52 protein-coding genes and 4 pseudogenes are annotated in these 44,009 nt (G+C 50.5%); 45 read left to right on the top strand and 11 right to left on the bottom strand.

Translation table 11 applies throughout. The features are described 5' to 3' along the window. Positions 1-148: 148 nt before the first annotated feature. On the top strand, positions 149-1,378 hold the full coding sequence (locus AK59_RS0103775) for a tyrosine-type recombinase/integrase (protein WP_050491968.1): 1,230 nt from the start codon (positions 149-151) through the stop codon (positions 1,376-1,378). Positions 1,379-1,599: 221 nt separating this feature from the next. Here AK59_RS0103775 and AK59_RS0103765 read toward each other — a convergent pair whose 3' ends face one another. From AK59_RS0103765 to AK59_RS0103740, 8 genes and pseudogenes are all read right to left on the bottom strand, one after another. Beyond that, a complete protein-coding gene (locus AK59_RS0103765; protein ID WP_014832196.1) occupies positions 1,600-1,839 on the bottom strand; it encodes a DUF4060 family protein in 240 nt (79 codons plus the stop codon). 38 nt (positions 1,840-1,877) lie between these two features. Continuing rightward, a complete protein-coding gene (locus AK59_RS0103760) occupies positions 1,878-2,987 on the bottom strand; it encodes a recombinase RecT (protein ID WP_029882076.1) in 1,110 nt (369 codons plus the stop codon). A gap of 11 nt (positions 2,988-2,998) precedes the next feature. After that, positions 2,999-6,133 (bottom strand): RecE family exodeoxyribonuclease, encoded by a 3,135-nt coding sequence (locus AK59_RS0103755; protein ID WP_029882075.1) that lies wholly within the window; start codon positions 6,131-6,133, stop codon positions 2,999-3,001. 140 nt (positions 6,134-6,273) lie between these two features. Beyond that, positions 6,274-6,438 (bottom strand): YdaE family protein, encoded by a 165-nt coding sequence (locus tag AK59_RS1000000125110; RefSeq protein ID WP_029882074.1) that lies wholly within the window; start codon positions 6,436-6,438, stop codon positions 6,274-6,276. Continuing rightward, positions 6,431-6,586, bottom strand: a pseudogene (locus AK59_RS1000000125215) (hypothetical protein); the annotation flags it as partial. The pseudogene AK59_RS1000000125215 and the gene AK59_RS1000000125110, both read right to left, overlap by 8 nt. 311 nt (positions 6,587-6,897) lie before the next feature. Then, the gene (locus AK59_RS0103745; RefSeq protein ID WP_050491967.1) at positions 6,898-7,566 is read right to left on the bottom strand and encodes a hypothetical protein; all 669 of its coding nucleotides are present in this window, start codon (positions 7,564-7,566) and stop codon (positions 6,898-6,900) included. Beyond that, positions 7,563-7,994 (bottom strand): hypothetical protein, encoded by a 432-nt coding sequence (locus AK59_RS1000000124180; RefSeq protein WP_072007021.1) that lies wholly within the window; start codon positions 7,992-7,994, stop codon positions 7,563-7,565. Before AK59_RS1000000124180 ends, AK59_RS0103745 begins: the two co-directional genes overlap by 4 nt. Before the next feature lie 74 nt (positions 7,995-8,068). Continuing rightward, a complete protein-coding gene (locus AK59_RS0103740) occupies positions 8,069-8,482 on the bottom strand; it encodes a helix-turn-helix domain-containing protein (protein ID WP_081852438.1) in 414 nt (137 codons plus the stop codon). A 72-nt stretch (positions 8,483-8,554) separates the two neighbouring features. On the opposite strand from AK59_RS0103740, the gene AK59_RS0103735 reads away from it, so the two are divergent. From AK59_RS0103735 to AK59_RS1000000124750, 21 genes and pseudogenes are all read left to right on the top strand, one after another. Beyond that, positions 8,555-8,782 carry a transcriptional regulator gene (locus tag AK59_RS0103735; protein ID WP_029882071.1) on the top strand — a complete coding sequence of 76 codons (228 nt, stop codon included), beginning with the start codon at positions 8,555-8,557 and terminating at the stop codon, positions 8,780-8,782. 2 nt (positions 8,783-8,784) lie between these two features. Continuing rightward, on the top strand, positions 8,785-9,336 hold the full coding sequence (locus AK59_RS0103730; RefSeq protein WP_029882070.1) for a toxin YdaT family protein: 552 nt from the start codon (positions 8,785-8,787) through the stop codon (positions 9,334-9,336). An 84-nt stretch (positions 9,337-9,420) separates the two neighbouring features. Next, a complete protein-coding gene (locus AK59_RS0103725) occupies positions 9,421-10,359 on the top strand; it encodes a replication protein (protein ID WP_029882069.1) in 939 nt (312 codons plus the stop codon). After that, on the top strand, positions 10,356-11,042 hold the full coding sequence (locus AK59_RS0103720; RefSeq protein ID WP_029882068.1) for a replication protein P: 687 nt from the start codon (positions 10,356-10,358) through the stop codon (positions 11,040-11,042). Before AK59_RS0103725 ends, AK59_RS0103720 begins: the two co-directional genes overlap by 4 nt. 276 nt (positions 11,043-11,318) lie before the next feature. Continuing rightward, entirely contained in the window at positions 11,319-11,768 is a 450-nt protein-coding gene (locus AK59_RS0103710; protein WP_014832179.1) for a carboxymuconolactone decarboxylase family protein, read from the top strand. A gap of 303 nt (positions 11,769-12,071) precedes the next feature. Then, complete coding sequence (locus AK59_RS0103705; RefSeq protein WP_014832178.1) at positions 12,072-12,290, top strand: hypothetical protein; 219 nt, start codon at positions 12,072-12,074, stop codon at positions 12,288-12,290. 383 nt (positions 12,291-12,673) lie between these two features. Further along, entirely contained in the window at positions 12,674-13,123 is a 450-nt protein-coding gene (locus AK59_RS0103700; protein ID WP_014832177.1) for a VOC family protein, read from the top strand. A gap of 366 nt (positions 13,124-13,489) precedes the next feature. Beyond that, positions 13,490-13,714, top strand: a complete 225-nt coding sequence (locus AK59_RS0103695) for a DinI family protein (protein ID WP_014832176.1) — start codon at positions 13,490-13,492, stop codon at positions 13,712-13,714. 106 nt (positions 13,715-13,820) lie between these two features. Continuing rightward, the gene (locus tag AK59_RS1000000125430) at positions 13,821-14,063 is read left to right on the top strand and encodes a hypothetical protein (RefSeq protein WP_224065701.1); all 243 of its coding nucleotides are present in this window, start codon (positions 13,821-13,823) and stop codon (positions 14,061-14,063) included. Between the two features lie 39 nt (positions 14,064-14,102). Further along, a complete protein-coding gene (locus AK59_RS0103690; protein ID WP_029882067.1) occupies positions 14,103-14,705 on the top strand; it encodes a DUF1367 family protein in 603 nt (200 codons plus the stop codon). A 4-nt stretch (positions 14,706-14,709) separates the two neighbouring features. Continuing rightward, positions 14,710-14,910, top strand: a complete 201-nt coding sequence (locus tag AK59_RS0103685; protein WP_029882066.1) for a hypothetical protein — start codon at positions 14,710-14,712, stop codon at positions 14,908-14,910. Between the two features lie 2 nt (positions 14,911-14,912). Then, the gene (locus AK59_RS01000000123565) at positions 14,913-15,215 is read left to right on the top strand and encodes a RusA family crossover junction endodeoxyribonuclease (RefSeq protein WP_050491969.1); all 303 of its coding nucleotides are present in this window, start codon (positions 14,913-14,915) and stop codon (positions 15,213-15,215) included. 56 nt (positions 15,216-15,271) lie between these two features. Beyond that, a complete protein-coding gene (locus AK59_RS0103675) occupies positions 15,272-16,105 on the top strand; it encodes an antitermination protein (protein WP_029882065.1) in 834 nt (277 codons plus the stop codon). A gap of 194 nt (positions 16,106-16,299) precedes the next feature. Further along, the gene (locus tag AK59_RS0103670) at positions 16,300-16,491 is read left to right on the top strand and encodes a hypothetical protein (RefSeq protein ID WP_029882064.1); all 192 of its coding nucleotides are present in this window, start codon (positions 16,300-16,302) and stop codon (positions 16,489-16,491) included. Positions 16,492-17,563: 1,072 nt separating this feature from the next. Beyond that, entirely contained in the window at positions 17,564-17,866 is a 303-nt protein-coding gene (locus AK59_RS01000000123560) for a hypothetical protein (protein ID WP_014832171.1), read from the top strand. After that, positions 17,866-18,402 carry a lysozyme gene (locus tag AK59_RS0103660; protein WP_029882063.1) on the top strand — a complete coding sequence of 179 codons (537 nt, stop codon included), beginning with the start codon at positions 17,866-17,868 and terminating at the stop codon, positions 18,400-18,402. Before AK59_RS01000000123560 ends, AK59_RS0103660 begins: the two co-directional genes overlap by 1 nt. Beyond that, the gene (locus AK59_RS0103655; RefSeq protein ID WP_029882062.1) at positions 18,399-18,917 is read left to right on the top strand and encodes a hypothetical protein; all 519 of its coding nucleotides are present in this window, start codon (positions 18,399-18,401) and stop codon (positions 18,915-18,917) included. The genes AK59_RS0103660 and AK59_RS0103655 overlap by 4 nt, the downstream gene beginning before the upstream one ends. Before the next feature lie 390 nt (positions 18,918-19,307). Next, positions 19,308-19,721 carry an Ivy family c-type lysozyme inhibitor gene (locus tag AK59_RS0103650; protein ID WP_014832168.1) on the top strand — a complete coding sequence of 138 codons (414 nt, stop codon included), beginning with the start codon at positions 19,308-19,310 and terminating at the stop codon, positions 19,719-19,721. Between the two features lie 452 nt (positions 19,722-20,173). Further along, positions 20,174-20,389 (top strand): annotated as a pseudogene (locus AK59_RS0103640) (terminase small subunit); the annotation flags it as partial. Between the two features lie 2 nt (positions 20,390-20,391). Further along, a pseudogene (locus AK59_RS1000000124900) lies at positions 20,392-20,463 on the top strand (lysozyme); the annotation flags it as partial. Between the two features lie 47 nt (positions 20,464-20,510). Then, a complete protein-coding gene (locus AK59_RS1000000124750; RefSeq protein WP_029882059.1) occupies positions 20,511-20,972 on the top strand; it encodes a lysis protein in 462 nt (153 codons plus the stop codon). A 148-nt stretch (positions 20,973-21,120) separates the two neighbouring features. Here AK59_RS1000000124750 and AK59_RS0103630 read toward each other — a convergent pair whose 3' ends face one another. Further along, complete coding sequence (locus AK59_RS0103630) at positions 21,121-21,459, bottom strand: hypothetical protein (RefSeq protein WP_050491966.1); 339 nt, start codon at positions 21,457-21,459, stop codon at positions 21,121-21,123. Between the two features lie 88 nt (positions 21,460-21,547). On the opposite strand from AK59_RS0103630, the gene AK59_RS0103625 reads away from it, so the two are divergent. The 15 genes from AK59_RS0103625 to AK59_RS0103560 all read left to right on the top strand — a co-directional run bounded on the left by AK59_RS0103625 (position 21,548) and on the right by AK59_RS0103560 (position 34,610). Then, a complete protein-coding gene (locus tag AK59_RS0103625) occupies positions 21,548-22,537 on the top strand; it encodes a terminase small subunit (protein ID WP_029882057.1) in 990 nt (329 codons plus the stop codon). Further along, entirely contained in the window at positions 22,515-23,822 is a 1,308-nt protein-coding gene (locus tag AK59_RS0103620; protein WP_029882056.1) for a terminase large subunit domain-containing protein, read from the top strand. Before AK59_RS0103625 ends, AK59_RS0103620 begins: the two co-directional genes overlap by 23 nt. Before the next feature lies 1 nt (position 23,823). Next, entirely contained in the window at positions 23,824-25,212 is a 1,389-nt protein-coding gene (locus AK59_RS0103615) for a DUF4055 domain-containing protein (protein WP_029882055.1), read from the top strand. Position 25,213: 1 nt separating this feature from the next. Then, a complete protein-coding gene (locus AK59_RS0103610; protein WP_029882054.1) occupies positions 25,214-26,311 on the top strand; it encodes a phage minor head protein in 1,098 nt (365 codons plus the stop codon). An 80-nt stretch (positions 26,312-26,391) separates the two neighbouring features. Further along, positions 26,392-27,162, top strand: coding sequence for a hypothetical protein (locus AK59_RS0103605; protein ID WP_029882053.1), 771 nt, complete (start codon positions 26,392-26,394; stop codon positions 27,160-27,162). An 11-nt stretch (positions 27,163-27,173) separates the two neighbouring features. Further along, positions 27,174-28,127 carry a major capsid protein gene (locus AK59_RS0103600; protein ID WP_029882052.1) on the top strand — a complete coding sequence of 318 codons (954 nt, stop codon included), beginning with the start codon at positions 27,174-27,176 and terminating at the stop codon, positions 28,125-28,127. Further along, positions 28,052-28,408 carry an Ig-like domain-containing protein gene (locus tag AK59_RS1000000125425; RefSeq protein WP_197028012.1) on the top strand — a complete coding sequence of 119 codons (357 nt, stop codon included), beginning with the start codon at positions 28,052-28,054 and terminating at the stop codon, positions 28,406-28,408. Before AK59_RS0103600 ends, AK59_RS1000000125425 begins: the two co-directional genes overlap by 76 nt. Before the next feature lie 36 nt (positions 28,409-28,444). Further along, on the top strand, positions 28,445-28,927 hold the full coding sequence (locus AK59_RS0103595) for a DnaT-like ssDNA-binding protein (RefSeq protein WP_029882051.1): 483 nt from the start codon (positions 28,445-28,447) through the stop codon (positions 28,925-28,927). A gap of 1 nt (position 28,928) precedes the next feature. Beyond that, positions 28,929-29,279 (top strand): hypothetical protein, encoded by a 351-nt coding sequence (locus AK59_RS0103590; RefSeq protein ID WP_029882050.1) that lies wholly within the window; start codon positions 28,929-28,931, stop codon positions 29,277-29,279. Between the two features lies 1 nt (position 29,280). Next, positions 29,281-29,865, top strand: a complete 585-nt coding sequence (locus tag AK59_RS0103585) for a hypothetical protein (protein ID WP_029882049.1) — start codon at positions 29,281-29,283, stop codon at positions 29,863-29,865. Continuing rightward, positions 29,862-30,272, top strand: coding sequence for a DUF4128 domain-containing protein (locus tag AK59_RS0103580; RefSeq protein ID WP_029882048.1), 411 nt, complete (start codon positions 29,862-29,864; stop codon positions 30,270-30,272). Before AK59_RS0103585 ends, AK59_RS0103580 begins: the two co-directional genes overlap by 4 nt. Positions 30,273-30,341: 69 nt before the next feature. Then, complete coding sequence (locus AK59_RS0103575) at positions 30,342-31,013, top strand: phage tail protein (protein WP_029882047.1); 672 nt, start codon at positions 30,342-30,344, stop codon at positions 31,011-31,013. A gap of 65 nt (positions 31,014-31,078) precedes the next feature. Next, positions 31,079-31,390 (top strand): phage tail assembly chaperone, encoded by a 312-nt coding sequence (locus AK59_RS0103570; RefSeq protein ID WP_023344275.1) that lies wholly within the window; start codon positions 31,079-31,081, stop codon positions 31,388-31,390. Next, positions 31,387-31,701 (top strand): DUF1799 domain-containing protein, encoded by a 315-nt coding sequence (locus AK59_RS01000000123555; RefSeq protein ID WP_032618388.1) that lies wholly within the window; start codon positions 31,387-31,389, stop codon positions 31,699-31,701. The genes AK59_RS0103570 and AK59_RS01000000123555 overlap by 4 nt, the downstream gene beginning before the upstream one ends. After that, positions 31,698-34,610, top strand: a complete 2,913-nt coding sequence (locus AK59_RS0103560) for a phage tail tape measure protein (RefSeq protein ID WP_029882045.1) — start codon at positions 31,698-31,700, stop codon at positions 34,608-34,610. The genes AK59_RS01000000123555 and AK59_RS0103560 overlap by 4 nt, the downstream gene beginning before the upstream one ends. 20 nt (positions 34,611-34,630) lie before the next feature. On the opposite strand, the gene AK59_RS0103555 is transcribed toward AK59_RS0103560, so the two are convergent. Beyond that, complete coding sequence (locus AK59_RS0103555; RefSeq protein ID WP_029882044.1) at positions 34,631-34,981, bottom strand: hypothetical protein; 351 nt, start codon at positions 34,979-34,981, stop codon at positions 34,631-34,633. 265 nt (positions 34,982-35,246) lie between these two features. Here AK59_RS0103555 and AK59_RS0103550 point away from each other — a divergent pair, with 265 nt between their 5' ends. From AK59_RS0103550 to AK59_RS0103515, 7 genes are all read left to right on the top strand, one after another. Then, positions 35,247-35,594, top strand: a complete 348-nt coding sequence (locus AK59_RS0103550) for a phage tail protein (RefSeq protein ID WP_029882043.1) — start codon at positions 35,247-35,249, stop codon at positions 35,592-35,594. After that, positions 35,591-36,346: a phage minor tail protein L gene (locus AK59_RS0103545; RefSeq protein WP_029882042.1), complete on the top strand. Its 756-nt coding sequence runs from the start codon at positions 35,591-35,593 to the stop codon at positions 36,344-36,346. Before AK59_RS0103550 ends, AK59_RS0103545 begins: the two co-directional genes overlap by 4 nt. Before the next feature lies 1 nt (position 36,347). Then, positions 36,348-37,058 (top strand): C40 family peptidase, encoded by a 711-nt coding sequence (locus AK59_RS0103540; RefSeq protein WP_029882041.1) that lies wholly within the window; start codon positions 36,348-36,350, stop codon positions 37,056-37,058. Between the two features lie 32 nt (positions 37,059-37,090). Further along, the gene (locus AK59_RS0103535) at positions 37,091-37,720 is read left to right on the top strand and encodes a tail assembly protein (protein ID WP_029882040.1); all 630 of its coding nucleotides are present in this window, start codon (positions 37,091-37,093) and stop codon (positions 37,718-37,720) included. A gap of 53 nt (positions 37,721-37,773) precedes the next feature. Then, the gene (locus AK59_RS0103530) at positions 37,774-38,490 is read left to right on the top strand and encodes a YnfC family lipoprotein (RefSeq protein ID WP_029882039.1); all 717 of its coding nucleotides are present in this window, start codon (positions 37,774-37,776) and stop codon (positions 38,488-38,490) included. A gap of 53 nt (positions 38,491-38,543) precedes the next feature. Further along, positions 38,544-42,080, top strand: a complete 3,537-nt coding sequence (locus tag AK59_RS0103525; protein ID WP_029882038.1) for a host specificity protein J — start codon at positions 38,544-38,546, stop codon at positions 42,078-42,080. 292 nt (positions 42,081-42,372) lie between these two features. Next, on the top strand, positions 42,373-43,014 hold the full coding sequence (locus AK59_RS0103515) for a hypothetical protein (protein WP_020689232.1): 642 nt from the start codon (positions 42,373-42,375) through the stop codon (positions 43,012-43,014). Here AK59_RS0103515 and AK59_RS0103510 read toward each other — a convergent pair. Next, positions 42,979-43,341: a hypothetical protein gene (locus tag AK59_RS0103510; RefSeq protein WP_029882036.1), complete on the bottom strand. Its 363-nt coding sequence runs from the start codon at positions 43,339-43,341 to the stop codon at positions 42,979-42,981. The genes AK59_RS0103515 and AK59_RS0103510 overlap by 36 nt on opposite strands. Positions 43,342-43,467: 126 nt before the next feature. On the opposite strand from AK59_RS0103510, the pseudogene AK59_RS0103505 reads away from it, so the two are divergent. Beyond that, positions 43,468-44,009, top strand: a pseudogene (locus tag AK59_RS0103505) (phage tail protein); the annotation flags it as partial.

The raw sequence follows: 44,009 nt of genomic DNA, 5'->3' as shown, positions 1-44,009 counted from the left end.
CTATCGTAGGGCATATGAATCCGTTTTAAGTTTGTTTGTCATGCTTTATGTCTTTTGAAAAATTCCGCCATTATCAAAATCTTGCCTGCTCTAAGTGCTTTATTTTTGTATATCGCTCATTAATTTGAAGGTTATCAATTTACGCAAAATGTGTACACTATTGTGTATATCTTTTCCCGGAGTGTACACATTGCTAACCGATACAAAACTGAGAAAAGCTCTTGGCAAAAAGAGAGACAAAATCGAGGTCATTTCAGACGCTCACGGCTTGAATGTCAGATTGTCTACATCCGGCAGTATAACATTCTTTTACCGCTACAGATGGAACGGAAAAGCGGCTCAATTGACGATCGGCGATTATCCGACCATATCATTAGCTCAGGCGCGAGAGCGTAGACAGCAGTTCAGAATCTGGCTTAAAGAGGGGTTCGATCCGAGACGACAGACCGTACTGGAGAAACAGAAAAGAGCTGATGCGATTACCGTAAAAGAAGCTTTTGATTACTGGGAAAAGCATTACTGCATTCCTGAAGGCCTGGTAAAAATCCACGTGAACCGCCGGGACTTCAACAACCATATCAATCCTGTGCTGGGGAATATGATCGTAGATCAGACCACAAAGGCGCATTGGCTTAGCCTGTTCGACGGTATGGGAAGAAGGGTGGTTACAGGGCAAATGTTAGGGTTGATGCAGCGTGTTTTTCGTTTCTGCTCTAACAGAGGAATAATCAACCTAAACCCAATTGAGAGTCTCAGGCGATCTGATGTGGGGCTCACCGCGGCAGTTAAAGACCGAAGATTGAGCGACGAGGAGATCAAAACTGTCTGGAATGCTTTGCCAGAGATGAGAGAACGACAACAACTGATCATGAAATTTCTCATTTTGACCGGTTGTAGGAGTACGGAAATAAGAACGGCAAAGTGGGAATGGTTCGATTTTGTGGATCAAACATGGACCATTCCAGCAAGTGATTATAAGACAGGTAAATCTGTCAGGAGAGCGTTGCCGGATGCTGTTGTAAAGATGATGAAATCTCATAAAGAAACATCATTGTCAAAGCATGTTGTTACGTTGTCACGCTATAAGGGGCCAGAGGATGACAGGCCGCCTCTTCAGCCTAACGTTGCGTTATTTTCTGCCCAAATAATTTCCAAGACAGGAATGAAGCCGTGGTCCCTCCATGATCTTCGACGAACAGTGGCGACGCGACTTTCTGAATTAGGTGCGCCGCCACATGTTGTTGAGAAACTGCTTGGCCATCATATGGCAGGTGTCATGGCGAGGTATAACCTGCATGACTACATTGATGATCAGCGCCATTGGCTTGCGGTATGGCAGAATCATTTGGAGAAACTGGTTGGTCATCCTCTGGTTTGATGCCCACTTTTTCTTCCCACTCCAGGAGGTCTGAAAGTCTCCAGCGCTTCGGGCTTCCATTTATCTTCGGCTTCGGAAATGGATGTGAAAAATATGCCGGCATTCTGGAAGGGGTGCTCCAAAAGTACAGCGTGCTCCGCGAAATTTTGTATCTTGATAAAACTTCACTGGTGATCAAGATATCAAGATTCGTATAAGTTGTTTCATTCATATAGCACCTCTCAGTTGCATTGTCCCGGCAGATTGCGCAGCCTGCGGGCACCATTCATGGCTGTCGCAACGTAGCTGGCCCGGCGGTTAACGACTTCCACTGTTACCTTTATTCCATCAACCACTACGGTGTATGTGGTCTTGGTTTTCTGTCTGGCGAATTCACCGTAAGTTTCGACGTGCTTCGCGAGAGCGGCATCACATGCCTGGCGAGCTAAAGGGGATTGCTTACTGCGATTAATCAGTCGCATTTCTTCTCCTTGAGGGAGGGTTTCCCCTCCCAATCTCGTTAGTTCACGTATTCCGGTTTCATATCCGCCAGGTTGGTGAGATACCCCTGATACAATTCATCGCCAAGGCGAGGCTTCAGGAATTCCAGCTTCTTCTCTACGTCTGCAAACGCAGATTTAGCTTCTTCGCTTCCTGGTTTAGGCAGCCCATTAATGAGATCCGCAATTTTGTTGTTGGCGTTGATTTGATGGAAACGACCGAGAGCTTTATTTTTAAGCTCTGTATGAAGATTTGCGCCCAGTTCATTTTTTAACGCGTCAATCCTGGAGCCTATCTCCTTGGCCTCATTTGCAACTTCTGCAGATGAGATCTGCTGGCGGAATTCTTCGGCAATGATTTCGGCATCAAAACTTCCTTCCTGATCGGAATACCCTCTATCAGCCTGCTCGATCAATGGTGAGCCAGCAGCTGGTGGCGTAATGTCTTTCTCCTTCTGCCAGACCATTTCCGTTCCACGCTCGAGCATCTCCATAATTTCCGAGTTATTTGGCAGACGGCGGCAGAGACGGTGTGCAGCAGATTTGCGCGCCATGGATTCATACCAGTCAACCCACGGACCCTTATCGCTGTTTTTGCTGGCGGCGCGAACTTTTGCAATGTCGTCAAGATTCAGCCATTCGAACTGAAATTCCCCTGTTTTCATCCGTGCATATGCGACAGCCCCGATCATCTCGCCTCGGGCACCCAATGTTGGTTCGTAGTGGATATGTTCTCCACTGTCATCAAGCCAGACGCGAAATTTATCTTTCTCGTAAACTGCACGAGCTGCAATAATCGATATTTCACCCGACTGACGAGCTCGTTTTAAAACGCCATCAATCATCGGCATATATTGGGCGATTAATTTCCAGTTGCCGTCTGCCTGTTTTTTCTTGTAGACCACCATCGCCGCTTCGCGGTTGTCCGGAATAAGCCCGTCTTTAGCACATGCAGTCAGGGCATTGATAACGGACTGACGATCGGCGTTATACAGATCATTATTTGCAGCCAGAGCTACTGCTGCGGCGTTAGTGAATCGGTCGAAGCTGACATGTGCAGGCAGCAATGACTGAACCGGAACAAGTTCGCGGTCAAGGTTTGCTTTTATATCAATGAGCATATTAGACATATTGTTTCTCCTTATTCCGCATCCAGTGCTTCAAGACGACGAGTGTCATAATCATTCAGATCGTCGGTGTAGGCTTCACTGATTGGTGCAGGCCAGTAGCCTGTCTCCATGGCTTCTTCAATCTGGCGCAGTGCCCGGCGGTATTCTTTGCGACCCAGCTCCAGCAGCATGGGGGAAGCATCCACCACAGCTACCCAATGGTAACCGGGGTCTTTGTTCACGAAGATCCAGGTGAATTTATCCAATCCTGCAACATCGCAATACATCGCTGCGCTTAGGTGGTAATCGCGGTCGATAATTTCACGATGAAGTCGGTCTTTCAGTTTGTCCTGGCGCACATACCCAAGACTTACCGTTTTCAGGTCAGCGCAGATGCTTTCGTAAGGGAGGCGGATCTCTATGTCAGGACGAACGCGCACCTCAAGCCCGGTCTCTTCATCGAACCCGAAATAACTGACCTCAGACTGCCTGGCTGGATGGTTTAACAGGCGGCTGGCATCGTTGTTGGACTGAAGAGCATCATTGATATTTTTTATCAGCTCGTACATCTCAACGCTTATCGTCTCTTTACCTGCATTTGCCGCTTCCTGCTGTGCATGCCAGTCGTCGGCAAAGACTACGTCAGGGCGGATCGTGCGAACGATTTCGGACAGTTGCTCTTTAGTGCCGCTGACGTTGTAAGGGATAAACTTTGCGCGCTCCTGTTCAGCGAACTCAGGTGCTACAGTTGCTATCTGATCCAGCAACTGATCACGAGTGCCGCTGGTTTTAAGCATCGGTTTCAGGCTGGCATTGTATTCTTTGATACATGCTTTCATTGCTGTAGCGGTTGGTTTTGTTTCCGCTGGTATCCGCTGAAATTCTTCCGGCAGAGACATGTATGAATTAGCGGTCTCCTCGGCACCTGCACTCAGTGAAAGCGGAGGCGTGAGGTTGCCGTTGTATTCTTCAATCCATGCCTTAAGTTCATCCGGGGTCATTAAAGCAGGCAGCGTTGCGTTGTATTCTTTGATGATCGCAACCATCTCTCCTGTCGTGGATACCACGCCTTCCGGCATTTTTTCTGGCAGAACGTAGTTATCAGAAAATTTTTCTGGTTCCAGCACAAAACTGTGTGTGGCGCGACCAAAAATGAAAGCCGGGTTATCATGCTGGGAAATGGTTTTGGCAACGTGGCGTACATTGAAGTACATAAGGCTGACGCGAGCATCTTTAATCTGCGTGCTGCTGAGCCCGTTCGCTGCGTGATAAACGTCATTCGGTAGGCCTTCGTATCGGCCAGGCTCGAAGTAAGCCGGGAATTCAATTACCGGTTCTGCTTTCTGTTCTTCCTGCTCTACGGTAACTGCTTGCGTATCAGCTGCATCAGTGCCTTCGCCTGGTTGTACCGGATCAGTATTTTCGACTTTCTCTGGCTTAGCCGTTTCCATCAGCACATCGCTGGTGGTCTCCGCTGCGTTTTCCGTTTTTTCGACTTCATTTGAGTTGGTATTGATGACCGGTTCGGTATTTCCATCCGTCAGGCCATCGATGGAGAACACGCCGCCGCCGAGATTTTCAACCTGCGGTTGTTCAACTGAGACTTCGGTCTTTACAGCCGGAGTAGGCAGCGGCAGTAGCTCCACAGCAGAGTTAAACTCAGCCGTCATGGTTTTATTCACAAACTCAAGATGAGCCGCTGGCGTGTGATGAATGTTCTCTGGTGCGATGCGGATCAGATTGAAGATTGCCGCACGGTTCACAGCCAGTATGCCTGGTTGATTGCGTAAGATTGCGCTCCATGACTTCCATGGTTCTTCTTTCTTGGCCACGATTTCTTTGGCACGTCGTAACACGCTCGAAGGAATTTCGAAGTGGTGGAAGTCCATAGGCAGTAGGGCACAGGCAATCTCAAGATCGAGGGTGTCCAGAGTGTGATGCGCGCCTTCGCCGCGATCCGTTACATGGCCGCCGTCTGCATTGGTACCAGAATCAGTGCGCTGAACATTACTGATGCGATTACCGTTAGCCCACTCGCGAACGAGAATGCCGCGGTCAATATAATCAGTCGCCGCCCAGACTCTGGTGAAACGGAGAACTAAAGCGAGTTCGTGACGCTTTTCCTGGCTGAACACTTTGCGAATGGCGTCGGTATACCGCCAAAGGTCTTTGGTGTCGTAACCCTTAACCTCTTCGCAGTTTTCTGCCGCCAGCAGAAGGTTCTGGACATAGCTGTTGTCAGTGTCCATCTCCAGTGCGCTGATACCTTCGTATTCTTCGCGGGTTAAGTGGTGGCGCAGTATGTCGGCGGAGAACTGGGCGAGTAGCTGTTTGCGGAACGGCATACGAACGACTGGATAACGTGTGGTTTCGTCATCATTCTCGTCAATCTGGATACCGTTATCAGGTTCCAGAACCTGATCGGTTGTAACACCGGTCTCGCTGGCGCTTTCTGATTTGAGAAGATTAAGCTTTCCGCTTCTCCACTCTTCAATTAACTGATTGCGATCGCTGGCATCTGCTCTCGCCCAGTCAGCCATGAATGCAGCGATAATTTCAGTTTCGTGCGCTTCATCTGGCGCGAATACCTGCTTAATCGCCTGAACCAGTTTCCACTCAGCGTTCAGGCTGAGTTCGGCAACTTCAGGGATGTCGTTTTTCGCCAGCAGCAGGTTCTGGAGATAGGTGTTGCCTTCATCCAGTGACATTTTGCTGGCAGCCAGCTGCTGCTCTTTACTGATGTATGACTGGTATTTGTCGTTGGTCAGGTGGACGGCAAAACGGACCGCTGGAGTGCGGTTTTCAAGCGGGACACTCTCGACGGAATTTTCGACATTAACGGACGTTTCCGATGCCGCGGTGTTGTCCATGGCTCCAGTAGACTCAGCACCAGCCTTTGGCAGCCAGGTGCGTCCATCGTCCTGCAGTTTGTAACGTTTGCACCAGGTGTAATCCACGGTGCTTTCTTTCGGGAGGTCGTTATACACCGGGAAATCGGTGCGAACCGGTTTGGCGTAATCCTTACCGCGTCCGGTTTCAATACCGGCATCTTCGAGCTCAACATCGAGCTGCAGGTTGGCACGGGCTTCTGATTTCGCAGTGAACCAAATCACTGCGTCTTCTTTGCCGGATTTCTGCGTAGCCTTAACTACATAGAAAAATTCCATGTGAGATCCTCTTTTTTGGATGTAAGATCCCCGGGCCAGAGATAGCGCCCATTGGGTGAACTTTGGTTTTTTAAGTAGTTTTCCGGTGTAACTTTGGTCGGGAGCACCGGACGTACGAGCCGCCTTGCGCGGCTTTTACGTTATGCCTCGTGTGCCATCTGGTCGTACGAAGCACAACGTTCAGAGCAGTATTCTTTTTCTTTGCGCGCCAGCTGTGAGCCGTTGCGATAGAGAAGGGTACTTTTGACTATTTCTTCCGGTTTAACCGGCTTGCCGCAGTACCCGCATTTCGTTGAGTTACACATCTGGATTCCCCTTTTGCGCCAGTAGGTAGCATAAGCGGCGAAGAATCACCTCGAAGAAGTTCAGCTTTACAGCCTGCTGCCGTCCTGGTTTGCGTGCGAAATCAATCATTCTCACCCTCGTTTGCCTTATCGCTGGCCAGCGGAACGTTTACACCTGATGCGCGTTAATCTCTCCACCTCATCCGACTCTTCATATGCCATCGGCGGCTACTTCGTGGGCGTCCTGCCTTGGTGGAATGTAGTGCGTCTTGGTGAGTTGGATTAAATCACTGGTTTATATTCGTGTCAACCTTGTATTTGCACTGATTGTAAATCTACGGTTTATAAAGCTGGTTTTTGTGAAGTCTCTGGTGAATCCAAGACAAAAAAAATCCCGACGCTAAGGTCAGGATCGGATTGGTCGTGCTGTAGTTCGGCTACGGAGCCGAGGGGGAGATAAAAGTCGGCTCGTTAGTTGGTTTAGCGGTGTGCTTTGGATGGTAGGTGCGCTGTGGGTGGCGCTTCAGCAGTTTGTGGAGACGCTTGAGGTACCTGAATAATTATTGGAGGAGTCGGTTGAACCTGTGCAGGTTGCGGCGAATCCTTAAATGCAGATATCATTCCTGGTACAGCAACTAAGACAGCAATGATGATTCCAAAGATTGCGAGCCGTGATGATATTCCAGACTGAATTCCCGAAATGGCTGTATTAATGCCACTTATCTGGTTCTGGATACCCTCAAACTTCCCGTTTATTCCTTCAATTTTGCCGTCTATAGCCTTGATTTCACCATCTACGCTATCCATTTTCCCATCGATTTTGGCTGAGAGTATGTTGAGAGTTGAATTCAAGGCTGCAAACTGTATGTTAGTGTTCTCTCTATTTAAAGCCATTTCCACACGGATAGAAGAAGCAATAGATTCCATCTCTGCTTTGTTCGCAGCTAAACGTGCCTCTAATTCTTCTCTACTAATGGTTGCCACTTCTTCCTCCATATGTGACGGTGCCGTGTAGTTAGTTTGCATCCTGGAAGAGGAATTATCAAATACGGCTTCAAAATCGGAACCACCAACAACTTTTAGCGCACGACCCCGCGAAATCGTTATGTTCTGATTTTCATTATTATTTAAGTCGTTATCATCTTTCATGATAGTTCTACAGTAAAGAATGACTCATTTTTATGAAGTTCGGTTTTTGGTTCACCACTATCCTGTAAAATAACAGTAACACTATATAATCCTTTCGCAGGAATTCTTATCTCAGAGAGTGTTACGATCACTTGGCCGCTTGCACCAGTATCTAAATGGCTATCCTTAGTATCAATGAAAAGCGAGGCGGACTCAGAAGAACCATCAGGGAATTGAAATTGCTCACCCTTTTTTATCATTAGGTGAGCAGGTACAACCATAATACCTAAGTTATATCTAGAGTTAGGTTTTAAACCAACCAAGCCAACTCTGAAATCAATTGATAATGTAGTCGGAAATTCTGTGCACGTGAAATGCAGAGTTGGCTGATTTAGCTCCCCCTTGCTATCAAACGAATTTATAAAAGCGATTCTTTCAATATTGGCCATATATTTCTAACCTAAATTTACTTAGCGCTGTAAACAGCGCGAGTATAGTGATTTAGATATTCGAGTTCTTAATCCTAATCCCCTTGGGACCGAATCCGCCCCTTCATATACTTCTCGTACAACTCATCCAGTTCCTTCAGACGGATCGCAAAGATACGGAGCATATTCTGCTGTTCTTCTTCCGGTAACTGGCGGTAGAGCTCCAATAAGCGTTGTTCATCCGGCTTGAGTCCGTCTTTCTCATTAACATCTTCACCGAGTAGCCAGGCGACAGAAATACCTACGGCGTCGGCTATGGCCAGTGCCGATTTTTTACTAATCACGCCTTTTTTGAACCAGCCGTTTACGGCCTGAGGAGTGACTCCAGCTATTCGTGCCATGTCTGCTTTTGTAACGCCGCGATCAGTGATCTCAGTAAGGCGCTCTACCAGAACGAGGTTGGGTTCTTCTTTTCTCATAGAGTTATTGTAAATATTTGGTTTATACACACAATAAATCACATGTTTGCACAAAATGTAAATCTGTGGTTTACTTCTCCTGTCAATACGCAGGAGAAGCACATGTCCGCACTCGATAAAGCAATTAAAGCCGCTGGCTCAGCCAGAAAGCTCAGCATCGCGCTTGGTGTGACGAGTATGTCTGTAAGTCATTGGAAGAATCGTGATCAAGGGATCGTCCCGCCAAGTTATATCTTCCCGATTTTCAAAATGACAGGCGTAACTCCCCATGAATTGCGCCCTGATCTCTACCCAAACCCAACAGACGGTTTACCTAAACAGGAGCCTTAACAATGCAAACTGTTTCATTTCAACAGAGTAGCAGAGCTTCCTCTAATCGACTGATATTCCCGTTTCATCAAAGCGAACCGGCAGCACAGGATATTGTTCATCGTGATATCTGCTCAGCGGTACGAGCTTGGGCAGCGGCAGAAGGGCGCGTAGCTGTAGCACTTCAAATCCAGGAAGCGGCGGAAGAACTTCAACTTGATGGCGTAGATTTTTCTGGCCAGGCCGATGTCTGGAACGTGAAGCTGTTCCGCTGGCTCGACAACAAAGAAGACTCCGCATCGTACCGAAAGAACGTTGAACAGCTGGTGCCAGCGATCATGTCTGTATTACCTATTCGGTACCGCGACCGTGTCGTAAAGAACGACTCGTTCGCGTATCGCATGGCCAGATTAGAAAAAGAGGTGAGTGAGGCGAAGCAAGCTCTGATGCTCGATGCACCGAAGAAGGAAAAACTGAAGGAGTTAGGCGAGGGGATTTTTGAGATGTTCCGTGTCGATCCTGACCTTACGGCGCCGCTACTGGCGATGGTCACAACCATGCTGGGGGCAATGTGAAGACTTTAGAAAAGGCGAAAGCCGCGGTGCTCGAACACCGACGGCTTTCAGATGCAAAAACGGAGTGTAATTGCGGAGCTAAGTATGTCAAACACAGCTGAGATTATCAATTTCCCCCACAAAACCGAACAACCGGGAGGTCGTATGGCCGACCTGTCGAACGGGTATACCAAGGTCGCTAACGAGATCCAACAGCTTAAGCCGCGCCTCAGAATGTCAGGCCGGGAGTGGCAATGTTTTGAGGCGGTGATCTGGCTTACCTACGGCTGGAACAAGAAGCAGGACCGCGTTACGAACACGGTGATCGCTGAGCTTACAGGGCTGAGTGATTCGCATGTTTCTGATGCGCTCAAATCACTCGCAGAACGCAAAATTATCTTCAATCAGAAGCAGGGCGTAATGAAAACGGTCGGTATAAATACTGACCTTTCAGCCTGGATTTTAGACAAACCGAAAACGGGAAAAGTCTTCCCGAAATCGGGAAAAGTGTTACCGAAAACGGGAAAAGTGTTACCGAAAACGGGAAAAACCTTCCCGGAAACGGTAGACACCCAAGACTATAACAAGAACAATAATAAAATATCCTCGTCTCGGAATTCTGACGAATCCCGAAACCAGAAAACTCAAAAGTTTCTCTCTCGCCATCCAGAAGCTGCCGCCGGGATATACACCCCGGCAGGTAAATCATGGGGATCCGCTGACGACCTCAAGGCCGCTCGCTGGATTTACGACAGGCTTCTCACCGTCAACGCATCGCTATCTGAGCCAAACTGGGCTGAATGGGCAAACACCATCAGGCTGATGCGTATCCAGGACAAGCGTACTCACTACGAAATCTGTGACCTGTTCCAGTGGGCCAACCGGGACGAGTTCTGGAAAGACAACATCTTGAGCCCCTCGAGTCTGCGAAAGCAGTGGGATCAGCTCACCACCAAGCGGCTGCGTGCAACCGGAACGGCAAAGCCATCCCGGGGCGGCATTGACCTGCATAACACCGACTGGATTGACGGGGTGCTGGAATGAAAAACCTCGCAGAGAGCATTCGCGATTTTGACCGGGAACAGGCTCGCCGGGTAGCGCACAACATGCCTGAGCAGTACACCGAACGCGAACAAACGCAGCAGGTGGCTCAGATAATCAACGGGCTGTTCGTACAGCTGGCGGCCGCGTTCCCGGCAAGCCTGGTTAATCGCAGCCAGGAAGACGTGAACGAGATCCGCCGTCAGTGGGTGCTGGCCTTCAAAGAAAACGGGATCACCACTCTGGAGCAGGTTGAAGCCGGCATGCGCATGGTGCGCCGTCAGGAACGCCCATTCCTGCCTTCGCCAGGCCAGTTCATCAAGTGGTGCAGGGAAGGGCGCTGCGTGCTGGGGATCACCGTCGCTGATGTGATGGCCGAATACTGGAAGTGGCGCAAGCTGGTGTTTCGGTACCCGAGCAGCGAGCAATATCCGTGGCCGAAGCCGGTTTATTACCACATCTGCCTTGAGCTGCGTCGCCGCGGAACTGATGGCCAACTGAGCAACAAAGAGCTTGAGCGTGAGGCCGGTGATATTCTGGATAGGTGGGAAAAGCGGGTGCTAGCCGGGAAGCCGATTCCGCCTATTCGTCGGGCGTTGGCTGCGCCAGTTGCTCCGAAAGGGCCGACACCGGCGGAGCTTTTGAAAACTAAATATCAACGGATGAAAGCAGATGGCAGGGCATAGTGAGGAAATGGTCTGTTATGAGCGAGAAGCGGACTCTACCGTGGATTTTATCAACACTCAGGGTTTGCTTTTAAAAATTGTTATCCAGTTTTACTGCATGAGGTATCCCATAATTGTCCTACCGTTTTACTCATTTTTTGTCTCTTTTATCTATGACATCAATGGTTAAGATTACAACGTCTGAGCAGACGTACTAATTTAAATTCTGTCATTCAGTCGTAGCGATTCTGTGAGGCATCTTTTTATTTTAAACAACTCAAAAAGGTGGAAATAACGATGAAGCGTCCAAACTGGTTTCAAGTTTCCGATAAAGGTGGCAAGGCTATAGCAGCGCTCCATCATTACGCCACTACTGGTACAGGTTTACCTGCCGAGCTGATCCATTTAATTTTTTTAAGAGTTTCCCAGATCAATGGTTGTGCACACTGCATAGATATACATACTCGCGATCTTATCAAGAGTGGCATGTCCGTCGAAAAGATTGTATTGGTGCCTGTCTGGCGAGAAGCTACCTATTTATTCTCGGATATAGAGCAAGCTGCCCTCTCATGGGCGGAAGAAGTTACCCGTGTTAGTGAAACACATGCTTCCGATGAAGCATATTCCGCAGCGCTTTCTGTATTCGGTGAAAAAGATTTGGTTGAACTTACCATTGTTATTGCCACCATGAATGCCATTAATCGTATGGGTATTAGTTTTCGAATGAAGCCGCTTGCTAAAGCTTGACAGATGTAAATAGCTCCCATAAGGGACTCTGGAGCTATATTAAAGTCTGCTTCTGGCACACAAATGACATCCCAGCCTGTGCATGACCGTAAAAACTACCTTCACTTGATAAGCCGCTTCGGGTTATGACGAGGCGCTTGTGTGACATGCTGGAAAACCAATTTAGGCGTTTACTGAAAGCCTGGTTGTCCTCAAGTGAAACGACCCTTAGAAATTTCTATGGCGAAATAATCACATAAGTCTTCTCCACGTGTGTTATAAGTGAGTTTGAAATCGCCACCACTGGCGGTTAAGAGGCATCTGATGAAACTACGTATCACAAGAGCAATCGGCCTCAGCAAGTTCTCGCCACGTTGGGTTAAGGTTATCTGTTTACGGTTGACTAAAAACGATATTGAGCGCTCCCTCAACGCTCTTCTGGCCACAATCGATGAATCTGAACTTACCCCTGAGCAAGTCAAAGCATTAAGGGAATGCATTGACAGAATTAACATCGCAAGGGGGAAGGGTATGCAGGCGTGAGCACGTTTGATAAAAGGTAAGCCAGCACTGTATATGCGCGGCACGTTTGCTGCGCAAGTATCGCTGACTGCTCGATACCAGCTGAGCTTTAAAAGCCAAATATGATTGGATGAAAGCTGGTAGGAGGGTATGGGGATGTGTGAGCGAAAATGAGACCAACTATTTAAGCCTGCTCCGTTTACCGCATCTCAACTGAGTTCTTTCTTCTTTGCGTAGCAGGCTAAATATTCATTTAGCTGGAGTTAGCATACGCCGCAACCCTGAACGGCATTGAACAATACGTGCAAGAAATCCAGCAAAAGCATAGATTGAAAGGCTCTTGACCTCAAGTTAACTTGAGTTTTTAAGATGGCGACTCTGGAGATAGTCAAAGGATTAGCCTAATGAAAGATATTGATGTAGGTTTTACGCACGTTGCGTTTGTTGTTAGAAATTTGGAAAAAAGTATTGATTTCTATAGCCGTTATGCTGGCATGGAAGTCGTACACAGGCGAGAGCCTGATCTTCCGGAGGTACGTAAAGTCGCGTGGTTAAGTGACCGAACTCGCCCTTTTGCACTTGTCCTTGTCCAGGTTGATGCTGTGACTGACACCCCTCTAGGTAATTTCGGTCACTTGGGAGTAGCTTGTTCAAGCATTGAAGAAATCGACAATAAGGTAGCGATGGCCAGAATGGAAGGCATCTTGCGAAAAGAACCGGTTCAGGCAGGCGAACCGGTAGGTTATTATGTCTTCTTCGCTGATCCTGATGGTAACACACTTGAACTTTCTTATGGTCAGAAAGTCGGGATCGAGGCTTTCCGTCAGGATGATAAAGTGCCTGCATCTCAGTAAATTTCGATAACCGGTTGGATTACATTACGCACTGGTAATGTTTCATGTCGTTTTAGAGCTTGCTGACAAATTTGTTGCTTAGTAACAGCAAGCTCAATAATAGCCTTTACGAATTTTCATTTTATAAATCTCATATCGAAACCACAATTTAGTAGTGAAACTGCACTAAACTCCTCTGAAATCTATTCAACATAACTATTGTGTAGACCACCAAATCTGAGATCTGTCCCAAATCGTTCTTAAAACCGATACCTGCAAGCTTGGAAGCGCTCCATCCTTCTAACACTCTTTAATCGTTGCAAAATCCGTAAGATACGTTTATAAATATACTGTATATGCATACAGGTGTTCATTGCGGAGGGAAAAATGAAAATCGAGTTAGCCATTGATCGCATGAAGAAACTTCCTGATGGAGCTATACCTGCACTAGAGTCAGAACTGCTCAAAAGGCTCAGCAAGCAGTTTGATAATTGTCAGCTAACGATCAAGCGTGCCAGCAATGATGGTCTGAGTGTTTTCGGGGGCGACAAGAAAGAGGTTGAGCAAATCGTGCAGGAGACCTGGGAAAGCGCCGACGAGTGGTTTTATTAATCGCGTGAATTTCACTGGAGCAGTTTCAAAGAGTATCGCTGTTTGCGTTCCCCTGGCTGTTCCCGATTACTGTTTACCGCGTCAATAAGTCGCTCTGGGGGAAATAGTGTGTAGTGCAGATGCCTTTAATGCAGATGATCAATGGTACGACGTGGTCAGAAGGGCCGATAAAGCAGTTATCTATAGCTTCCCGGCTGAGGGCAGATATCTGGTTTATCGAGTAAATGGAATAGTTTCATTACGACCGTTGCTCGAAGAGGAAGAAATATTCACTCTCAACGGGTTTATGCAATTTGCAAAACGACTGGGGTACCGAGTTACACCACCGTCTGATATTATTCTTTCATAGGCCTGAACAACCTATACCTGATGCGCCACGGAGAGAACCATGGCGCTAGAATTACAACTTATCAAACACCATTCAGGAATACTGATCCCGGCTACGCCCGAGACCAGGGATATCCTGCAATCAAAAACCCGGCTCGGCGATATTCTTGTTGCCGAGTTCAGGCGGGTACGAAACCCGGCATTTCACCGGCGCTTTTTCGCGCTTCTCAATCTCGGTTTTGAATACTGGGAACCAACCGGCGGGGCTATCTCGAGTAACGAGAGGAAGCTGATTACTGGCTACGCCAAGTTCCTGGCTTCGTATGCCGGCAATGAGGGCGCGCTGATCGATGCTGCTGAGCATTATCTTGAGCAGGTTGCATACCGCCGGGTCACAAATGGCATTAGCCTGTGCAAATCCTTTGACGCTTACCGCTCCTGGGTGATCGTCGAAGCAGGGCACTTTGATGCCATTCAGCTGCCTGACGGCACACTCAAAAAGCATCCTCGTAGCATCTCGTTTGCCAACATGGACGAGCTCGAGTTCCAGCAACTCTATAAAGCTGCGCTCGATGTCCTCTGGCGCTGGGTCCTGTCCCGTTCATTCCGCAGTCGCGATGAAGCCGAAAACGTCGCCGCGCAGCTGCTTGGCTTCGCGGGGTGATGGAATGAAGTTTTCCTGGTTCCACCACACCGATTGCAGCACCGAACAGGCCGAAGAACTGGTTAAGCGTTACAAAGCGCGCGGCGTGCGAGTTGAGCGCAGCCTTAATCAGGATTACGTGACCTGGACTGTCAGTGCATTCCTTCCGACCTCAAATACACCAGCGCGCCCGGACAGTCGCTGGCGAAACCGGTTGTGGGGGTGAACGTGAAGACATATCAAATCACTTTGCCCTGGCCGCCGAGTAACAACCGGTATTACCGGCACAACCGTGGACGCACGCATATCAGTGCTGATGGCGTCGCGTATCGCTATGCGGTCGCCAGTGTCATTCGAAGCGCCCGGCTTAATATCCGCACGGCCGCACCACTTAAAATCCGCATTGAATGTTACATGCCCGATCGCCGGCGCCGCGATCTGGATAACCTGCAAAAGGCTGCATTCGACGCTTTAACCAAGGCGGGATTCTGGCTGGATGATTGCCAGGTTGTGGATTATCGCGTTATGTAAATGCCTGTCGTTAAGGGCGGGAAATTAGAACTCACCATTACCGAACTGGAGACCGCATGAATCTCGAGAATACACTCAAATATCACTTCGCCAAATCGACGATGATTAGCGACTCTCCTCGTGCTACGGCATCAGATGCATTAACCGGTTCGGATATTATGGCTGCGATGGGCATGACGCAGGAACGGGCCGCCATGGGTTACAGCGCTTTTCTCGGGAAGATGGGTATCAGCAACAATGACCGGGAGAGGGCGATTGAGTTGCTGGCCCAGTACGCGCTGACTAAGTGCGATCGGGTTGCGGCATTACGGAAGCTTGATGCAGAGATTAAACCACTGGTGATGCATCGGTTGGCCAGCTTCGCTTTCGAGGATTATTCCCGCAGCGCCGCCAGCGTGAAGCAGTGTGATGGCTGCAATGGGGAAGGGTTTGTAGACGCTGAGGTTTTCAGCACGAAGTCTCACACTCTGGCAAAAGAGAAAAGATTCGTGAAGATGTCTCTGAATATGGGCGTCGAAGATTTTCGACCTTCTGAGCATGAGGTACGGAGGCAGGTTAGGGAGGTAGCGCGCGTTCTCTGCCCTCAGTGTAAGGGTAAGAGGGTCGTTAGTTGTGCCTGTAAAGATTGCCATGGACGCGGGAAAGCCGTCAATCAGGCCCTTACAGAACAGCAGGGTGTTCCGGTTATGGCCGATTGCAAGCGTTGCAGCGGGCGGGGGTATGAACGAATCCCATCAACTGAGGCTTACGCCGCGGTATGCCAGATAACGGATGAAATCAGCCTCGATACCTGGAAGAAGTCTGTTAAGCCATTCTACGACCAGCTCATCACCAAGTTTGATATCGAAGAGGCTTGGGCTGATGCGCAGCTCAAGCAGATAACAAAGTAGGGCATTATTTTATCGTGAGCTATTTACTTTTCCCGAATCTGTGGTAATTTTGCTCTAACGATGGGTTATTGCCTTCGTTTAAAGCCCTGCGGTTAACCCCGTGGGGCTTTTTGCTTAATAGCGATTTAAGTATTACTAAAATCATCAGTATTCATTGCCTCTTATAATCTCTATATCAAAGAGGAGGGGGAATGATGACAGAAGGCTATTACTGGATTCAACACAACGGCAGAGTACAGGTTGCTTACTTTAGCAATGGTGTTACAGAAGACCTTGAGACGGGACTTACTTTTAATGGTATTTGGCACCTGACACAGGGTGACGACATCTGCGATAACGGAGAGGCCGAGGTGATTGAAGGCCCTCTGCCTGTACCATTTAAATGAATATATTCATCTGATTACGTGGCAGATTCTTCATACTGCACATAAGCTTCTTATGCATCCTGCAGAATGGATGTTTCTGAAAGCGTTTTTGTGGTGGATCCCCCTAAGCGGAGGGGCGATTCAGCAGGACATTTCTCCAGAGTGTCCAACCAGCGCGCGGGAATGAGTGCTGTGATCATTTCCACCGGGAGGCACCCGGCACCACACCCTCAATTATTTCCAACTTAGCGATCTATGCCTGCTTTTCCGAGCAGGCTTTTTTTTGCCAATGATGAACAGTATTGACCGAGTGAATATTTCATGCGTAATTTATGCGTGTGGTGAATCCTTTCTAAGCGAAAGGGCGTTCCAGTCAACTGCGCTCTGCAGGTATGCACGCGGCCTTGCTCACTGGGGTAGGGTCACCGGGAGGCACCCGGCACCATGACAATAACAATACAGTTTCAATTTCCTTGAGAGCCTGCCGTAAAAAAGCAGGCCTTTTTTTATGAAATTTTAAACTGCTGCTACGCTTGAAAAGTGGGTCGAAGATAACTGCCTGATGGTTCTCCAGAACCAAACGTGAATAAGCCGATACAGTTTCACTACTGAGCATAGGTACTACTCGCACCTACCTTACCAATAGTCAACTCATTAGCCCGCCTTCAAAAGCGGGCTTTTTTTATTCACTCAAATCTTCTGAATGGGGTGGGCATAATTAGAGGTGGATGAATGTCTCAATGCGTTTCTGGCACTAATGTCTTGACTAGTGGCATTGGTAGCCAGATGTAAGCACTAAAAAGTGCGGAGAACGACATCAATCCTCTCCGCATTAATAAAGCCAGTGCATGCCCGCTTGTATGTCTTATATCCCTAAGAAGATTTTCTTTAACTTAACCCAAATGATAACAATAGATAACTATTTGAATAGTTAATTATTTTAATGGGTTAAATAGCTCTCTTAAGGATTATTTAATTTATTGCACTCCTCATGAGAAGGGCGCTCAAGCAGGTTTAGATCATCATAAGGTTGCCGTTTGGCAGCCTTTTTTATTTCTAGCAACAGCACCCGCACTTAGCGAGGTGAGAGACCATGAAAATGAATGATTCAGGGAACATCTTCACGCAGTTCTTCGCGTGGGTAGCAGCTCTGGCGTCAGCCATTGGATTTACCACTCAGGATCTGGTGTTCATGTTCTTTGGCGCTGCTGGTCTGCTTATCTCGCTTGCCTCCTACATTAACGGGCGGGTAGATGCAAACCGCAGGCGTAGAGAGGATGAGAAGCGAACAAAAATGGTCAATGACTATCTGAAAGGTGTTGGTGATAAACCCCTTCACGAGCGTCCTGCTGCTGCAAGCGTGGTCGTTGAGGCCTTACAAAAGGAAGGTGAGTGATGGGATCCAGAGCAAAGTTGAGTACCGCAGTTCTGGGGCTGATACTAGCTGGTGCTCCTGCATCCGTAATCCTCGACCAGTTTCTGAATGAGAAAGAGGGTAACAGCCTCACGTCCTATAAAGATGGTGGCGGTATCTGGACTATTTGCCGCGGCGCAACGATGGTTGATGGTAAACCGGTTGTGCAGGGCATGAAATTGACTCAGGCCAAATGCAATCAAGTGAACGCCATCGAACGCAATAAGGCTCTGGCGTGGGTTGACCGCAATATTGCGGTACCGCTTACCGAACCGCAGAAAGCTGGGATCGCATCCTTCTGCCCGTACAACATCGGGCCGAGTAAGTGCTTCCCGTCCACGTTCTATAAGCGCATTAATGCCGGTGACCGCCGCGGGGCATGCGAGGCAATCCGCTGGTGGATTAAAGACGGTGGTCGCGATTGCCGCATGACTAAAGGTCAGAAGAACGGCTGCTACGGTCAGGTGGAACGGAGAGACCAGGAAAGCGCGCTGGCGTGCTGGGGGATAGACCAGTGAAAATTAATCCGGGTATTATCGGCGTTGTCATTATTGCTGGCCTTTCGGTCGCCCTCGTTAAGAGCTGCTTGGAGGCCAGTAATCTTCAAAGCGAAAACGACGTTCTGCGAAGTGACAATTCTCTGCAGGGGCAGGTTATCGCTACCCAGGCATTCAACTTCAATCGATTCAATCAGGTTGCAGAACATGCCAATAGGCTCAACTCCCTGATTGACACCAGCACCGAAGAAACCGTAATCGAATACCGGGAGATTCTCCACCGTGAAAAAACCTGTGATCTGCCTGTTCCTGCTGACATTGCTGGTGGGCTGCTCAAATACGCGCACCGTTTACGTGCCAGCGCCATGCACACCGATTCCAATGGACCTGACACAGCCGATGATCGTGCCGTTGCCACCAGCTCCATGACGTACTGCCAGGCAGTATTGTGGATTAAGCCGCTATTGGCTGTAATTGAAAAGGGAAACAATAATTTCGCTGGCATAAGGCAGATCGAGTTGGAAAGAAAGAATTAGGGATGGCTCGTCCTTGAGCACACGGGTATTTCTGAACGACGGCTTTACCTGACATAGCAAAGCCACCTTTTAACTTTAGAAAACACACAATATTTAGCAAGCGAAGCGCCACTATCCAAAAAAAAAGCCCTCGCAAGGAGAGCTAAAGGAGTCTCAGTTTCACATGCTCTTTTTATCGATGATTCCCTGGAGTTGGCATTCTCCGCATCAGAGTCCTGAACAGTTTGGCAGTCAGGCAGTAATCAACAAGCATAAGCGCTAGTGATTAAGATAATCCTTACCTAATCATTTGGGCCGGGCAGTAACATCAAATGCTCTGATTATCCATAGGGCTGACATAGCTACTGTAAAGGTATAGAGTTGAGGTGTCTTTATGGAATGAGGATTAACATGAAAGGTAAAGTGATTATCGCTGCTATGGCTTTGGTTTCGTTCAGCGCTGTTGCTGAGGAAGGGCAGTATCTTTCTGACTTCGCCAGTGCAAAAAGCACGTCTAAGAGCTACTCCCAACTGATAAGTCAAAATAAACTACCTGCATGGGTAAAAAGTGGTGGCACAAGCACACCATCAACCGAAGTAACAGTTGCGGGCAAAAAGTATATTGCTCTGTCAGGGTGTAAACCACACAGTTGCCCAGAACAGAATATTGCTGTTCTCTACTCACCTGATAACGGTGATATCCATGGTGTGTTTTCTGATTTCAATGCAGAAAAGAACCAAGAGACATTGACCTGGTTAAACGTGGATCCGATTGATTCTGATGCGATGAAAAATGCGCTTTTCAATCGACTGTACGGCAATTAAATAACCCATGCTTCAAACTGTAATCCACCAGTTTGAAGCTTCAATACACGAATCAATCGTCTCACAGTGTGTTGGTCGCTCACATCGCACCCTCATTCCGCTTAACTTTAGCAATGAATTCCTCTGTGATTGATAGACCCGCTATGATTTCCGAGTTTAAGACGGAAGCACCAAATTTGCTTACAAGGTCAAGAAGAGTTTCATATGTCTGAATCAGTTCCATTAGATCGGAAATCACTAATTGATCATGCTCAGTGCGCAAATGAGACCGGGCAGAGGCTTGATGCACTATCCACTCGAGATTGGCCTTGATTTTCTTTACGTCATCGTAGTTATACATATTTCATAAACTTAAATCCTCATTTCAAGATTTCTTTGAGAAAAAATACTTCATTGCTTCAAATACTGAAGCTGTGAGTGACGACTAAAGTTCATTCAGTTTAGAGGTAACAATGGCTAAGCCGGACTGGGGCGAGCTGCAGAAGCGGTTCCTGTCTGATCACGCCGCTACTGGCATATCCCCTAAGGAATGGTGCGAGACACATAACCTTAATTATGTAAGTGCTCGTCGCTATATCAAGAAAACTGCTACGCAAAATACAAAAATTTACCCGCGAAAGATAGCACGCACTGCGCAGAAAGATAAAAGCGCAGATGAGCTGGTGGACATGGGAACCTGAAAGGCGTATGCGATCAGCTGCGGCGCTGGACTCATGCTGGAGGCAAACAGTGGAAAGGGTGAGTAACACGCCGGGAGATTGAGCGCGAAGTCTGCATGTGGGACCAGAAATGAGCCGATTAACCGCAATCATCTGCGCTGTCGTTATCTGTCTGCTGCTTTCAATGGTTTGGGCGATTAACCACTATCGGGACAACGCCATCACCTACAAAGACCAGCGCGTTAAAGCTATCGAACAACTGACCCTGGCGAACGCCACCATCAAAGACATGCAGACTCGCCAGCGAGGTGTCGCTGCGCTGGATGCCAAATACACGAAGGAATTAGCTGATGCGAAATCTCAGCTTGAAGATCTGCAGCGTTGCGTTAGCACTGGTAAGTGTGGGCTGCACGTCAACGCCAGATGTCCCGCGAATGGAGCGACCGGCACCAGCGGCGTGGGCGATGCTTCCGGCCCCCGACTTACTGACTCCGCTGAACGGGATTATTTCACCCTCAGAGAGCGAATCGTCACAGTGACGAAGCAGGTTGGTTATCTTCAGGACTATATCCATACGCAGTGTCTGAAGTAGGGCATTACAAAGCAACTCTCTTAAGTTGCTCGATAATGCATACATGAGAAGAAGTATAGGTCAGTTGTCTAGATCCACAGCTTTTGCTACAGATGGTGCAGAAAAAAAAGCCCCAAAAGGGGCTTTGAATAGTTTTAACTGCAATTAATTAAGCAGTTACGCCATCTTCATCAGGAGCAGCATTTTCTACCGCATCCTTAATGAGTGCTTGAGTAGCAGATTTCGTCAAAGGAACTTTTGTCGAACAGTCTTCATAAAGTACCACCATTGTTTCAACTTGATCTGGTGTGTACTTATGACCTGTTGAGCTTCCAGAACTTAATTGAGCTGCGATGGCAGTCTTGTCTACGCCAGCTTTTGCCATCTTTGCTGCTCGCTCAACAGTATTACCAGCTCGACTCGCTGGTGAGGCTACTTTATCAAGGATTTCTCCCCCTGCCGTTATCGCAGCATGGATGGCTTTTTCAACCTTACTCTGTGTAGTCATGATCGTTTCTCTTTTATCGGGCGTAAGCACCCATTCAAGGAGTTGGGGCAAATCTCAAACAATCAATAGCTGATCAGTAAGGAAATTAATGGTAAAGCCGGACTGGGGCGAGCTTCAGCAACGGTTCCTGTCCGAACATGCCGCAACCGGGGTATCACCGAAGGAATGGTGTGAAGCGCAGGGCCTGAATTACGCTACCGCCCGTCGATATATCAAAAAACCTTCTGCGCAAACTGCGCAAAAACCTGCGCAGAAAAAAATGCGTACTGCGCAAAAGGACAAAAGCGCAAATGAGCTGGTGGATGATGATGGACTCACCGCTCAGCAGCGCATATTTGTCGCGGAGTACCTTAAAGACAACAATGCCACCGCTGCCGCTGCACGTGCTGGTTATAGTGACCCAAACTATGGTCGTCAGCTCATAACGAATCCTAACGTTGCGCAGGCCATTGCGCAGCAGCAGAAAGCCTCCATTGTGCGCACGCTTGGCAGTGCCGATGAAGTCCTCGCGCAGATGTGGCAGCTCGCGACTTTCGATGCAAACCAGCTTTCACAGTATCGCCGCGGTGCGTGTCGTTACTGCTGGGGTTTCGGTCACCAGTATCAGTGGCGTGATGCCGTGGAGTTCGAAGAGAAAAGGCTCGAGGCAGTTGAGCGTGACAGACGTGAACCCGAAGATTCCGGTGGTTACGGCTACGACCACAATAAAGAGCCCAATCCAGAATGCCCGCGCTGCAACGGCGATGGTATTGGCCAGCCTTACTTCCCTGATACGCGCAAACTTCCGGCAGCTTCCCGTCTCGCTTACTCCGGCGTGAAGGTTGGCAAAAACGGCGTCGAAATTACAGCCATCAGCCGTGAAAGAATGTTCGAAGCGGTAATGAAGCGACTTGGCCTGGCCGATAGCGAGTTCGCCCAGCGCCTGCAGCAGATTGAAATCGAACGCCGGCAGCTTGAGGTCGAGAAACTCCGCAAAGAGTTGGCCGGTGATGGTGAGGACGATGAACCGACCCCAGTGCAGATCAATATCAACGTAGTGGATGCGAGGGCAGACGATGGGGATCAGCCCGACACTTAACATTCCTCAGGCGCGCTTCCTCGCGATGCAGCACAAATTCAAAGCCTATGTTGCCGGGTTCGGTTCGGGTAAAACGTGGGTGGGTTGTGGCGGCATCTGCAAAGGGATGTGGGAGCACCCGAAGATTAACCAGGGCTATTTCGCGCCGACGTACCCGCAAATTCGTGACATCTTCTACCCAACGATTGAAGAGGTGGCCTTTGACTGGGGCTTGAGCGTCAAAATCAACGAGGGGAACAAAGAGGTTCACTTCTACGAGGGGCGACGGTACCGCGGGACGACAATTTGCCGTTCGATGGAGAAGCCCGGCTCGATAGTCGGCTTTAAAATCGGTAACGCGATGGTGGATGAACTGGATGTCATGGCGGCAGCCAAAGCACAGCAGGCCTGGCGAAAAATCATCGCCCGTATGCGTTACAACATTCCCGGCCTGAGAAATGGAATTGACGTCACGACAACGCCGGAAGGCTTCAAGTTTGTCTACCAGCAGTTCGTTAAGGCTGTGCGGGATAAACCGCAACTGGCGGCTCTGTATGGACTGATTCAGGCCAGCACGTTCGACAATGCGAAGAACCTTCCGCCTGATTACATCCCGTCGCTACTGAGTTCTTACCCTGACGAACTGATTCAGGCGTATCTGCGAGGGAAGTTCACGAACCTCAATAGCGGGACCATTTACCACACGTTCAACCGTAAGCTGAATAACTGTTCTGACGAGATTCAGGATGGGGATCCGCTCTTCATCGGTATGGACTTCAACGTGGGGAAAATGGCCGCGATTGTTCACGTAAAGCGTAACGGCCTGCCGCGTGCGGTTCGTGAACTCGTGAAGGTCTACGACACGCCGGCAATGATTAAGCGCATTCAGGAGGAATTCTGGCGCTACGAGGATGGCCGCTATGTGAAAAACCGGGAGATTTATATTTACCCGGATGCCTCAGGCGATTCCCGTAAATCCCAGAACGCCAGTAAGACCGATATCGCCCAGCTCAACGAAGCCGGATTCAGCGTCATTGTTGATGATGCCAACCCGCCGGTTAAGGATCGTATCAACTCGATGAACGCCATGTTCTGTAACGCCAACGGCGAACGCCGCTATCTGGTCAACGTCCAGAACTGCCCGGTTTATACCGAGAGTCTCGAACAGCAAATCTGGGCGGCAAATGGCGAACCGGATAAATCAGCGGATAACGATCACCCCAATGATGCTGGTGGGTACTTCATCGTGAAGGATTACCCCATTGTGAAGCCGGCATACTCAATCACCATGGACACCACTTTCTGATATGGCAAACGACGACATCACCTGGGTTCGACCAGAACACCGGGCGGCTTCTGCTGCCTGGCGGAAATACAGGGACTTTTGCAAAGGGGCCGAGGCCGTAAAAGCGGCAGGTAATAAGTATCTGCCGTATCTCGACCCAACCGATAAATCATTACGCAATAAAAAGCGTAATGAGGACTATCTGAGCCGCGCTGTGTTCTATGCCATTGCCGGCAATACGAAGATCGGCATGCTTGGGATGGCATATCGCAAGGACCCCACGTTTAACGGTCCTGAAAAGCTGAAATACCTTTTGGACAATGCTGACGGGGCCGGTACCAGCATCTATCAGCAGTCACAGCTGGTGTCTGAGAACGTGCTTGAAGTTGCTCGAGAGGGGCTTTATGTCGATTACGCAGAAGCATCCGATGAGGCGATCATCCTCCGCTATCCGGCAGAGAACATTATCAACTGGCGAACAAAGCGAATTAACGGACGCGATCAGTTGGTGCTTGTGGTTCTGCGCGAATGCGTTGAAGAGCCGGATGGTTACGCTTACAAGGATGAAATCCAGTACCGCGAGCTGGCGTTGGAAGAAGGGCGGTTCATCTGCCGGGTATGGCGCCGGGCTGGTGGCACTGCAAGCGGAACCTACACTGTTGACAGTGAGTACCATCCTAAGCCGAAAGGAAAGGACTACTGGGACGAAATCCCGTTCACCTTTGTCGGTGCCCAAAACAACGATCCTACCATTGATGATTCACCGCTGGCTGCGCTGGTGGAGATAAACCACGGCCATTATCGAAACAGCGCTGACTATGAGGACAGCGTGTGGTTCTGTGGCCAGGTACAGCCGTATATGACCGGGCTCGATATCAACTGGCGCGACCACCTCGAGAAGAAGGGCGTGAAAATTGGTTCCCGATCACCGCTTTTACTTCCCAGGGAGGGCTCGTTTGGCTATGCCCAGGCGCAGCCGAACATGCTGGCTAAAGAGGCCATGGACAGCAAGCGCGATTACATGGTGCAGCTGGGTGCCCGACTGATTGAGCAGAACGCCACGGCGAAGACGGCAACCCAGGCGAGTGGTGAGCAGACATCATCAACATCCGTGCTCGGTATCTGCGTTTCAAACGTTTCTGAGGCCTATACGCTGGCGCTGGGATGGTGTGCGAAATACCTCGGCATTAAGGGGGAATCGACGAGCTACACCATCAATCAGGAATTCATCGCGAAGGTTGCTGAGTCGGGCATGGTGACGGCAATCGTCAACGCTTGGCAGTCCGGTGCGCTGCGCGACAGCGATATGATTCGCGCACTGCAGAAGCTTGACCTTATCGACCCGGCAGACAGCCCGGACGAAGTGATTGATGCAATTCGCAACCAAGCCCCCACATTGACCGGTGGCTGATATGGCAACAGTAAACGAAAGCTTGCGCGATGAATCAATTGCACATTCCATCTGGTTAAGCCGCTACGCCACCGGCGTGGCAAACCGGATGGTGAAGTTGCTTAACGAGACGGATGCTGACCTGTCGGCACGTCTACTGGATGCGCTGGACAGATTGCCTCCTGAGAGCTTCACCGTTAGCCGTCTGCAGAGTTTACTGGGCAGCGTACGCGAGCTTAATCATCAGGCTGTAGCTACCATGCAGGCAGGGCTCGAGAGTGAGCTGGTGGCGCTGGCAAAGAACGAAGCCAGTTTTCAGCTGAGCCTGTTCGATTCCCTTCTGCCATCACAGGTCCTGTCTCACTATCCGCTGCAGGGCATCACCGCCGATATGGTGTATGCCGCGGCGATGGCGCAGCCCTTTCAGGGGCGGCTGCTGAGTGAGTGGGCAGATAATCTGGAATCGGACAGGCTGGCACGTATCGTGAACGCCGTCCGCAGGGGGTATCTTGCCGGCGACACGGTAGAAACAATCGCGCGCAGTGTTCGCGGCCACGCCAGTAAAGATTATCGCGACGGCGCGCTGCAGATGAGCAGGGCAAACGCCGCCAGCATCGCTAAAACAGCCGTGAATCATCTGGCTGCCACAGCACGCAACAGCTTCACCAGTGCCAACAGCGATATCGTGAAAGGCAAACAGTGGCTGTCTACGCTGGACAATAAAACCAGCCACGACTGCATTATTCGTGATCTGCTGCGCTACACCCTGGATAACAAACCGGTCGGGCATAAGGTGCCTTACCTGCAGGGACCCGGGAAAATCCATTTTTGCTGTCGTTCTACTGAAACCCTGATCCTCAAGACGTGGCGCGAACTCGGCATCGATATCGACGAGATGGACGAGGGGACTCGTGCCAGCATGGATGGACAGGTACCGGGGAAAACATCATATCTGGAATGGCTCGCGCGCCAGCCGGCACAACGCCAGGATCAGGTTCTGGGTGCCGAGCGTGGCCGTTTGTTCCGCGCGGGTGAAATCGACCTGGCTGATATGTTCACTGACAAAGGCGAATGGATCAGCCTGGAACGTCTGAAGCAGCTCTCAGGCACAGACAACTAACAATCACATCTTACTCCACGCCCTGGCATCCGCCGGGGCTTTTTTATGGGCGAGGCCCGGCAAAATCCCGAGGGGAAATTATGTTAATTCGAAACATGCTTCTGAAATTCTATGCACCAGAAAGCGGCGGCGAGGGCAGCGGTGGCGGTGGTATCGAAATCACGCCAGAAATCCAGAAGCTGATAGATGAGCGCGTGACCAGCGAAGTCACTGGCCTGAAATCGAAAAACTCTGAGCTGCTGGGAACCATTAAGCAGCAAAAAGAAAACCTGTCTCGCTTCGATGGTATCGACCCTGATGCAGTGCGCGGGATCCTCCAGCGTTTTTCCGACGACGAAGAGGCAAAGCTGATTGCCGCCGGGAAAATTGATGAGGTGCTCGATAAGCGCACCGAGCGTCTGCGTGCTGACGTTGATAAGCAGATTAAAGCCGCAAATGAACGCGCCGACAAAGCTGAAGCGTTCTCCAACAAATTCCGGGATCGAGTTCTGGGCGATGCAATCCGTGCAGCAGCCTCAAAAGCTGGCGCGCTGCCGGAAGCATCCGACGATCTCATTCTGCGTGCCAAAGGCACATTCCAGCTCAACGACGAAGGCGAGGCCGTAGCGGTTGATACAAATGGCGATGTTCTTTTCGGCAAAGACGGCAAAACCCCACTAAGCCCGCTTGAGTGGGCGGAATCTCTCAAGGAGACGGCTCCGCATCTGTTCCCTCGCGCAGAAGGTACTGGCGCGGGCGGACACAAACCAAACGGCGGTGGCAGCCTGAAACGTTCCGAAATGAGCGCCAGCGACAAAGCGGACTACATCCGCAAGCATGGCCAGCAGGCCTTCCTCAAACTTCCGAAATAAGGGATTAACCCATGCCTACCACTGTTAATAGTGACCTGATTATTTATGACGACCTGGCGCAGACCGCTTTCCTCGAGCGCCGCCAGGACAACCTGGCTATTTTCAACGCGTCCTCCAACGGCGCGATCCTGCTGGATAACGAGCTGATTGAAGGCGACTTCCGCAAGCGTGCCTTCTACAAGGTTGGCGGCTCTATCGAATCGCGTGACGTTAACTCCACCGAAAAAGTGACGGGTAAGAAGATTGGCGCCGGCGAAGCAGTTTCCGTCAAAGCGCCGTGGAAATACGGTCCATACGAAACGACTGAAGAAGCGTTCAAACGCCGCGGCCGCTCGGTTGACGAGTTCTCCGAAGTGATCGGCACTGATGTGGCTGACGCGACGCTGGAAGGCTACGTGAAATACGGTCTGAAGGCGCTGACGGCTGCTATTGGCGCCAACGCCGACATGGTCGTAACAGCCGACATTGAAACTGACGGTAAGAAGACCCTGACGCGCGGTCTGCGTAAGTACGGCGACAAGTTCAACCGTGTTGTGCTCTTCGTTATGCACTCCGCTACCTACTTCGACATCGTGGATGAGGCGATCGCCAACAAAATCTACGAAGAAGCGGGAGTGGTGGTCTACGGTGGCCAGCCAGGCACGCTGGGTAAACCTGTGCTGGTGACCGACACCATGGACGCTGATGCGATCCTTGGGCTGGTAGCTGGTGCGGTTACCGTCACCGAGTCTCAGGCGCCGGGTTTTCGTTCCTACGATATCAACGATCAGGAAAACCTTGCGGTTGGCTATCGTGCTGAAGGCGTGGTGAACGTTGATCTGCTGGGCTACAGCTGGGATACCGCCAAAGGTGATAACCCTGACCTGACCGCCATCGGCACTGCGGGCAACTGGAAGAAACACTTCACCAGCAACAAATCTACGGCAGGCGTGCTGATCAAACTGGAATCCGCGGTGGGGGAGTAACACTGTCAGCGGATAAAACCTCCGCAACCGCTGACAGCACAGACGCGGTAACTGTTTCTCTGAAGTACACGCTGAATGGCTCCGGTGTATCCGGTAAAACCGTCGCGTGGACGTCCACAGGTGGCGCGCTTAGCACGGCCAGTTCTCAGACTGAAACAGCTGGTGGTGCAACGGTGAAACTCACATCAGACGCAGCTGGAACCTTCACGGTAACCGGTACTGTAGATGGAGTGGCGAAAACCACTGAAGAGATCACCTTCACTGCTCCTTCCGGGGAATAACGAATGGGGCGAAAGCCCCATAAACAGGATGATTCGATGGTCAATACCGATATCACCTCTCCTGATGCCAACAGCTACGCCAGTGAAGAGGATCTTGCCTCATTTGCGGAAATACGCGGCATTGAACTGCCTGACAAGCTCACACCTTTGTTGATTAAGGCCATGGATTACCTGGAAGGTCTGGACTGGGTTGGCTCAAAAGCTGACCCGAGACAGGCTCTGGCATGGCCACGCGTGAATGTCGTTCTGGATGAACATGATTTCCCGCCGGATGAAGTTCCACGGCAGGTTATAACCGCACAGTGCATGCTGGCGGTAGAGGCAATCGACGGCGAGTTACTCTCCAGCGTGCGCGAAGCCGCTGTGAAAACTGAACGTGTGGAAGGTGCTGTCACCATGACCTATGCGGTCGCAGATGGTGAAGTCTTCACGCCGTCCTATCCTGCTGTCATGGCGCTGCTGGGCGACCTTGCTGGTGGTCGTGGTTACGCCATTAATGCATTTGCAGAGAGGGTCTGATATGGCGATTGATTATCAACGTATGCAGGCCAGAACGACCCGCATGCTCAGGCAGAACGGCGCGACGTACAACGTAACCCGCAAGGGTTCAGTAACGGTTATCGGTGGAGTCGAGCGTAAAACGGATGATGTTCAGTTCACTGCGATCGGCGTTAAAACGGAATACGCACCCGGTGAGATAGACGGAACAGTCATCGTAAACGGTGATGTTCGAATCGTCTTTACCGCAGAGCAGGAAATTAAAATCGGCGACGTAGTCGATATTGATGGCACAGCCCAAAGGGTTATCAAACCCAACCCGGCAAAACCTGCCTCGCTGGTACTCTGCTACAAAGCGCAGCTGAGGGCTTAACATGGGCGAGAACGCGGCTTTCATGGCTGAAATCACGGCTTTCGTTAACAAGGCGAAAACGAATCAGGAAGCAGTGGTGCGCGCCGTCGGCATAAAAATACTTAACCAGCTGGTGATGATGTCCCCAGTGGGCAACCCGGAGTTGTGGGAAGTTAACCAGACAGCCGTTTCCTATAATCGCGCTGTTTACGATCACAACGAGGCGCAGCGGGCCGATCCCGATAACCTGACCAAAACCGGGCGACTGAAGAAAAAAGCCCGGGTGGTGGATGGGATGGATATCAAAGCACCGCCGGGGTATACGGGCGGACGCTTTCGCGGTAACTGGCAGGTGTCCTTTGATGCGCCAACAACTGACGAGACAGGCCGGGTTGATAAGACAGGTGATCTGACAAAAGCGGCCGGGAACTACACGCTGTCGCTCTTCAAAGTCGGGATGGAGGCCATTTATTTCTGCAACAACGTGCCCTATGCCTACGCGCTTGAAATGGGGCATTCCACACAGGCTCCGGGCGGCATGGTCCGCATAACTGCAGCTGAGTTTCAACGCTTCTTTGAGGAAGCTGTCAGGGAGTTGACTAAGTGATTCCTGATATTGCATCTGCACTGGCCGCCAGACTGGGTATCTGGGCCGATGCTGAGGGCATTTCGGTTGCATGGGAGAACGTGCCGTTTACACCTCCTGCTAACGAGATGTACCTGGCCGTTCACGATATGCCCGTTACGCCGCGAACAATCGATCTCGGCTTGCGCTGCCGGACTTATTCTGGCGTGTACCAGATTAATGTCGTGGCGCCAGCCGGCTCCGGCCGTACCTCCGTCGTTGCCCTGGCGGGCAGAGTAGCGGAATTGTTCCCCGAGGGGCTGGAAATTGCAGGCAAAGACTTTACCTGCTGGATTAGCAGCGCGCCTGGCATATTCCGCGGCGTCCCTACACCTGTGTCCTACTCCGTTCCTGTCAGCCTGAATTATCGGGCAGACATTATCAACTGATTCCCTCCGTGATGTCCCACAAGTGACCGGCCTTGAGCCGGTTTTCCCGTTTCTAAAGGAGTAACCATTATGGGCTTTGCATTGCCTAACGGCGCTCATGTCTATCTGGCATCGGGCTACGGCCCGGCTATTACTTTCACCGGCGCGACGAATGCTGAGCACGCGGTGATCACAGTTAGCGCCGCAGACGATATAGCGGTCGGCGATATCGTTCACGTGAACTGCAACTGGTCGGGTATTGATAACGTTATCGCGAAAATCGATGCGATTGCGGAGAATGCTGTAACTCTTCGCAACATCAATACCACCAACAAAAACAAATATGCAGCTGGTGGCGGTACCGGTTCGATCCGCAAGGTGCTTGAATGGACCGAGTTGCCGCAAATCACTGAGCTTTCTAAATCCGGTGGCGATCAGAACACAACGCAGATTCAGTTCCTCAGCGATGACCGCCAGCGCAACCTGAATACCTATAAATCTGCTGTCTCTCAGACCTACTCGATTGCACATGACTCAACTCTCCCGGTTTATCCACTACTGCGCGAATTGGATGAAGATGAAGAGACAGTTGCAGCGTACATGTACGTGCCAAAGGCGAAGGAAAATCGGTACTGGGCGGCCACGGTATCCTTTGATGACACGCCGACCACAGCGGTTAACGAGGTAGAGACAGTGAGCGTGGTGCTGAACCTGCAGTCACCGGCGATGACGTTCTATAAGTTGACCGACGCTGCCGCCTGACCCGTCAAAACTTTCATTATTCTTTGCCTCCCTTTGCGGAGGCATTTTTTTCGTAAGAGGTATCAATGGCGACCAAATTCACTCTTCAGCCCAAACCTACTTTTAAGGCCAATGTCTCGATTCCCCGTGCCGGGGATGAGGATGGCGTGCTGACGTTCACGTTTAATCACAAGCCGCTTAAAGAACTGGCTGACCTGGAAAAACTCGAAGGCAAAACCGCCACTGATTTTCTGATGGAAATCATTTCTGGTTGGGCACTTCCCGATGCGTTCAACGCGGAGAATCTGTCGGTACTGCTGGAAAACTATCCGGCGGCAATGAAGGCTATCCCTGAAACCTACTATCGCGAACTGATGGGGCAGCGCGAAAAAAACTGATAGCGGTTGCCTCTGCATTCTATACGCCTGAACCCACAGCGGCAGACCTGGCGCCCTATGGGCTTACGCCGGATGACTACGACGATCAATACATCGACGTCTGGCCAGATGTATGGCCTTCATTCCTGGTGTTTCAGGCTGTCAGTACGCAGTGGCGCACGGGCATGGGAGGTGCATCAGGGCTTGATTACAACGTGCTGCCCTGGGTAATGCGCCTGCATCACGTCGAGGACGAGGCAACCGCGCTTTCGGACATCCGAATCATGGAGAGCGCCGCACTAAAAGTTATGCATAAAGAGAGGGCGGAATGAGTAACGACATCGCCACGATTTCCCTGCGCGTAAATACCAGTGAGCTGGATCGCGGTAACCAGGCACTGGATCGCTTTCAGGAGACCGCGTCCGCCGCGGCAGGTAAAGCGGATGACCTGAACAGCACGTTCCGCACCGGTATCGATAACCAGAAGAAAAACAGCGAAAGCCTGAAGCAGCAGCGTCAGGAACTGCAGAACCTGCTGAATAAGATCAGCCCGGTAAACAAGGCGCTGGATGAACTGGACACTATCCAGGAGAGCCTGGCGAAATTTCGCGGTAAAGGGCTGGTGGGAGACGAGGATTTTACTCGTTACAACAGCGTGCTTGAGACGACGCGGGCAAAACTGGCACAGGTCATGGAGTCTGAAACCGCAGAGGGACGGGCTCGCATTGAACAGGCTCAGGCAGCGCAGCGGGCAGCTGCGGCGGGTAAAACCTTTATCGATTCGCTGGAGGAGCAGGTCACAGCAATCGGAAAAACGCGCGCAGAACTGTTAGAGCTAAAAGCTGCCCAACTCGGCGTATCCGATCGTGCTGCACCAATGATCGCAAAGCTGAAAGAGCAGGAGGAAGCGTGGAAGTCTGGGGCTATCAGCGCGGGGCAATACCGCAATGCTATGCGTTATCTCCCGATGCAAATTACCGACATTGTGACCTCACTGGCTTCCGGTATGCCGGTTTATATGGTTGCTATTCAGCAGGGCGGTCAGCTACGTGACTCGTTTGGCGGTGTAGGCAATGCGCTGAATGCGATGTTGTCGATGGTGACCCCTGCCCGAGTGGCAATTGGCGGCCTGGCCGGTGCTGTACTGGTTGCGGCCAAAGCGGGATCGGACTACTTCACCGCCTATGACGAAATCAACAAGGCCATTATCAGGACTGGCAACATTGCCGGCACGTCAGCGCTCCAGATCATGGCTTCCTCCCAGTCTATTGCTGCCTCTACTGGCGCTACTGTAGGAACCGTTCAGAGTCTGATGACTGAGCTGGTTGGCATGGGATCGCTGACACAGCAGCAACTTGAAAAAGCAGCTGTCTCTACGGCGCTGGCGGTTCAGACCGGTATAGTCTCGGCGCAGGACATCACCAAAGCCTATAAGGACATCGAAAAAGACCCTGTTAAAGCGCTGCAGAGTCTCAACGAACAATATAATTTCCTGACCGTTTCACAACTTAAGCATGTTGACGATCTGATAAAGCAAAAGGACCAGACCGCGGCCGTTACGCAGGCTATGGACCTGTTTGGCGATACGATGGCAAAACGTGGGGAGCAGGCTTACGACTCGCTGACACCGTTTGGTCGCCTGTGGCTGGATATCAAGGGCTGGGCGTCTGAGGCCATGCAGAGCATCGGTCAGTGGGTAGCTGAACTGGCATCAAACACACTGAAGGAATTCAACGCAATTTATTACAGCGTTGCGATCGTTTTCCAGAAGCTGAACCAGATCATTTCTTCCTCTATCGCTGCCGCTATTAACCTCGTTCCCGACTGGGCGAAAACAGATACTTTGCAGGGATGGCAGGACTACAACGAAAAAATGGCCGGTGCTTATGGCGACAGCATCTCTCAGCTGAAAAAAGACTGGGATGCGGCTGATATCAGTGCAGGTAAATACCTCGATACGACCAGAAAGATAAGTACCGCAACCACCCAGAAGGATCGGGAAGGAGTCGCTGCTTTTGGCAAAAAGACCAAAACCGGAAAGCAGGGCACATTATCGGCTGGCGATCGCAGCACGGATGCTGCCCAGGCCGAACTGCTGGCGCTTCAGGCACAATTACGCGCCCTGCAGCAGCATAAAGGGCTGAACGACACTATCAGCCAGCAGCGCAAAGATCTGTGGACGACTGAAGCGAAATTTCAGGTGCTGGAGGAGGCCTCGCGTTCACGTTCACTGACAAAGCAGGAGAAATCCCTGCTGGCGAGTAAAGACCAGGTGCTTCAGTTGGCACGGCAGAAAGCCCTGTTAGGTGATCAGATTACCGCACAGGAACAGCTGAACAAGCGCATGGATACCTCGCAGAAATACATCACACAGATGGCAGAGAAGCAGGCTGCATTAGTGAACGGTGCCGGGATGAGCGACCGTCAGGCACAACGTGAGCTGGCAAAGAGCCAGCTTTCCTCTGGCTGGATCAACTCCGGCGGCACGCTTGACGACGAGGGATATCATAAGCAGCTTAAAGCGGCGAATGATTACTATGAGGCAGAGGACCGGTTACGTGGCGACTGGCTGACCGGCGCGAAAAAGGGCTGGGCTGAGTTTGAGGACAGCGCGACCAATGTTTACTCGCAGGTGCAGACGATTACCAGCAATGCGTTCACCGGGATGGCCAGCACGCTCACCGACTTTTTTACTACTGGTAAATCTAACTTCTCAGATTTCTTGACTACCTTCATGATGGGCATCGCCCAGATGCTGACGCAACTGGCTCTGGTTAATGGAATGAAGTCAGCCTTTGGTGGAACCGGTATCGGCGCGTTCTTTGGTTTTTCAGGTGGTGGTTTGGTCCCCGGTTTTGATGGAGGCGGCTACACGGGAGATGGGGGTAAGTACCAACCGAAAGGTGTGGTACACGGCGGTGAGTTTGTATTTACGAAGGAAGCGACCAGTGCATTGGGTGTGGGCAATCTCTATGCGCTTATGCGTGGAGCTCAGGGGTATGCAAACGGCGGCTATGTTGGCACTGCTCCAATGTATGGGCTGCAATCCAATGCAGCTGGTGGCGTTTCAGTTCAAACGTCTGTAGTAGTTCAAAGCAAGAACTCTCAGCAGCAGACTTCCGGTAATAATGATGCTATTTCTCGGGCTTATAAACAGACCATTGACCAGTCAGTACGTGCAGGGATTGCCAAACAGCTCCAGCCTGGAGGTCTGATATGGAATGCGACAAAGTCTCGATAGCCCACTAAGTGGGCTAAATTTCAAATTTGGTCTGCTTCGCGTGAAATCGCGAAAAGCACATTGATAGCCAGTAAATAAGCATTGTCAACAACGCCATAAGTCCCACTTGTTATGACATTTGTATGTCTGGCAAGTGCATTCTCAATAAAGCCAAGTATGTCTTTTTTGCAATAATCACTTTTTGGGTCGAGCATCTCTAGGCCGATAATGTGATGTCGATATTTTTCAAAAATGGTACCAATAAAATTTTCCTGCTCTGACCATGAGTAGAACTCATCGATTGTTAAAGGTCGATTTAGTTGCTCAAGTCGCGTTAGCTCTCTTGATAACCATTGGCAACCGTCACGTAATTTTTCTGCGCTAATTGTCATAGAAGCCTCATTAACTCATCAGTATTATTTAATAACACCATCAATAGTTTTATCAATCACATGTCTTAGTTTGTCACCGAATGGATCATTTGGTGAGTGCTTTCCATATTTAGCTTCCTCAAGCATTTGGATTATAGCTGAATCTATATAATGTCCGTTGTTTAGGCTCGTTCAGCTATAGCATCACGCCTGGCAGAAGGCAATCTCACATTCAAGCTAACCCAAACTAAGCCCGCTTCGGCGGGTTTTTATACCCGGAGGAAAGTTGGCAATCGAAACATTCACCTGGCGAACACAGATACAGGCGGGAATGGAAGGGTCGTTCAGCCTTAAAACGCGCTCTGCAACCTTTGGCGACGGCTATGAGCAGATCGCCGGGGAAGGCATTAACCCTGAAAAACAGTCATGGCCTGTCACACTCACAGGGAAAAAGGCGGACATGCTTCAGGCCCTGAAGTTCTTTCGTTCTCACGTCACCAAATCATTCATCTGGACATCGCCAGTTGGCGAAACTGGGCTCTACCGGATTGAGGCCGAATCAATCAACTCACAGCCCTTATCCAGCAACGTTCTGACCATTTCCGCAACATTCAAACAGGCGTACGCACCATGATCACAGCAGACTATCAAAGCCTTGAGCCCGGAAACAAAGTCCGGCTTATCGAAGTTGATGGCTCTACTTTCGGCGTGGATGATGTACTGCGATTTCACGCGTACAACCTCCCGCACACGGAAGAAGAAATCGCCGCCGCTGGTGGTGATGAATCAAAGCTGCAGGCGAAAAGCATCTGGTGGCAGGGGGAAGAATATGCCGCCTGGCCGTATCAAATTGAAGGGCTTGAAGTCTCCACAGACGGCAACAGTGCCCAGCCAACGCTGACGGTTGCAGATATCGAAAGCAAGATTACAGCGCTGTGCCTTGCTTATGACGATATGCTACAGGCGAAAGTCACTATCCATGACACTTATTCGCACTATCTCGATGCGAAGAACTTCCCAGCAGGTAACCCAACAGCTGATCCGCAACAGGTCAGAAAACGAGTTTTTTACATCGATAGTAAAAGCAGCGAAATTCCGGGCGAAAGTATCGAATTTGTACTCGATAGCCCGATGTCGTTACAGGGAAAGATGATCCCTACACGTCAACTTCATTCTCTGTGTACATGGTGTATCCGGAATAAATATCGCACCGGCGACGGCTGCGACTATGCCGGAACCCGCTTTTTCGATAAAAACAACAACCCGGTGAGTGACCCCTCTCTGGACGAATGCAACGGCACGCTTACGGCCTGTAAGCTCCGGCATGGAGACGGCAACGAACTGCCGTTCGGTGGTTTTCCGGGCACGTCTTTGATCAGGAGCTGATATGCGTCAGAAAACCATCGATGCGATTATGGCCCATGCTGCAGCCGAGTATCCTCGTGAGTGTTGCGGCGTGGTGGCGCAAAAAAGCCGTGTTGAACGTTATTTCCCGTGCCGGAATCTTGCCGCGGCGCCGGAGGACAATTTTGTCCTTTGCCCCGAAGACTATGCAGCTGCTGAGGACTGGGGGAAGGTCATAGCTATCGCTCACAGTCACCCTGATGCCTCGACGCAACCGAGCGAACTGGATAAAGCGCAATGCGATGCAACCCTTTTACCCTGGCATATCGTGAGCTGGCCGGAGGGGGATTTACGGACCATCCAGCCGCGTGGAGAACTGCCGTTGCTCGAGCGTCCGTTTGTGCTTGGTCACTTTGACTGCTGGGGGCTGGTGATGAGCTATTACCGGCAAACGTACGGGATAGAGCTTCACGATTACCGGGTCGATTATCCCTGGTGGGAAAACGACTATCCGGACAACTTCTATCAGGATTGCTGGTATGAGTGCGGATTCCGTGAATTCGACGGGCCGCCAAAACCTGGCGATATGGTGATCATGCAGGTTCAGGCTGACAAGTGGAACCATGCGGGAATTCTGCTGGAAGGCAACATGCTACTGCATCACCTTTATGGGCATCTGAGCCAGCGCGTGCCGTATGGCGGCTACTGGCGTGAGCGCACAATGAAAATACTGCGCTTTAAAGACTGTTTCTGATAACTGCCTGTGACAGTTTTTATGGAGGAAAAATGGTTGCATTACTCAATGCTGAGCCGGTCCGCACAATTCGATTGTACGGCGTGCTAGGTGCCACATTCGGGCGTGAATATCGTTTATCAGTAGCTTCACCAAAAGAGGCCATCCGCGCTCTGAGCGTTATCGTGCCGGGCTTTGAGCGTTTCCTGAATACCAGTAAGCAACGAGGTTTAACTTATGCGGTATTCAGCGGGAAACGAAACCTCTTAAACGATGAGCTCAGTATGGACAGGAGCACAGAGGAAATCCGCATCGCGGCGGTGATCATCGGCAGTAAGCGAGCCGGGGTGTTTCAGACAATCCTCGGGGTTGCCCTTGTCGCTGTTGCTGCGTTCGTTACGGGAGGGGCCGCGATCGGGATTGGTGGTACCGCTTTCGCTGGTGGATGGGGCGCCGTGGCGGGTATTGGGGCATCAATGGCAATCGGCGGCGTAGTCCAGATGCTTTCTCCACAGACAACCGGGCTCGCCAGTAAGCAATCTGCGGATAACCAAGCCAGCTACGCCTTTGGTGGGGTAACAAATACGACAGCTCAGGGCAATCCGGTACCACTCTTGTACGGTCGGCGCCGTATTGGTGGCGCGATCATCTCCGCCGGTATCTATGTTGAAGATCAGCAGTAAGCATGCTGTAATGGGCTTACTTAATATGGGGTGACTTGAGCTTAGATTCAAAAATGAAAAAAACATCTATTCTTTTCCTTTGTACTTCTTTATTTTCAGGCATGGCTTTGGCTGAGAACCATTACATACCTCTCCTCTATAATTTATCTACTATGTTTGATTTCAATCCAGTTAAAGGAGCTGTCAAATCCTTGGATACTGATGTAGAAGAAAATGGGAAAGTCACTTATAAAATTGCCATCAGACTGGATAAGAATGGGTGTGTTGAAAGCTTAGATCTTGATAACGTTTCCTCTGGACATGAAACCATTCTAAAAAATAGCAATGGAAGTCTTGTTGGTCAGAGAGATGGTAAGCCTTTCTCTATACAGCTCGATGAAAAATGTAATATTTTGAGTAAAAATGAAAATGGTGACGAGTTACGATATAGTCTTTACTCGAATGGATTAATTAAAGATACATATTATTTGGGTAAAAAGATATCTGAGCATTTCTATGATGATGATTCTAATTTGATACGTTCTGAGTTTTATGGCTCTGGAAAGATCCTATCTAAAAACGAAATATCTTATGTTGATAAAGACAGGAAGCCTCTTGATTATAAAATTATAAACACATCAGTTTACTCGGAAGGTTATACAGCAACGAATACTTGTCATTATAGCGAAAAGCTTGTTCCTGAAATATGTAAAGTAACAATGCAGAGCGCAGGGAATCCTGTGCCGAAGCCAGTATTAATGGCAGCGAATACGAAAGTTGAATTCTACTAGATTAAACACATTTCAAAAAGCCACCTCTGGGTGGCTTTTTTTATGGGCGCAATATGGCTTTAGCAACCGCTATTAAAGGCCGCAAGGGCGGCAGCTCAAGTTCCCGAACCCCTACCGAACAGCCTGATGATCTGCAATCTGTAGCAAAGGCAAAAATCCTCGTTGCACTAGGAGAGGGGGAATTTGCAGGGCAGCTGACGGCGAAAGATATCTACCTTGACGGAACGGCTCTGGAGAATGCTGACGGCTCTCAAAACTTCAGCGGCGTTACGTGGGAATTTCGCGCGGGAACTCAGGCGCAAAAATATATTCAGGGCATACCCGGTACCGAAAACGAAATCAATGTGGGAACTGAGGTATCGAGCGCTACAGCGTGGACGCGCACGTTTACCAATACGCAGCTTTCAGCTGTTCGCCTGCGCCTGAAATGGCCTTCGCTTTTCAAGCAGGAGGACGACGGCGATCTGGTCGGTTACTTGGTTAATTATGCGATTGACCTGCAGACGGACGGCGGCACATGGCAGACAGTACTCAATACCAGCGTGACCGGCAAAACGACGTCAGGTTACGAGCGCAGCCACCGTATTGATTTACCTCAGGCTGGCAGCACCTGGACAATCCGACTCCGTAAGATTACGTCTGATGCCAACAGCGCGAAAATCGGCGACACGATGATGCTGCAGAGCTTCACCGAGGTAATTGACGCCAAATTACGCTATCCAAACACAGCGCTGCTTTATATCGAATTCGATTCCAGCCAGTTTAACGGCTCTATCCCGCAGATCGCCTGCGAGCCCCGCGGCCGCGTTATCCGCGTACCGGATACTTACGACCCCGAAACCCGCACTTATAGCGGTACGTGGGCTGGGACATTTAAATGGGCCTGGACCGATAACCCTGCATGGATTTTCTACGACCTGGTGGTTAGCGACCGTTTCGGACTTGGGGATCGTCTTACAACGGCCAACATAGATAAATGGACGCTCTACCAGGTTGCGCAGTATTGCGATCAAATGGTACCGGATGGCAAAGGCGGAAGTGGTACCGAACCACGTTATACCTGCAACGTCTACATTCAGGAACGCAACGACGCTTATACGGTCCTGCGTGATTTTGCTGCCATATTCCGTGGGATGACCTACTGGGGCGACGACCAGATTGTGGCGCTGGCGGACATGCCGAGAGATGTTGATTTTACATACACGCATGCGAACGTTATTGATGGGCGCTTTACCTATTCCAGCAGCACCACAAAGAACCGTTACACCAATGCGCTGGTGTCTTGGTCTGATCCTGATAACGCTTATTCTGATGCGATGGAGCCTGTTTTTGAGCAGGCGTTGGTTGCGCGTTATGGGTTTAATCAACTTGAGATAACTGCGATCGGCTGTACCCGTCAGTCAGAAGCGAATCGGAAAGGGCGATGGGGGATCCTCACCAACAATAAAGATCGCGTTGTTACTTTCAATGTAGGGGAAGATGGCAACATTCCGCAGCCTGGATATGTAATCGCTGTAGCGGACCGAAATCTCTCCGGGCGCGACCTGGGTGGCCGTATCTCTGCGGTGAATGGTCGCGTGCTGACGCTGGACAGGGCGCCGGATGCTTCGGCAGCCGACAGGATGATTGTCAATCTTCCATCGGGTGTTTCTCAGTCACGCACCATTCAGTCGATTACGGGCAATAAAGTGACCGTTACGACCGCTTACAGCGAAACGCCTGTAGCTGAGGCCGTATGGGTCATTGAGTCTGATGAGCTCTACGCACAGCAGTATCGCGTTATTACGGTAACTGATAATAATGACGGCACGTTCACAATCGTCGGTGCAAATCACGATCCGGATAAATTCGATCGCATTGATACCGGAGCCATCATTGACCAGCGGCCGGTGAGCGTGATCCCGCCGGGCAACCAGTCGCCGCCTGCGAACATAGTGATCAGCTCGTTTTCTGTGGTGCAGCAAAATATCAGCGTCGAAACGATGCGCGTGAGCTGGGACCAGGCGCTGAACGCTATCGCCTATGAAGCGCAATGGCGCCGAAACGACGGGAACTGGGTTAACGTGCCGCGCAACTCCACCACGTCATTCGACGTCCCCGGGATTTATGCCGGGCGCTACCTGGTGCGCGTACGCGCAATCAATGCCGCAGAAATCTCGTCCGGATGGGGCTATTCAGAAGAGAAAACGCTGACCGGTAAAGTGGGCAATCCACCGAAGCCGGTTGGCTTCATCGCTTCTGAAAATGTGGTGTTCGGTATCGAGCTGAACTGGGGATTCCCGGCGAATACCGACGACACGCTGAAGACGGAAATTCAGTACAGCCTGACCGGTACCGAAGACGATGCGATGCTGCTGGCCGATGTACCTTACCCACAGCGCAAATATCAGCAGATGGGCCTTAAGGCTGGGCAGATTTTCTGGTATCGAGCGCAACTGGTGGACCGCAGCGGCAACGAATCAGGTTACACAGAATGGGTGCGCGGTCAGGCCAGCATCGACGTGTCCGACATCACCGATGTGATCCTGGAGGAAATTAAAGACTCGGATACCTTCAAGGACCTGATCGAGAATGCCGTTGATACCAACGAAAAAATTGCTGGTATGGCTGACGACATCAAACAGGCCAACGATGAACTTGAGCTGCAGGCGCAGGAAATCGCCAAAAACGCGCAGGAAATCGGGCAGGTTCAGACCAGCGTTAATGAGCTTTCGAGCACAGTCGGTGATGTGTCGTCCTCTCTTTCAGAGCTTGAGCAGACCGTGGCGACGGCTGATACCGCGCTGGGTCAGCGAATCGACAGCATCAGCGTGTCTATGGACGGCATGACGGGCGGGGTGAAGAACTCTGCAATTGCGATAATCCAGGCCAACCTCGCTCAGGTGGCCACGCGTAAAACCCTTTCTGCATCGGTCGCCGGCAACAGCGCGAATCTGGACCGCATTGATGAAGTGATTGTCAACGACAGGGAGGCAACGGCGCGCTCGCTGCTGAGCCTGCAGACGGACGTTAACGGCAACAAGGCATCCATCAACAGCCTGAATCAGACGTTCTCCGACTATCAGCAGACTACGGCCACGCAGATAAACGGCATTACGGCGACCGTGAACGGGCATACCTCCGCCATCACCACTAACGCTCAGGCGATAGCCAACGTTAATGGCGACCTCAGCGCGATGTACAACATAAAGGTTGGTGTCTCCAGCAACGGGCAGTATTACGCCGCGGGGATGGGTATCGGCGTGGAGAATACGCCATCCGGCATGCAGTCGCAGGTTATCTTCCTGGCTGACCGCTTCGCCGTCACCACGGCAGCCGGAAATAGCGTGGCTTTGCCGTTCGTGATCCAGAACGGGCAGACATTCATCCGGGCCAGCTTCATCCAGGACGGCACCATTGAGAACGCCAAAATCGGCAACTATATCCAGTCGAATAACTATGTGGCTGGTTCTGCAGGCTGGAAGCTTGATAAGGGAGGGACGTTCGAAATTAACGGCGTGGCCGGGGGCGGGAGGATGCTGATAACCAGCACTCTCATTCGTATCTATGACAGCAATAATGTGCTGCGTGTCAGAATGGGGTTATGGTAATGCCACAGGGGTTGCAATGCTGGGACAGTGCAGGGCGGATAGCGGTTGATTTGAGTGATTATGCCATCCGGTATATCGGAAGCACCTCGGTAACATTCGCTGCGGGGGAAACGTCGAAAAACGTTTCCTTCGCCGGGACAACCCAGGATGGCTCATTCATATCAATTGTGTCGACAGGCGTCACTGTCAACGAATACCACTGCCGCGCCTATAATGGCGGTTTTACAGCTTATTATTTGCCCTCAACCGGCAGTCCTGCGATCACACTCAATGTGGAGGTGTATAACTTTCAATGAGCGGATTCGAAGTTTACAACAGCGATGGAAAATTACTGGTGGACTCGCAAAACAGGTCCACCCTTTTTTATGACCAGCGTACGCTCGGCGCAGTGAACAACAAGGGTTTTTACCAGGTAGACAGTCCATTTGGGAATGGCAGCACCCTGGGATTCACTCCGCAGGCATTCTGGAATGACGGGAGATTAAGGTGGCTGCAGCTTGGCGCAAACAGATACGGGATGCCTGGTGCGGACCTGCTTGAAGATAACGCGGGGAGCATGATCCGCACTGCGCGTAACATTGGAATTCAAAGCGGGTATCTGGATGTCTTCGACAGTGCCGGAAATCTCATCTGGAGCGCGGCTTCAGCCTCAAAAATGCCCCGCGTTGTCGGGTTCTTTGACGTGCCGGCGAACTATGATCTGCAGAACAACACACTATCTGTGAGCCTCAGTTTTAACCCGTGGATTCTGGTAAACAACTGCCCCGGAAATCTCAGCGATGACGGGGAGGTGGTCGGTTATTCAGGGATAGTGCTGAAGTGGACGGGCTCACAGCTGCAGGGGAGGTATATTTCTAAAAATCAGCGCAGCTGGAGCCAGACGATGCAGGGGCGCGGATTAAGAATCCCTGTCGCTCAGTTTGTCGGTATTTGAAACAGGCGGGACACGTGGATACTGCGTGGCAATCATATCTTGCCTGACTCCCTTCGCAGCGTTGAAGCGATAAACGACATCGAGTTTATCGGTTTTTTTATAGCAAATATTACTCAGACGTTTATTAACATGGCGGCTGAATATTCCATTGCTGCTGTCTGAAATAATCTTCATTTCCCTCGTGGCGCAGTCGATATTCACGTGAATATCGCCACCAAGGGAAAGACGCGCTGCATCCACCGGATAATCCATTTTAAATGCGTAATCTGTGTGTTTATCGGCACAGCCAGCCAGCAGCAAAAGTGCTGCAGCAAATAATCGTTTCATTTCTACATTCCTGTAAGAGCGGGAATATCCATTTTATTTAAGTTTAAAAAATAGTCAGATTGATATGAGCGATCAATTTTACAATATTGATCGTTCCAAACGATCGTTATTATCGTGAGGTAGTTCATGCTTTATAACACTGGCACAATCGCTGTTAATGGAAATACCGCAACCGGCTCCGGAACTAACTGGACAGCACCCGCCAGCCAGGTCCGCGCTGGCCAGACGATTATTGTCATATCTAACCCGGTTCAGATGTTCCAGATTTCATCCGTGAACAGCGCCACGTCAATGACGGTAACGCCTGCTGCATCACCGGCGCTGAGCGGCCAGAAGTACGGCATTCTGGTATCAGACAATATCTCGGTCGATGGGCTGGCGCAGGCCATGTCTCAGCTCATTAAAGAGTATGACGAGAATATTGGCGCATGGGAGACGTTCGCTACTACCTCAGCAAACCAGAGCATAACGGTAACTATTAACGGCACCCCCGTGACTATCCCCGGCATCGGTAAGCTGGCGCAGAAAGGGCCCAACGGTGCTCTCCCGATTGACCAGGGCGGGACCGGGGCAACGAACGCTGCAGACGTTCGCACAAACCTCGGTTTGGGAAGTAGTGCGACAAAGGATGTCGGAACTGCGGCAGGGAATGTTATGCAGGTGGGAGT

This window comes from Enterobacter sp. T1-1, from assembly GCF_000710795.1.
In the GTDB taxonomy this organism is placed as follows: domain Bacteria; phylum Pseudomonadota; class Gammaproteobacteria; order Enterobacterales; family Enterobacteriaceae; genus Enterobacter; species Enterobacter cloacae.
Note: the sequence above shows the minus strand (reverse complement) of the source record. Positions and strands in the feature narration are given on the sequence as shown.

Bases quoted from the DNA above. Each gene is read 5' to 3' on its own strand.
- AK59_RS0103670 (WP_029882064.1), top strand. From the start codon at position 16,300: ATGACAGAAGGCTATTACTGGATTCAACACAACGGCAGAGTACAGGTT.
- AK59_RS0103515 (WP_020689232.1), top strand. From the start codon at position 42,373: ATGAGCGGATTCGAAGTTTACAACAGCGATGGAAAATTACTGGTGGAC.
- AK59_RS0103675 (WP_029882065.1), top strand. From the start codon at position 15,272: ATGAATCTCGAGAATACACTCAAATATCACTTCGCCAAATCGACGATG.
- AK59_RS0103535 (WP_029882040.1), top strand. From the start codon at position 37,091: ATGGTTGCATTACTCAATGCTGAGCCGGTCCGCACAATTCGATTGTAC.
- AK59_RS0103560 (WP_029882045.1), top strand. From the start codon at position 31,698: ATGAGTAACGACATCGCCACGATTTCCCTGCGCGTAAATACCAGTGAG.
- AK59_RS0103725 (WP_029882069.1), top strand. From the start codon at position 9,421: ATGTCAAACACAGCTGAGATTATCAATTTCCCCCACAAAACCGAACAA.
- AK59_RS0103710 (WP_014832179.1), top strand. From the start codon at position 11,319: ATGAAGCGTCCAAACTGGTTTCAAGTTTCCGATAAAGGTGGCAAGGCT.
- AK59_RS0103760 (WP_029882076.1), bottom strand. From the start codon at position 2,987: ATGTCTAATATGCTCATTGATATAAAAGCAAACCTTGACCGCGAACTT.
- AK59_RS0103610 (WP_029882054.1), top strand. From the start codon at position 25,214: ATGGCAACAGTAAACGAAAGCTTGCGCGATGAATCAATTGCACATTCC.
- AK59_RS0103625 (WP_029882057.1), top strand. From the start codon at position 21,548: ATGGTAAAGCCGGACTGGGGCGAGCTTCAGCAACGGTTCCTGTCCGAA.
- AK59_RS1000000125110 (WP_029882074.1), bottom strand. From the start codon at position 6,438: ATGTGTAACTCAACGAAATGCGGGTACTGCGGCAAGCCGGTTAAACCG.
- AK59_RS0103700 (WP_014832177.1), top strand. From the start codon at position 12,674: ATGAAAGATATTGATGTAGGTTTTACGCACGTTGCGTTTGTTGTTAGA.
- AK59_RS0103530 (WP_029882039.1), top strand. From the start codon at position 37,774: ATGAAAAAAACATCTATTCTTTTCCTTTGTACTTCTTTATTTTCAGGC.
- AK59_RS0103685 (WP_029882066.1), top strand. From the start codon at position 14,710: ATGAAGTTTTCCTGGTTCCACCACACCGATTGCAGCACCGAACAGGCC.
- AK59_RS0103630 (WP_050491966.1), bottom strand. From the start codon at position 21,459: ATGACTACACAGAGTAAGGTTGAAAAAGCCATCCATGCTGCGATAACG.
- AK59_RS0103690 (WP_029882067.1), top strand. From the start codon at position 14,103: ATGGCGCTAGAATTACAACTTATCAAACACCATTCAGGAATACTGATC.
- AK59_RS0103695 (WP_014832176.1), top strand. From the start codon at position 13,490: ATGAAAATCGAGTTAGCCATTGATCGCATGAAGAAACTTCCTGATGGA.
- AK59_RS0103595 (WP_029882051.1), top strand. From the start codon at position 28,445: ATGGTCAATACCGATATCACCTCTCCTGATGCCAACAGCTACGCCAGT.
- AK59_RS0103720 (WP_029882068.1), top strand. From the start codon at position 10,356: ATGAAAAACCTCGCAGAGAGCATTCGCGATTTTGACCGGGAACAGGCT.
- AK59_RS0103650 (WP_014832168.1), top strand. From the start codon at position 19,308: ATGAAAGGTAAAGTGATTATCGCTGCTATGGCTTTGGTTTCGTTCAGC.
- AK59_RS0103745 (WP_050491967.1), bottom strand. From the start codon at position 7,566: ATGAAAGATGATAACGACTTAAATAATAATGAAAATCAGAACATAACG.
- AK59_RS0103775 (WP_050491968.1), top strand. From the start codon at position 149: ATGTGTACACTATTGTGTATATCTTTTCCCGGAGTGTACACATTGCTA.
- AK59_RS0103765 (WP_014832196.1), bottom strand. From the start codon at position 1,839: ATGCGACTGATTAATCGCAGTAAGCAATCCCCTTTAGCTCGCCAGGCA.
- AK59_RS0103730 (WP_029882070.1), top strand. From the start codon at position 8,785: ATGCAAACTGTTTCATTTCAACAGAGTAGCAGAGCTTCCTCTAATCGA.
- AK59_RS01000000123560 (WP_014832171.1), top strand. From the start codon at position 17,564: ATGAAAATGAATGATTCAGGGAACATCTTCACGCAGTTCTTCGCGTGG.
- AK59_RS0103585 (WP_029882049.1), top strand. From the start codon at position 29,281: ATGGGCGAGAACGCGGCTTTCATGGCTGAAATCACGGCTTTCGTTAAC.
- AK59_RS0103605 (WP_029882053.1), top strand. From the start codon at position 26,392: ATGTTAATTCGAAACATGCTTCTGAAATTCTATGCACCAGAAAGCGGC.
- AK59_RS0103755 (WP_029882075.1), bottom strand. From the start codon at position 6,133: ATGGAATTTTTCTATGTAGTTAAGGCTACGCAGAAATCCGGCAAAGAA.
- AK59_RS0103545 (WP_029882042.1), top strand. From the start codon at position 35,591: ATGATCACAGCAGACTATCAAAGCCTTGAGCCCGGAAACAAAGTCCGG.
- AK59_RS0103600 (WP_029882052.1), top strand. From the start codon at position 27,174: ATGCCTACCACTGTTAATAGTGACCTGATTATTTATGACGACCTGGCG.
- AK59_RS1000000124750 (WP_029882059.1), top strand. From the start codon at position 20,511: ATGAGCCGATTAACCGCAATCATCTGCGCTGTCGTTATCTGTCTGCTG.
- AK59_RS0103555 (WP_029882044.1), bottom strand. From the start codon at position 34,981: ATGACAATTAGCGCAGAAAAATTACGTGACGGTTGCCAATGGTTATCA.
- AK59_RS0103570 (WP_023344275.1), top strand. From the start codon at position 31,079: ATGGCGACCAAATTCACTCTTCAGCCCAAACCTACTTTTAAGGCCAAT.
- AK59_RS0103590 (WP_029882050.1), top strand. From the start codon at position 28,929: ATGGCGATTGATTATCAACGTATGCAGGCCAGAACGACCCGCATGCTC.
- AK59_RS0103525 (WP_029882038.1), top strand. From the start codon at position 38,544: ATGGCTTTAGCAACCGCTATTAAAGGCCGCAAGGGCGGCAGCTCAAGT.
- AK59_RS0103620 (WP_029882056.1), top strand. From the start codon at position 22,515: ATGGGGATCAGCCCGACACTTAACATTCCTCAGGCGCGCTTCCTCGCG.
- AK59_RS0103615 (WP_029882055.1), top strand. From the start codon at position 23,824: ATGGCAAACGACGACATCACCTGGGTTCGACCAGAACACCGGGCGGCT.
- AK59_RS0103575 (WP_029882047.1), top strand. From the start codon at position 30,342: ATGGGCTTTGCATTGCCTAACGGCGCTCATGTCTATCTGGCATCGGGC.
- AK59_RS0103510 (WP_029882036.1), bottom strand. From the start codon at position 43,341: ATGAAACGATTATTTGCTGCAGCACTTTTGCTGCTGGCTGGCTGTGCC.
- AK59_RS0103660 (WP_029882063.1), top strand. From the start codon at position 17,866: ATGGGATCCAGAGCAAAGTTGAGTACCGCAGTTCTGGGGCTGATACTA.
- AK59_RS0103705 (WP_014832178.1), top strand. From the start codon at position 12,072: ATGAAACTACGTATCACAAGAGCAATCGGCCTCAGCAAGTTCTCGCCA.
- AK59_RS1000000124180 (WP_072007021.1), bottom strand. From the start codon at position 7,994: ATGGCCAATATTGAAAGAATCGCTTTTATAAATTCGTTTGATAGCAAG.
- AK59_RS0103735 (WP_029882071.1), top strand. From the start codon at position 8,555: ATGTCCGCACTCGATAAAGCAATTAAAGCCGCTGGCTCAGCCAGAAAG.
- AK59_RS0103540 (WP_029882041.1), top strand. From the start codon at position 36,348: ATGCGTCAGAAAACCATCGATGCGATTATGGCCCATGCTGCAGCCGAG.